Source organism: Flavobacteriales bacterium (assembly GCA_019694795.1).
Taxonomy (GTDB): Bacteria; Bacteroidota; Bacteroidia; order Flavobacteriales_D; family UBA2798; genus UBA2798.
The window spans coordinates 57,672-115,342 of record JAIBBF010000002.1 but is presented as its reverse complement, the minus strand read 5'-3'; the positions used below and the strand labels follow the sequence as shown (position 1 = coordinate 115,342).

Below are 57,671 nucleotides of genomic sequence, written 5' to 3'. Positions count from 1 at the left end.
TTGAGGTATGTGAATTTGGATGTAGTGCTGATCCTTTTCTACTTTTTCAAAAATCTGATTGGTCACTTCATTGCTCAAATGCGTAATGCGTGTTCCGTATTCATCATCTATACCCACTGCCAGATGTAAACGATTTACTTCGCCGTTTTTTTCAAATGCAAAACGAAGCATCACATCTTGTCCGGTTTGCGGAGTCAACAATTGTTCTCCCTTCGAATCACAAACATCAAACGCTGTAAAACGAATAAGGCCGGAACCGGAGCGGTCGGCACGCGAACGTAAATCCACACTCGAACCCTGGTCGGTACTTTTTAAATATTTCGGTAATATCAGCGAGGTATCACCGTAATCCACCAACTCGCCATGCTTTAGAAAAATAGATTTGTTGCACAGATTCTGCACGGCGGCCATATTGTGACTCACAAACAAAATCGTTCTTCCATCCGAAGAAACTTCCTTCATTTTGCCGATGCATTTTTTTTGAAATTCAGAATCACCCACAGCCAATACTTCATCCACCACCAAAATTTCCGGTTCAAGATGTGCAGCAACCGCAAATGCCAATCGCACATACATTCCGCTCGAATATCGTTTTACAGGTGTATCAATAAATTTCCCTACCTCAGCAAAGGCTACGATCTCATCAAACTTCCGTGCAATTTCACTGCGCGACATCCCCAAAATGGAACCATTCAGAAAAACATTTTCTCGCCCGCTTAATTCAGGATGAAAACCGGTACCCACTTCAAGCAAAGAGGCGAGTCGACCATTAATTTCTATTCTTCCTTTTGTTGGATCAACAATACGGCTTAAAATTTTTAGCAAGGTTGATTTACCCGCTCCATTCCTTCCCACAATTCCAACTCGATCTCCAGCCTGAACATCAAATGAAACATTATTCAGCGCCCAGAAATCAGATTTAGAAACGGAAGCCGATTTCCGGAATCCACTGGTGAGCATATCGCGAAAAGTCATATAGCGTTCTGTACGATTATGCTGCAACACATATCGTTTACTTAAACCTTCAACTTTTATAATCGCGTTAGCCATATTAAATCACGTCGGCAAATCCTCTTTCTGTTTTTCTGAAATACCAAATCCCGAAAAACAATAAAACAAAACCTGTACTTAAGGAGACATACATTCCCGGATGGAAAACAAATTGTTCTGCACCCAAAAACGAACATTTAAATCCTTCAATTACCACCACCATCGGATTTATACTCCAGATGTATTTCAACCATTCCGGATACGAACTCTGGTAAATATCAGCGCTTGAAAATAAAATCGGAGAAACAAATAATCCGAATTGCGTAATTACCGGAATGATGTATCTGAAATCTCTGTACTTCACATTCAGTGATGCCATCCAAAATCCGGCTCCACTTGCAGCGATAATGGTGAGTAGAATAAACAAGGGCAACAAAAGGATTTCAACTCCCGGTACCACATGATAAATAAGCATCACGGCCAATAAAATCACCAGTGAAATCGCAAAATCAACCAGACAGACAAGAATGGTACTTAAAGGAACAATCAATCGCGGGAAATAAACTTTGGTGAGCAAATTCGAATTCGCAATTAAGGAATTCGACGATTCACCAAAAATCGAGGAGAACAAAATCCAGGGAATGGTGGCAATGGTCGACATCACCAACACGGGCACTCCTTCACTCTGTGAACGGTGATTGATCCAATTGATAAATGCAGCAACACCGATGGTTAACAAGGGACGAATTAATGCCCACAAAACACCGATAACGGTTTGCTTATAACGTACAGCCAAATCGCGCCATGCCAGAAAGAACAATAATCCTCTGTACTGCCAGATATCTTTCCAGTAATGCTTCGAAGCAGAACCCGGTTCAATAATGATTTTAACGGCCGACATAGAATTCAAAGATACGATAATGAGCAAAACACATCCGTGATGCAGAGGGAAATCCTAACAATCAATGTTGGATAATTGGACGGGAAATGGAAATGTACCAGTACATCATAAAAATCATCAGGAATGTACTGGAAATGGACATCATCCAGAAACCGCCTTCCAAACCACCCAGTGCTTCACCAAGAATTAAGGATCCAAAGCGAATCAGTAATTCCATAATGGCCAGCATAAAGGCTTTTCCCTGCTGTTGGTGAATCATGGCCATACACGAAACCGGTGAAACGATAAAATTGGCAAACAACCATATCGCCATGATTTTCGATAATTCGCCGGCACCTCTCCATTCTTCTCCAAAAACAAGTGCAAACAAATAGGGACCACCAATCAACAGCACAATGCAAATGGGGAGTCCGAGTAAAAACATCTGACCATAAATTTTCCGAATGGCCGGACGTATATCTTCACCGGTGTGATAGGCTTTGCTTGCCCGCGTATAAAACACCTGATAAACGGCAGTTCCCATAAAAGTCAAAGGCATTTTTAATATGCGCCACGACAGGAAAAACCAACCAACAATTTCGTCGTTAAACAACCATCGCAATAAAAAAACGGTACCGGTCAGTTGAAGGGTATCCACAAATGCATGCGGGGTATTTATCCAGATAAATTCGCGGTATTTCTTAAATAAATTTTCACCCTGGTAGGGTGATGTGGACCGTATGCGATGATGCATGGAAAAATACATGTAGATAGCACCGGCAAACTGGCCGCTAAACAATCCGATGATTAATCCTTCGGGTCCAAAACTCAGGTAACCAAGCAGAATAGAAACAAGCGCTATAACTACATTGGTAAGCACCCTGCTGGTAGCGTTGTTTCTGTAATTTTCCCATCGTACCGACAGAACATTATAACTCTGCATGAGTATTCCGGAGAACACGGTGATGGGTAATAAAAAGTAAAATCCCTGAGCGGTATTTAAACCAAAATATCGTGATATGAAAAACCACAAGCTGACACCCATCAAAGAAAGAAAACTAGTGAGGAGTCCAACCCGTATTGCTGTTTTTGTCAAGGCAACAGCCTCTTCGTCGCCCGCAGGCATGGGAATGGCTACTTCCAGTCGCAATGCACCAACGATGCTTAAAGGTTGAAACCAGGAAAAAAACACGGCGTAAATCGCAAAATCTTCCGGCGGAAAAAAATACTTGGCGAGAATAATATTGCTGGCAACCGAAATAATTTGCGCCAATCCCGATCCGGCCGCCAGTGTAAACACATTGCGGATAAAACCTGAACGAAGGTATTTTTCCAGAAGGATTTTCATGTTTAAAATATACTTCAATAAACAAAAAACCCCGACACAATGGTCAGGGTTTTCCGTAAAGAATGATCTATTATTCTTCTACCACTTCGAAAGTGATGGTTTCTGTGATATCCTTATGAAGACGGATTACCGCTTCGTAAGTACCGAGAACTTTAATTGGTTCGTTTTTAATCGAGATATGTTTACGATCAAAATCATAACCTAATTTTTTCAGAGCATCAGCCACCTGAATGGTGTTAACACTTCCGAAAATTTTACCGCTCTCGCCGGCTTTTGCTCCAACTTTTACAGTTACACCTTTCAGTGCAGCTGCCATTTTCTCAGCTTCAGCGCGAACTTTAGCTTCTTTGTGAGCACGTTGTTTCAGATTTTCAGCAAGCATTTTCTTTGCTGATTCTGTAGCAACCTCAGCATAACCTTTTGGGATGAGGAAATTACGACCATAACCGTCGCGAACCTTCACTACATCATCTTTGTAGCCGAGTTTATCGATGTCTTTCTTGAGAATTACTTCCATGACTATTTGATTCTAAAAGGTTATTATTTCAGCATATCAGCTACATACGGCATCAGGGAAAGGTGACGAGCACGCTTCACCGCCTGAGATACTTTGCGCTGAAATTTTAAAGAGGTTCCTGTTACACGACGTGGAAGAATTTTTCCTTGTTCGTTTACGAATTTCAATAAGAAATTGGGGTCTTTGTAATCGATGTATTTGATACCTGATTTCTTAAAACGACAATATTTTTCTTTTGTCGTTTCAATGCTGATGGGGGTCAAATAGCGAATATCGTTATCTACTGACATTTCAGTTCTTTTTTAGGGTTTTACAATGGGCTTAGGAAGCCTTTTCTTTTTTACGTGGCTTGGCGGTTTCGCCGCTGCGCTTTCTTTCGTTGTAAGCAACAGCATGTTTGTCGAGTTTCACAGTAAGGAAACGCAGCACACGTTCATCGCGGCGGTATTCCACTTCCAGACGAGCAATTACTTCCGCATCTGCATCAAACTCGATGAGTTGATAGAATCCGGTCGTTTTTTTCTGGATAGGATAAGCCAGTTTCTTCAGGCCCCAAAACTCGTCGTGAACGACCTTAGCTTTGAGATCCTTCAGGATACCCTTGAACTTTGCAACTGCTTCCTTTGCCTGATCATCAGACAAAACGGGAGTCAAAATGAAAACAGTTTCGTAACGGTTAGACATAATTTATTGATTTTGAATTATTTGCTATTTCTCCGGAATAAACCGGACGGCAAAGATAGAAAAAAGGAAGCACGAAACAAGGTTTTCAACTAAAAAGGCTGTTCCTAAAAGTTATACACATTTCCTCGCCCTGGCTCAGCTTCATCTTATATTTGTGCCTCAAAGATGGAAAATTTCATTGTTTCGGCCAGGAAGTATCGTCCCCAAACCTTCGACACGGTTGTGGGTCAGGGTTCTATTACCTCTACGCTGAAGAATGCCATTGCCAATAAACACCTGGCTCAGGCCTTTTTGTTTTGCGGTCCGCGCGGTGTTGGAAAAACCACCTGTGCCCGTATTTTGGCAAAAACCATCAATTGCATGGATTTGCAGTCGAACACCGAAGCCTGCGACCAATGCGAATCCTGCAAATCTTTTAATGAGGGACGATCACTCAACATTTATGAGTTGGATGCGGCTTCCAATAATGGAGTCGACGCAATCCGTGCCTTGATTGAGCAGGTCAGTTTTGCACCACAATTAGGTCAGTACAAAGTATATATTATCGACGAGGTTCACATGCTCTCTACCGGTGCATTCAATGCCTTTTTGAAAACACTCGAAGAGCCTCCACGTCACGCTATCTTTATTCTTGCCACAACGGAAAAACACAAAATCATTCCTACGATTTTATCCCGTTGTCAGATTTTCGATTTTAACCGGATTAAAATTTCCGATATCACGCAGCATCTTCAAAAAATTGCTGCCAACGAAGGAATTACTGCCGATCCTGAAGCCTTACATATCATCGCCCAAAAAGCAGATGGAGGTTTACGCGATGCACTTTCCATTTTCGATCAGATCGTTTCATTTGCCGGGAATGACATCAGTTACAAAGCGGTTATTGACAACCTCAATATCCTTGATTACGACTATTACTTCCGGGTGACTGACGCCATTCTTGCACAGGATATTAAAAGTGTGCTCATTATTTTTGATGAGATTCTTAAAAAAGGTTTCGACGGACATATTTTCATTAACGGACTGGCATCGCACTTCCGTGATTTGCTGGTTTGCAAAGACCCGCAAACATTGGTGCTGCTGGAAACATCCGAGTCCATCAAAGACCGTTATCAGCAACAAGCAAAAGCGGCACCGGTGCAGGTTCTTATTCAGGCACTGGAATTATATAGCCGTTGCGATGTTTCCTATAAAGCATCAAAAAATCAACGTCTGCTGGTAGAACTCACCCTGATGCAAGCCTGCTCCCTCGATCCTCAGGGAGAAAAAAAAAACTTGAATTAATACCCATCCTTCCACCTAAAAACCAGGCTGGAAATCCCAATTATCTTTCTGCGCAAAATAAAACGGTACGAAGTATTTCTGCCTCTGCATCCACCGCTGTTAAAAAAGCAAGTGAGGCTCCGGCAGCTATAGAAAAAGACGGGCACACCATTCCCGTTACCCGCGATATTACCAAGTTGAACACCATCAACATCAGCGATTACCGGAACAAGCGAAGCATCGCCGAAAACCAGGATTCGCAAAATGAAAACGGAACGGTGAGCGGACCAGTAACTCCTTTCACGCGTGAAGAATTTGATGCGGCCTGGACGGATATCGTGCTTCACTATAAAAATCTGGGCAAGGACTCCATTGTGGTTACCCTCAGCAAACGAGCTCCAATGCTGCAGGAAGATTACAAAATCGTTTTGTCGATCGATAATAAAACACAGGAAGGCGGACTCGAACGTGAAAAGCAGGATCTGCTCGAAATGATTCGGAAGAAGCTAAATAATTTCGCTATTACACTGGAAACGACAATAGAAGACAGTGGCGACGATACATTTCTCTATACCAACAAGGATAAATTCAAAAAAATGGCGGAAAAAAACCCGCATTTGATCCTGCTCCAAAAGCGTTTAAATCTGGATATCGATTTCTAATTGAATACCGTTCGATAAATCATTGTTTTTCAATGATGAAATGTTTGGTTTAGGTCACTAAATTGTTTTAATTTCGCATCAAACTTAAACTACTTTATGAAAAAATCCGGTCTACTGCTGGTTTCCCTTTTTATTTCGGTATGGGGATTCGCTCAAACTGATTTGTTTTTTACCAGTTATAATACACCTGTTTCCGGTGTGAATTTAACTTCATCTGAACAGGTTTCCGTTGAAATTTACAATGGGGGTCCGAACACCGTTTTAACCGGTGAAATCATTACGTTTTATTATTCCATCAATGGAGGCGCTCCTGTAATGGAACAATTTACGCTTACCAGCGATTTGTTCGCTTACTATTACCAGCCATTTACCTTTTCAACTACGGCTGACTTATCAGCTTACGCAACCTATGACATTGATGTGTGGCTGACTTATCCGAATGATACTTATACGGCAAACGACAGCTCCCTAAACCACCTTGTAATCAATGGTTCGTCTCCATTTATTGTACCTAATCCGGCCGATACTTTTTATTTAGGTACTACCAGTAATTATTTTTCATTTTACGGGGCAGGTACAGATTTCCTGAGCTATCAAAGTGTTTATTTCATTCACACTTCAACCTCAGACACCCTTTTTCCTTCCATAACTCCTCCAGATTTTCCAGACAACATTTCTGGGTATTTTGATATTTCCTGTACAAAAGCGGTTGGAGCCTATGATGTTTACATTACAACTTCTACAGATGGTTTATTAACGTATGCAGGTGGGGTTTATGTAAAAAATGGAGTTGATCTTGGTTTATGGTTTAACAATCCACATTGTCATGGTGAGAATACCGGTTATGCTTCTATTTACCCATATAGCTATTCGGGTGCACAAACCTTTACTGTTTCCTGGTCAACCGGCGATACGGTTTACAACGTAAATAATCTTTTTCCGGGTACATACACAGTAGATGTAACGGATGCTAATGGTTGTTCAAATTCAGGGAATTTCACTTTAGTTGATCCGCCGGTCTTTGATGCAGTTTTGCATAAAATAGATTCAGATTGTGGTCAAAATAACGGAATAGCATGGGTTGAGGCAATTGGTGGAACAGCACCTTTTGATTTCTGGTGGGATTGGTTCGAATACAACGGAGATACCCTATCCAATATTGGTCCCGGTAGTTATGGCGTTACTGCATATGACGTATATGGATGTGCAATTAACCTTACTGCAAATATTTTTGATGCGCTTACCCTTGATGTAACCAGCACAAGTACAACCTGCGGAAATCCTTCAGCTATTGCTAACCTCACCGTTTTAAATGGCACTTCACCTTATGATATCACATGGTCGAATGGTGATATTGGATTTTCTGCGGATAGTCTTGCTCCAGGCTTGTATCAGGTAATTGCCAGCGATGCAAATAGCTGTCAGGGTTCATTAAGTTTTCAGGTTACCGGAACAGATGCGCCTAACATTTCCAATAGCGTAGTGAATCAACCTACATGTAGCACAAATCCGAATGGTAGCATTGACTTAACCATCACCGGAGGTGTTGCACCTTTTAGCTTCCAATGGTCGAACGGAACAACTACAGAAGACCAAAACAACCTTACGCCTGGTACCTATCAGGTAATTGTTACAGATGCAACCGGATGTATGGTTGGACAATGCTTTTCGATTAATGATCAGAACATGTTCCGTCAAGACGGTTATTATGCTCAACTCGCTTCGTGTGGTTTAAATGATGCAGAGGTATGGGCATATTCATTTGGAGGAGTTCAACCTGTGAGCTACCAATGGAGTGCTAATGCAGGTGGACAAACCACTCAAAATGCAACTTTACTAGGTGCAGGATTTTACTCTGTAATTTTAACCGATGCTACCGGCTGTACCGACACTATGAATGTGAGTGTTTCTTCAGGAGGTTTCGGTCCTTATTACGGGATGGACACCTATGTGAATGCAACTTGTGGCGGCAATGATGGTGAAATTTCCATTACTCCTCAGGGTGGTTCAGGAATCTACACTTCTGTGGTATGGGATGGAACCAACAACAACGAAGATTTGTTAAATGCAAATTCGGGATGGCACACCTTAAGCATCACTGATGATTTAGGTTGTCAGGGTAATTATCATGTTTTCCTTGAGTCAAACATAGTTGCTGGTCAGGATATCTGCCTGGTAACTGTAGATACTTTAACCGGTATGAACCTGGTGGTTTGGCAGAAAGATATGTCGGCCACCAATATCGACCATTACAACATTTACAGAGAGACCTGCGAATTGAATGGATTTGAATTTGTAGGTGCAGTAGATTACGACAGCCTTAGTCAGTTCATCGATTACGGAGCCAACGCTATGGTACAATCCTGGAAATATGTGATGACCGCAGTAGATGATTGTGGAAATGAATCAGACTTTAGTCCGGTGCACAAAACTATTCACTTGTTTGCCGATCGCACACAAACTACCAGTGTAGATTTAAGCTGGGATTCGTATATCGGCTTTGGATTTACAGAGCAAATTATCTGGAGACACCATTACACTACCGGCTGGGTGATTATTGATACTGTTCCCGCTACTCAATTCACCTACACCGATGTGAATACTCCAAATGTAGATTCCAGTGAATACTTTATTGAAGTTTATGCACCGGCTACTTGTGTTTCAGATCGTGCCGTGAATCACAATTCAACACGTTCAAACAGAAATACGGTTGCGGCTCCGAACAACTCTTCGGTTGGAGAATTGTTAATGGAAGGCAACATGTTGGTTTACCCAAATCCTTCTACCGGATTATTTAATCTGAACCTGAGCATGAATCGTTCTGAAGCTGTGCAGGTACAGGTATTTGACATGAGCGGAAAATTAGTGTTTAACCGCAAACTGAATTTCAACGCAGGTAATTCAAATTATCTCCTGGATCTGAATGCTGAAGGAAATGGAATTTACCAAGTGGTAATTACCGGATCTGAGCAACAATTTAAATCGCGGATTATTAAGCAATAATTCCAATGAAAAGAATAAAAAAAGGGTGTCAGTTACGACACCCTTTTTTATTTTCAAACCCTTGCTATCATTGAGCAGAAAACAAGTATTTATTGGGAGAAACCAAATGCGATTTAACCGCATACATTACAATTCCGGCCGTGTTGGCTATTCCCAGTTTGGCCATAATGTTTTTGCGATGTGTGTTCACCGTGTGAGCCGATAAAAATAATTTTTCAGCGATCTGCTGGTTGGTATATCCTTCGGCAATAAGTGTAATAATTTCAATTTCCCGCTCGGTAATGGTAACGGGAGCACAGGTGAGCATATCGTTGGGTATATCTTCGATATTTATTTCTTCCTGACGAATCATTTCGAGAATGGTGCCACAGAAGAATTTATTTCCTTTAGCAGTTTCTCTTACCGAATCGATGATTTCACCTAAATCACAATCCTTTTTTACATAACTGCTAATTCCGGATCGAATGGCATTTACAATGGAAAGCGCACTCTGATTTTGAGTAATTGCTACAAATCGAACTTTGCGGTTATGCTGCAAGATTTCCGGTACACAGTCGATGGTGAATGCAGGACAAGAATAATCGATTAAAACCACATCGGGCTCAAAACGAACAACGGCATCTTTAAGCTCATTGCGATTGGTCACCTCATCCACCAATTCCAGACCATCCTGGCGGACAATGGCAGCGCGTAATCCTAATCGAATCAACTCATTACTATCCGCTATTACGACCCGAATCCCCATTCTTTTATTTAGACTGATTTTAAATAATTATTCAAAAATAATGGTCAAAACCGATAATCCAAGCAAAAAATTAAAAATCATTTCCACTTTTTTTTATCAACCGTTGCTACAGTGATTTAGGCCAATGGTATACTTAATCTTCCTAATGTCTAATTCATACCCTCCGTTTTATGGAATATTCCTATTTTCGTCGTCATTATTAAAAAATCTGCTTTGTGATGAAATTTCTACAGCGTTCTGCACTGTTTTCTTTTTTCTTTTTAATCGGAATGATGGCGATGGCTCAAACCGGTACCATCCGTGGTTTTATTTACGATAAAGCTACCGGGGAACCTATCAGCTATGCCAATATTTTGATTAAGGAAACCTCAGGAGGTGCTTCTGCAGACGGTAATGGTTATTTCCAGGTGGCAAAAATCCCGGCTGGAACTTATCACATTGTGGTATCATTTGTAGGATATCAACCGCAGGAAATTGAAGTGGTTTTAAAAGCAGGTGAGATTGTTACCAAAAAAATAATGCTGACAGAAGGTGTTGAGCTGGATGAAATTGAAGTAAAAGGAGAAAAACAGGAATCACTCACCACCATCAAAATGTCGCAAATTAAAGCGACTAAAAAAGAAATCAGCGCCGTTCCAACTGTGGGTGGTGAATCAGATATTGCCACCTATTTCCAAACCGTACCGGGTGTGGTAACAACGGGTGACCAGGGTGGACAAATGTACGTTCGCGGTGGTGCTCCGATTCAAAATAAAGTGTTGCTGGATGGTATGACTATTTACAATCCGTTTCACTCCATCGGTTTTTTCTCGGTATTTGATACCGACATTATTCGTACAGCGGATATTTATACCGGAGGATTCAATGCTGAATATGGAGGAAGAATTTCATCGGTAATGGATATCTCTACCCGCGATGGAAATAAAAATAATTTCGAAGGAAAAGTAGCTGCGAGTCCATTCGGTGCCAAACTGATGTTGGAAGGTCCACTCTACAAAAGAAAATCTGAAAATTCCGGTTCTGCCACCTATCTCTTTTCGGGAAAAACATCTTACCTCGCTCAATCTTCCAAAGTATTTTACAAATACATCGACACCGCAGGATTACCATTTAACTTCACCGACTTGTACGGTAAAATTTCATTCAACGGAAAAAGCGGTTCTAAGTTCAACGTCTTCGGTTTTAACTTCAGCGACTCCGTAAAATACCAGGCCATCTCCGATTTAAAATGGAATTCATATGGTGCCGGATCAAATTTCGTTTTGGTTCCTGCCGGAAATCCGGTGTTGATTTCGGGAGATTTCTCTTACTCGAAATATAAAATCACACTCGACGATAAAATTTCTCCGGTTCGCAGTTCTGAAATTGGTGGTTTTAACCTCGGCTTCGATTTTAAATATTTCATGAAGAAGGATGAAGTAAAATATGGAATCGATGTTGAAGGATTTTCTACTGACTTCACCACTGTGAATGCAGCAAACCGTACGATTTCGCAGCAGGAAAACACAACCCAGTTGGGGCTTTATGTGAGTTACAAAATAAACCGCGGTCGCTTAGTCATTGAACCCAGTTTCCGTGAAATGTACTACTCATCCCTTTCCAACTTTTCGCATGAACCACGCATTGGAGCGAAATTTAATTTAACGGAAGAAATTCGCTTTAAAGCAGCAGCCGGTGTGTATTCGCAAAACCTGATTGCAGCCAACTCCGACCGTGATGTAGTGAATCTGTTTTATGGATTCCTTTCAGGAAGTGATAATCTGCCTAAACAATACATTGATGAAAACGGAAATGTAGTGGACCGCAAACACTCACTACAAAAAGCCAATCACTATATCTTCGGTGCAGAATATGATTTGGGCGACCACTGGAATTTTAACGTTGAAGGTTATATCAAAGACTTTACACAGCTCACTAACATTAACCGGAATAAAATCTACGACGAAACAGATGCCACTAAACCTGATTTGCTGAAAAAAGATTTTATCATTGAAACAGGTTTGGCTCGCGGTGTAGATTTCGTGGCTAAATACAATTCCAAAAAAACATATCTCTGGTTGGTATATTCTTTAGGAAAAGTTACCCGTTGGGATGGAATTCAAACCTACGCACCAATTTTCGACCGTCGACATACCGTAAACATGGTGTACACCCAATTATTCGGTAAAGATGATTTGTGGGAAGTTAATGCACGCTGGAATCTGGGTACGGGACTTCCATTTACCCAAACCGGAGGTTACTACCAAAACATTTCCTTTAACAATGTAACAACCGATTACACCACTGCAAATGCCAATGATGTTTCCATTTTATACGCAGGATTAAATCAGGGAAGATTGAGCACCTATCATCGTTTCGACCTCAGCGTAAAACGCCGCTTTGAGTTTAAAAAGGTAATTAAGAGCGAAGATCCGAACGTTCCCGATAAAGAGAAAATCACTTCTAAACTGGAAATTATTTTGGGTGTTACCAATCTGTATAACCGTCAGAATATTTTCTACGTGAACCGCGTAACTGCAGAACGTGTGTATCAGTTGCCGATTATTCCAACACTTGGATTTAACTGGGCATTCTGATCAGGCTTATCCTAAATCTTCGGAAGTAATTGAATTAACTTTTTCGCGCAGGTTGTAGCCGGAGGACATCACCTCTCCATAAGCTCCTGCCGTGCGAATAGCCATAAGATCGCCACGTTTGGAAACAGGTAACAGAATTCGTTTCCCGAAACAATCCGACGATTCACATACGGGTCCTACTACATCATAAAACTGATCCGCCCCTGCCCGATCCTGTGCCGAAAGGTTTTCGATGAGGTGGAAGGATTGGTATAATGCAGGACGAATCAACTCCGTCATACCCGCATCTACAATGATAAAATTGGTATTCACGCCATTCTTGATATAGAGCACACGAGATAAAAGTGATCCGCATTGCGCAACGATGGCACGTCCCAATTCGAAATGCAATTCCTGTCCCCTTTCCAATTGCAGAAACTCATTAAAAAGTGAAAAATACGCTTCGAAATCGGGAATGGATTCCTGATCCGGTTGATTGTAATTAACGCCCAATCCTCCTCCCACGTTAATGTGCTTTAACGACACATTGCGCGAATTGAACCATTGTACAATTTCATTCACCCGGGTGCAAAGATTGCGGAAACTGCTCATATCGGTAATCTGTGAACCAATATGAAAATGTAATCCTTCCAGACGGAGGTTTGCACATTCTTCCAACACTTCAAGCACATCCGGTAATTGGGAAATACTAATTCCAAACTTATTTTCTTCGAGTCCGGTAGTTATATATTTATGCGTATTGGCATTTACATTGGGATTAATACGAATCGCCACACGTACCGTTTTCCCTTCGCGCATGGCAATGGAATTTATCACTTCGAGCTCCTGGGTCGATTCGCAATTAAAACTGTAAATCGATTGTGCAATGGCATATTCAATTTCCTCATCGGTTTTCCCCACTCCCGCGAATACAATTTTGGAAGGATCAAATCCGGATTCAATGGCTTTCTTTACCTCATTTCCGCTTACACAATCTGCACCTAAACCTGCATCACGGATGATCGATAAAATTTTATCGTTGTAATTTGCTTTAAAAGCATAATGGACATGGTAACCGTAGCGTTGTACGGGGACATTTACCGCCTGTAACGTTGCGCGCAGCAAATCCAGATCGTAATAATAAACCGGTGTTTTTATTCCGGTTAATTTTTCAGGATTTAGATTTAACATTGTTGCGAAACAGATTGAAAGAGTTCAACATTCAACTGACGTAATGCTTCATTTTTGTGCTTCGTTGGCAGTAACAAAGAAACATTATTCGGCGATCCGCCTCCCGAAACCATGCGCATGGAAATAGAACGAAGTGCACCGAAGATTTTTCCAGCCAAACCGGGACCTTCACTGATGTGATCGCCCACGACACTAATGATACTTAAATCGCGATCTACTTCCACATCAGCAATAACACTCAGTTCTTTTAAAATGTTTTCGAGTTGACCTTCATTGTCGATCGTTAATGAAACCGCTACTTCAGAAGTAGTGATCATATCGATAGGTGTTTTATAACGCTCGAAAATCTCGAATACATTCCGGAGAAATCCAAATGCAAGCAACATGCGATTGGATACGATACGGATGGCAGTAATTCCATCTTTCGCAGCAATGGCCTTAATGGTTCCTCTTTCGGATTGTTCACTGATTAAAGTTCCTTCCGCTTCGGGTTGCATGGTGTTTTTTAAACGAACGGGAATTCCGGCCTTACGCGCAGGATTTACGCTGGAAGGATGCAGGATTTTTGCACCAAAATACGCCAGCTCTGCAGCTTCGTCGAACGAAAGATTCCTTACCGGATAAGTGCCTTGAACTATTCGCGGATCATTGTTGTGCATCCCGTCGATATCGGTCCAGATCTGAATCTCTTCCGATCCCAATGCTGCGCCAATTAATGAAGCCGAATAATCACTTCCACCCCGCTTTAAATTTTCAATTTCTCCAACGGGATTCCGGCAAATAAATCCTTGGGTGATATAAAACTGTTTACCCGGAACCTGAGCTAAAATTGCATGAAGCGCCTCTTGAATAAAATGCATTTCAGGTTCTCCATCCTCATCCACACGCATAAAATCCAGGGCATTAATCAACACCACATTTTTATTTTGTTCTACCATGTAACGGTAAAACAATTGGGTTGAAATCAATTCACCCTGTGCAAGAATTTCGCGGTATTGTTTTATTCCAAATCCATTGCGTGCATAATCGCGCAGGTGAGCGAAATGTGTGGCAATAATATTTTTCCCTTCTTGTTGTGCAGATTCCGTTTGCAATAAATCTTCCACAAAAGGAAAATAAGATTGCTCCAATTCATCAATTAAGGCTAATGCTTTTTCTTTTTTTCCTTCATTATAATGATAGGCTATATCCACCAGTTTATTGGTGGTTCCGGAAACGGCAGATAAAACAATCATCACCGGAGAGTGCGATTCCACTATCCGTGCAACATCACGCATACGCGTGGCGGAACCAACGGAGGTCCCGCCGAACTTCAACACATTCATGGCAAAAGAAACGTTGAAAAAATTAAACCAATTGAGAATTTTCCTGCAATAAACCGAGTTTTTCAATACAATCGTGCAAACGCGAAAGATTTGCTGGATTGCTCATCGGTACCATCGGCTCACGGAATTTATTTTGGATAAGTCCCATCATATGTAATGTAGTCTTCACCGGAATGGGATTACTTTCAATAAAATTAAGATTCATCAGCTCCAGCAATTGATAATGCAGGGCACGTGCCGTGATAAAATCGCCCGACAAAGCGGCGTGGATGAGTCGGCTAAATTCACGCGGAACCTGATTGGCCACCACGGAAATGCAACCGCTTCCTCCTGCTGCAATAATAGAAAGCGACATCGCATCATCGCCGGAGAATACTTTAAATCCTTCTGGACTACCTGCAATTATTTCCATGATCTGATTTAAATCGCCGGATGCCTCTTTAATAGCCACCACATTTTCGATTTCACGGGCCAGCTTAAGCGTAAGCGAAGCTTTCATATTCGAGCCTGTTCTGCCCGGTACATTGTAAAGGATGATGGGTAAGTCAACACTCTCCGCTATTGCTTTATAGTGGACAAAAATTCCTTCTTCCGTTGGCTTATTATAATAAGGATTCAATATTAATAAAGCATCAGCACCTTCGCGTTGTGCCACCAGTGAATGGCGAATGGCACGGGTGGTGACATTACTACCTGCTCCAACAATAACTGGAACCTCTCCATTTACTTTTTCTACCGTAAAACGAATTAAAGCGGCATATTCATCTTCCGAAAGTGCTGCACTTTCACCTGTGGTTCCGGCCACCACTATGCCATTGGTTCCACCCTCAAGCTGTTTGACTAAAAGCTTCTCATAGGCCTTAAAATCAACACTTCCGTTTTCATTAAAAGGCGTTACAATAGCTACCAGTGATCCGTTTAAAAAGCTTGAGTTTTTCATTTTATCATATATTTTGGGCAAAACTAAACACAGACTTGCGTTTATGAAAAATTTTCCCTAAGTTTACACTTACATTTAACAGGTTGTAATAAAATTTAACATGGTTACTATCCCTGAAGTCGTAGAAGACATTATTCGTAAATCGCCCTTTTTGGAAGAGGCACTTGCCGACGGTTTAATCAATGTATCCTCACTTGCCCGAAAGATTCAGCCCGAGATTGCTGAGCGTCTGAAAAAGGATGTCAAGGAAGGGGCTGTGATTATGGCCATCAACCGAATGGCTCCCAGCAATTATTACAAGATAAACCTCAAGATTCAGAACTTTATGCACTCCATCGGTGATGTGATTGTACGTTCGAATCTATCCGATTTTACCTACCACAATTCCGACACCCTTTATTCTGCCACGGCGGAATTATTGAAACAGGTGAGCACCCAAAAGGAACTTTTCTGCACTTTTTCGGCCGGGGTTTACGAAACTACAGTGATCGTAAGTGAAGCTTTAAAAAGTTTTGTCCTCGAGCATTTCAGCAATGAAAAACAGATTTCATTCAGCGACAATCTCTCTTCCATTACCATAAAACTGCCCAAAGAAAACACAGAAATTTCGGGTGTTTATTACTACATCTTAAAGCGTATAGCCTGGGATGGCATTAACATCCGTGAGATTATTTCTACATCGAACGAGTTCACACTGGTGGTACATGATAAGGATATCGATAGAACCTTCTCTATTTTGATGAGCCTGAAAAAAATGTGAGTACCGCTTTTCATGAGCATTGCTCCGTTAATTAAAATCCATGGTTTGTTGTCGGCGTATGACAGACCGAATACTATTTTTGCAAAAAACACCGCATGTTTGCATTACTGCTGAAAGAAATACGAGGCTTCCTCAGCTCATTGATCGGATACATTGTTATCTCGGTTTTTCTGTTGCTCATGGGGCTTTTCATTTGGGTATTTAATAATCCGTTTAATCTGCTGGATGCAGGTTTTGCCGATTTGGACCCGCTGTTCAATTTGGCGCCCATGGTGTTTCTCTTCCTCATTCCTTCTATTACCATGCGATCGTTTGCGGAAGAAAAGCGGACAGGTACCATTGAATTATTGCTGACACGTCCCTTATCTGATCTACAAATTATCATCTCTAAATTCAGTGCAGGTTTATTGCTGGTGTTGTTTTCATTGTTACCTACCCTGCTCTATTATTACACCATCAGCTCACTCGGAGATCCACCGGGAAGTGTTGATACCGGCGGAATGTGGGGTTCTTATTTAGGACTGGTTTTATTAAGTGCAAGTTTTGTTTCCATCGGAATTTTTTCTTCTGCCGTTTCGCAAAACCAAATCGTATCCTTTATCATTGGTGTTTTCCTGTGTTTCTTTTTCTACCTGGGATTTGACTTCCTTGGCTCCTACGCCATGTTCGGGAGTCTCGACACCCTCGTGAAAGATTTAGGTATTTATGAGCATTATCACTCTATTAGTCGTGGTGTAATTGATACCAGAGACGTGATTTATTTTCTATCGGTGATCGTGGTGTTTGTGCTGCTGACAAAAGTTGTACTCGAATCGCGCAAAAAAGTAAATCGTTTGCAGTTTGTACTGAATCTTGGAATCATTTTGCTGGTAAATATTTTAACCTCATTCACTTTTTTGAGGTTCGATTTAACCGCAGAAAAACGCCATTCACTTTCGGAGGGAACCATTAAATTTTTGAAAGAAAAATTAGAAGATGAAATCACCTTTCAAATTTATCTCACAGGTGAACTTCCTTCCGATTTAAAACGTATTGAACGGGAAATCCGTGAAAAGCTGGATGAAATGAAGGCGTATGCCGGTGATAAAATCCAGTACGAATTTTTTGATCCCTATTCGATAGAAGACGAAAAAGATCAGTTGGCCTTTATGGATCAACTCGATTATGAACGCAACATTTCCTATTCTGAACTGGAGATTGAAGAAAAAGGAAAACTCAGTTATAAAATATTATTCCCGGGTGCAACGGTAAGCTACGGAACACAGCCGCCTATTTCTTTTAATTTCTTTTCTAAACCCTTTGTAAAAAAAGATGAGAACATCAGGAACCTGGTCGACTTTACCGTTAACAACATCGAGTACCAACTCATGGATGCCATCCGGAAAGTTACCCGCGTTACCAAACCCCGTATTGCTATTTTAGAAGGACACGGCGAAGCGGATGAGGTCCACCTTGCCGTGATTACTGATGCTCTTTCTGAATTCTATTCCGTAGAGCGTGTTAGAATCGATAATAAGATCAATGCCATTCGCGATTTTAACGGATTGATTATTGCGGATCCGGATTCAGCTTTTACCGAGAAGGAAAAATTTGTGATTGACCAGTTCATCATGAAAGGTGGAAAAGTAGCATGGTTCATCGATCCGATGGAAGTTCGGGAAGACACCTTATTCCGTCGCGGTCAGACCTTTGGTGTTGCACGAAACCTGAATTTAGAAGATCAGCTGTTTACCTACGGTGTTCGCTTGAATAACGATATTATCCTTGATGATGCCTGTACGGATATTTTCATTCCGGGTTCATCGCAAGATTTTTACGGCTGGTTTTTCTATCCACTGCTGCAGCCTTCACGTTCACACGTAATCACCCAAAACATTGACCCCGTAAAAGCAAGGTATGCGAGTAGTATGGATATTGTGGGTAATGATCAGAATGTATCTAAAACCGTACTTCTTCAAACCTCTGCTAAAAGCACCGTTTACAATTCTCCTGCACGTATAAATTATGGCATTGTTGAAATGCGCGATAATTTATTTTTAAATAAACGTCCGCCATCCAATATTGCCGTTTTATTAGAAGGGACATTTAGTTCCGTATTTAAAGATCGCTTAGCTCCTGAGTTTTTAAACAGTAAGGATTACGTTTACAAAGAATCTTCCGTGCCTACAAAAATGCTCATTGTATCAGACGGCGATATTCCTCAAAATGAAGTATCGTTAAAAGTAGTGAACGGACAAAAAAAGGCAGTTCCTTTCCCCTTGCATTTGGATAAATACGGACAGGTCAATTCCACCGGATCTCCAAAATTTATTTTTGGCAATAAAGAATTCATCTTAAATGCCATCGATTACCTCATGGGTGATCCGGAAATGATACAGGTGCGTCAGCGTACCATAATGGTGCGTCGTTTAAATGAGGACCGTGTAATTGCTGAGCGCAGGTACTGGCAAATGCTCAATGTGGGACTACCTGTTGCATTAATCATTCTATTCGGCTTGATCCAGCATTTTTATCGTAAACGCAAATACACCCGTTAAGCATGAAAAAAAATCAAATCAGATTAATTCTATCGCTCACGGTATTTATCGGACTATTGGTTGTTGTAATTATAATGATGCGCAACAAAAGCAATTCCACCTTTAAAAAAGAGTTAAGTAATTTTGCCATTGAGGACACCGCCTCCATTTCGAAATTTGTCATTACCAATCAGGATAAAAAATCGGTAACGCTTACCCGAAAATCTCCGGATCATTGGGAGCTGGACGGAAAATACAGAGCGAGAATTGAATCGGTGTATCTCATTCTTGAGGTCTGCAAAAAAATTGAAGTAAAAAGTCCGGTCCCCGAATCGGCCCGCAAAAATGTTTTACGCAACATGGCCGTAGAATATTTTAAAGCTGAGTTTTATGGAGCCAATGATCAATTAATTAAAACCTGGTATGTGGGTTACCCTACAAAAGACCACGATGCTTCTTACATGATTTTAGAAACACCGGAAGAAGGAAAATCGGATCTGCCTTACATCACGTATATTCCCGGGTTTCATGGTCAGCTTACTTCCCGCTTCTACATTGATCCTTTAGCCTGGAGATTTACCGGGGTATTCAATTACGATCCGGCAGAAATTGCCTCTGTAAGTATGACGAATAACGATTCTATTCATGAAAGTTTCGAAGTAAAAGTTACCGGAGAAAATGAATTTCAATTAATCGATTTCATGAACCGTAAAGTTCCGGTTTTCGATACCGCAGCAGTTCGTCAGTTTGTAGTTAACTTCAAAAAAATACATTTCGAAACCTTTAATAAGGGTATCTTATCACCTTTACAGGAAGATTCGCTCCGCCACGCAAAACCTTATTATATCGTTCAGGTGAAAACCAAAAAAGGTGAATCTAAAAAGCTGAATATTTATCATAAAAAGGTCCCGCCTAAAAATTCGGTCGGAAATGAAAATACCGGCGAATATCCCTGGGATCCGGAACGCGCATTTGCTTTATTGCCTGATGGACAAATCGTAGTGATTCAGTTTTTCGTTTTCGACAAGATCCTCTGGCCCATTTACGCCTTTACCCACTCTACCCGCCTGCAAAACTGAGGCTTAGCCGTATTAAAACGTATTCGTGATTTTTAACGTAAGCATTTAAAAATCATGTTTTTAACGTTTTTAACATCGTAGTGTTTTTAACCTATTAAAACTTTCCTCCTTACTGGACTTTCAAGGGTATATATTTGTTCTGTCAAAATACACACCCGATGAAATTTATTGTCTCAAGTACCGCTCTTTTAAAACAACTTCAATCCATCAGTGGGGTTTTAAATTCGAGCAATACGTTGCCAATTCTGGATAATTTTTTGTTTGAAATCAGTAATAAGCAATTAACTGTTTCTGCTTCCGATTTAGAAACTACAATGGTTACTACCATGGAAGTTGAAGCACGTGAAGACGGAAGCATTTGTATTCCTGCGAAATTATTGATTGAAACATTGAAGAATTTCCCGGAGTTACCATTGACGTTTTCTATCGACGCCAAAAATTTCTCGGTTGAGATTTCATCCGATAATGGTAAATTTAAATTAACCGGTCACAATGCTTCGGAGTTTCCGAAAGTACCCGGAATTGAAGCGGCATCATCAGTGGCCATGCCTTCGAGTGTATTATTAAATGCCATCGTTAAAACCATCTTCGCTACAGGAAGCGACGATTTGCGTCCTGTTATGAGCGGAGTATATTGTCAACTGAGCTCCGACGAATTTATTTTCGTAGCTACTGATGCACATAAACTGGTTCGCTTTAAACGCAGCGATTTAAAATCGCCGAAAGCTGCTGCATTTATTATCCCTAAAAAACCGCTTAACCTTTTAAAAAGTGCTTTAAGTGCAAATGGCGGAGAAGTAAAAGTGGAGTTTAACCAAACAAATGCCTTATTTACTTTTGATCACCATACTTTAATTTGCCGTTTAATCGATGGTAAATACCCGAATTACGAAGCTGTAATTCCAAAACAAAATCCGAACAAACTGACGATTGATCGTTCAACCTTCCTTAGTTCGTTAAAACGTGTTTCTATTTTTTCCAATAAAACTACTCACCAGGTTCGTTTAAAAATGACCGGAAGTGAATTGGCTATTTCTGCGGAAGATTTAGATTACGCCAATGAAGCCATGGAGCGTTTAACCTGCGCTTACGAAGGAGAAGATATGGAAATCGGATTCAATGCGAAATTCCTTATCGAAATGCTGAACAATTTGCAGTGTAACGATGTTATTCTTGAAATGAGTGCTCCGAACCGTGCCGGTATTTTATTACCAGCAGAGTCGGACAATAAAGATGAAAGTATTTTAATGTTGGTAATGCCTATTATGCTGAACAACTAATTAACGCTTTGCCATGATGACCTGACTAAGGGGCGGATTTTCCGCTCCTTTTTCTTTTTTAGTCCTTTTTATTTCCTTCAACAATTTCATAATTCACCACAATATGCGGTGGTAATTCCACAGGCAAATTCGGATCGGGAATTTTTCCGCTGAGCACCGCTTCATGGCGTTGATTTAATTCGGAAAATGTTTCATGTATCGGCTCTGTTTCCCATTCATATTTTTCGCGCTGCCATCCTTCTTTACGGTAATATATGGCAAGCACTAGTCCCATAATTCCACCGAATAGATGACCCTGCCAGCTAATGCTTAAATCGTAGGGAAAAATTCCCCACACCATTCCGCCGTATAAAAAGGTAACGAGCATGGTTAATCCCAATAAATTGGTTTGCTTTCTAATTATTCCGGAATAAAACAGGAAGGATGCAAGTCCGTACACAATTCCACTTGCCCCGATATGGTACGAATCATCTTTAACAGCAAGCCACACCCAAAATCCGGAGAAAACCCAAATAAATGCAAACACACGGTTGGCTAATTCAGGATAGAAATAATACAATGCCCAACCCAGAAACAAGAGCGGAATTGAATTATTCAGTAAATGCGAAATGGTAGAGGGTTCATGGATAAGCGGTGCAAATAATATTCCTCTTAAACCCATGAAATTTCTCGGATGAATTCCCCAGGCCACCACTTCGGGTGAAAACACCAACCAGCTGATCCAGGCAAGAAGCGTTACGATGAAAGGAATACCTAATGCAGCTAAAATTTTATTTCGATCGGCGCGATTCATGCATCTTCTCCTGCAATGAACGTACCCATTCCAATACTCTGCCATTCTGGCATTCTGATTTTTTTAGCACTTTTGTTTTATGAAGATTATTCCATTTCCCCAACCTGTTGAATTTAACCGGATCATCGAATTAATGGATCTCGTAAATGAAATTTATGAAACGGAAGAACATGATTTTTGGGAGGAGGGACATGTCCGCACCAATGAAGATGAATTGATGCAACTGGCTGAAGAAGATCGTTTGCTTTTGGCTGTGGAGGACGATCAAATTATTGGTTCCATTGCTCTTGATTTTCATTCGCCTGATCTCGCAGAATTCAAAATGCTGATTTGTGATCCTTCCTATCGTGGAAAAGGAATTGGTTCAAATTTAATTGCGCATGCAGAAGGTCTTGCCAAACAAAAAGGCATACACCACATGCAATTGGTATTGGTATCACCCCTTGAGGGTGAACATAGCGGGAAAAACCTCCTTCGCCAATGGTATCAGGATTTAGGGTACAGCATTACTAAAAACCAATCGCTGACCCAATCCATTCCTCACCTCAGCAAAGTGGCTGTAATGCCTTTAAAATGCGAAATAATGAGCAAATCACTCCGGTGATTCAGAGTCGCTCGAAATGCGAGGTAAAATGGCGCAGGAATTTGGGCTCACGGGTGATCTTCATTCCTTTCACTTTTTCTTTTCCTTTCAGCAGATTTTCGAACACTTCGAGAACGTATTCAATATGACTTTGCGTATAAACGCGACGAGGAATGGCGAGTCGAACCAATTCCATAGGAGCGGGAATTAATTTTCCTTCTGCATCATATTTACCAAACATCACCGATCCGATTTCACAACTTCTAACGCCGCCTTCCATATATAATTCACACGCTAAAGCCTGACCGGGATATTCATGCGAAGGAATCTGCGGATAAAATGATTTTGCATCCACATAAACGGCATGTCCGCCAATTGGCATCATCACCGGAACACCCATGGCATGCAAAGCTTCTCCTAAATAGGCTGTGCTGCGAATTCGGTAATGGAGATAATCCGGATCAAACACTTCTTCCAGTCCAATGGCCAGCGCTTCCATATCCCTTCCGGATAATCCCCCGTAGGTGGTATAACCTTCCGTTATAATTAAGAGATTTTTGCAATCCTCTGCCAACTGATCATCACGAAGTGATAAAAATCCACCCATGTTTACCAATGCATCTTTTTTTGCACTCATTACTGCGCCATCGGCAAGAGCGAACATGCGTTGAGCAATTTCTTTATAGCTGAGATGAGAAAATTCCGGTTCACGATGTTTAATGAAATAGGCATTTTCTGCAACGCGACAACAATCGAGAAATAGATATACGTTGTATTTATCGCAAATCTCACTTACCTCGAGTGCGTTTTTTAAACTTACGGGTTGACCACCCCCTGAATTATTGGTAACCGTTAAAATAACACCACCTATGTTTTCAGGTCCCTTTTCCAGAATTAATTGTTCCAGTTTTTTTACATCCATATTTCCTTTAAACGGATGTTGCAAAGCAGGATTTTTTCCTTCTTCAATAACTATATCAATCGCCTCTGCACCGCTAAATTCAATATTGGCTCGTGTAGTATCGAAATGTGTATTGGAGATAAACGTTTTTCCTGCACCACCGAGGTGACCATATAAAATCCGTTCTGCCGCTCTTCCCTGATGCGTTGGCAATACGAAAGGCATACCGGTTAAATTCTCCACCGCCGCATGCATTTTTCTCCAACTGGAAGCCCCTGCATAGGATTCATCACCACGCATAACTCCGGCCCATTGCTCTGAACTCATGGCAGAAGTTCCACTATCCGTTAAAAAATCGATTAATACCTGATCGGAGGTCAACAAAAAGGGATTATAGTGTGCATGACGCATAAACAACTCCCGGTTTTCGCGGGTGGTCATTTTTATAGGTTCTACTGTTTTAATCCGAAACGGTTCGATGATGGTTTTGTAGGGCATTTTTTTTTTGCAATTACGGATTCCTAAATTCCGTGAAAGATGACCATCATCAGTAAAAGTGAATTTTCACTGATGATTACCATTCCTGAAAAATCTATAACAAAAAAAATCCCCAACCATTTCTGGAAGGGGATTTTCAATGAGGGAGGAAATTTATTTCACTTTCTCAACTACTGCTTTAAATGCATCCGGGTGATTCAATGCCAAATCAGCAAGTGCTTTACGGTTCAGAGCAATACCTTTTGCATTGGCTTTACCGATAAATTCGCTGTACGACATTCCAAGCGGACGAACTGCAGCGTTGATACGCTGAATCCAAAGTGCACGATACAGACGTTTCTTTTGTTTACGTCCGGAATAAGCGTGTACTCCTGCTTTTTCTACTTTGTTTTTTGCTACGGTTAATACATTTTTACCGCGGCCCCAGAAACCTTTTGCGGAATCCAGAATCTTTTTACGTCTTGCCTTTGACGCTACTTTGTTTTTACTACGTGGCATAACTTTTTTTTGTTTTTGGCAGTCAGTGTTCCCTTTTAATTAAACGGCGGGACGCTTGCTTTACTGAACTTCCGGGTTAAACATTGAACCGTTTTTCTTCTGATCAGAATCAGAGCACGAGCATCGCTTTCACATTCTTCATGTCGGCATCGTGTACCAATCCGCTATGCGTTAACGCACGCTTAGCTTTGGTCGACTTCTTGGTAAGAATGTGACGCTTGAACGCATGCTTTCTTTTGATCTTTCCAGTAGCAGTCACTTTAAAGCGCTTCTTTGCACTGGAATTAGTTTTCATTTTAGGCATTGTTCTGTTATTTATTGGTTATTAATTACAATTTATTTTTTCTTTTTCGGGTTGATGTAAATGAACATCTTTTTACCTTCTAAAGATGGCAGTTTTTCAACTGCTCCGTATTCTTCAAGTGCCTGGGCAAATTTCAATAATAAAATTTCTCCGCGCTCTTTAAATACAATGGTTCTTCCTTTAAAGAACACATAAGCTCTGACTTTACTTCCTTCGTTCAAAAACTCGATGGCATGTTTCACTTTAAAGTTGAAATCGTGCTCATCGGTATTTGGACCGAAACGAATTTCCTTTACTGTTACTTTGGCTTGTTTAGCCTTTTGTTCCTTCTGTTTTTTCTTTTGTTCGTAAAGGAACTTTTTGTAATCAGTAATCTTACATACCGGAGGAACTGCGTTCGGAGAAATTTCCACGAGGTCCAGTTCACGTTCAGCCGCCATTTTAAGTGCTTCTGATAAGGAATAAACCTTCGGTTCAATATCCTCTCCCACTACACGAACCTCGCGGGCCGTGATGCGGTTGTTGATTTTATGCAGTTCCTCTTTCTGAGGACGTCCTCCGCGACCACCAAAGGCCGGGCGAGGCGAATTCATCTGTGCTATAGTTGTTCTTTTTTAGTTACATATTAAGCCGTCAGCGTATCCAGTTTCGAAGCTATTTCATCATTCACCAATGCAGCAAATTGCTCAATAGAAAATGATCCTTTATCTCCTTCACCGTGTCTTCTGACAGAAACTTGATTTTCATCTTGTTCCTTCTCGCCGACAATGAGCATAAACGGTAATTTTTTCACCTCCGCATCGCGGATTTTTTTACCGATTTTTTCATTGCGCTCGTCAACGAGGCTGCGAATATCGTAATTATTTAGCAATTCCGAAACTCGGTGCGCATAATCGTTATACTTCTCGGAAATAGGTAAAATAACGGCCTGCTCGGGGGTTAACCACAAAGGGAAGTTTCCGGCACAGTGCTCGATCAGGACCGCCACAAAACGCTCCAGCGAACCAAATGGCGCACGGTGGATCATTACCGGTCTATGCTTCTGGTTATCAGAACCTGTATACTCTAATTCAAAACGCTCCGGAAGGTTGTAGTCCACCTGAATGGTACCCAATTGCCACTTTCTTCCGATGGCGTCTTTCACCATGAAATCGAGTTTGGGTCCGTAAAACGCCGCTTCTCCGGTTTCGATAACGGTTTTTAATCCTTTTTCGGTGGCAGCACGGATAATGGATTGTTCCGCTTTTTCCCAATTTTCGGGAGAACCAATGTATTTGGAAGGATTTTCAGGATCACGAAGTGATACCTGGGCCACATAATCGTGAAAATCGAGCGCCTTGAATACAAGTAATACGAGGTCGATTACTTTTTTGAATTCTTCTTCAACCTGATCCTGGCGACAAAAAATGTGGGCATCATCCTGAGTAAATCCACGAACGCGGGTTAATCCATGTAATTCTCCACTTTGCTCATAACGATAAACCGTTCCGAATTCTGCCAAACGTAATGGAAGATCTTTATAGGAACGTGGACTCGATTTATAAATCTCACAGTGGTGTGGACAATTCATCGGTTTCAGAAAAAACTCTTCACCCTCTGCAGGGGTGTGAATCGGCTGAAAGGAATCCTTTCCGTATTTTTCATAGTGACCTGATGTCACGTATAAATTCTTATTGGCAATATGCGGCGTAACTACCTGCACATACCCGGCTTTCTTCTGTGCTTTACGCATGAATTGTTCCAGTCGCTCGCGTAAGGCCGTTCCCTTAGGTAGCCACAATGGTAAGCCCATTCCCACCTTTTCGGAGAATGTAAAAAGTTCGAGCTCTTTACCCAGTTTACGGTGATCGCGTTTTTTTGCTTCTTCGAGCAGAACCAGGTATTCTTCGAGGTCCTTCGCTTTGGTAAAGGTGATTCCGTAAATGCGTGTTAACTGCTTATTTTTTTCATCACCTTTCCAATAGGCACCGGCAACACTCATCAGTTTTACTGCCTTAATAAATCCGGTGTTGGGGATATGTGGACCACGACATAAATCGGTGAACTTTCCTTGCTCGTAGAATGTGATAGTTCCATCTTCTAATCCCTCCAGTAAATCCAATTTATATTCGTCGCCTTTGGTTTTAAAATAACTGATGGCATCTGCTTTTGAAATTTCTTTCCGGATATATGGATTTTTCTGACGGGCCAGTTCAAGCATTTTATCTTCTACCTTTTTCAGATCTGCTTCAGAAAAGGCTTGTCCCGCGAAATCCACATCATAATAAAATCCGTTTTCAATTGGGGGACCAATACCGAATTTTACGCCCGGATAATATTCTTCCAAGGCCTCTGCCATTAAGTGTGCAGAAGAGTGCCACATGGTGGATTTTCCACCGTTATCGTCCCAGGTTAATAATTTCAGTTTGGAGTCGTCGTTAATCGGACGCATGGCATCCACTACTTGTCCGTTTACTTCGGCAGCGAGGACATTTCTGGCTAATCCTTCACTAATGCTTTGTGCAATTTGAAGTGCGGTTGTTCCCTTGGCAACCTCACGAATGGAGCCATCGGGAAGGGTAATTTTAATCATGATTATAACTTTAGTTTGCGAAGATAAAAATTAGCTATTCAAAAGCAGATAAAAAAAAAGCCGGTCACAAGGACCGGCTTAGATTCGGATCTTGTGATCAGATATTTTTGTATCCGTACGTAAGAATCATAAATCCGCTAACAGGCTCTTTGCTGTCGTTAGGACTAATGATATAATCTACATAGATTCTCTTAAGCAATACATCCGGATTGTTTTTCAATTCACGGTATTTAGCGGTTAAAGTACCCGTTTCAATCGACAGGTTTTCTTGTCCGGTTACATTCGTAAACTCATGAATTTTAGTACGCGCCTGGTTCGATGTTGGCTTGTCGTAAATTTCAATGTTTACCGGCTTTGGAGCACCTTGTGCATTGAACACCAGACGATAATCTGAACCATTGAACAACAACACTTCAATTTCGCGTTTTTGAGCGAAACCTGAGTAGCTAAAGTGCTGCACATTGGTTCCGTCGTAACGATATGGTTTCAGGTTTTCGCGGCTTTTCTCTTTATAGGCAGTTACATTACCGGCATTTTCTTTCGCTTTAATACGAGGATCCGGTTTTTCATCGGCCTTCTTATTAAGTACCTGTGCGAAACTATAGCCCACCATAACCATCATGGCTGCAGTGAACATCATAGGGATAATTCTCTTTCTCATACTCGCAGGGAATTAGGCTTTAACAATCTTATTACGCAATGTAATCAATTTCTCTGCCAAAACCTTGATCTCGTCATCCTTCAGGGTAACATTGTAGGCTTCATCGCCTTCGAGGTTTTTAACAGACTCAAATGATTTATAGGTAGCATCCAGATCTTTAAGATCAGCAATTAATGCATCTTTTTCAGGACTCGCTTCATCCATGGAAAGGGCTTCAACCAGATTTTCGCAGATGATCATCTGCTCCGATAATTTAGCTCCGATATCGCTCTTTTTGTCCTTTAAAGTAGACTGAGCTCCAACGAACATCCCTTCGATCCACGCACCTGCAAACATTACGTTTCCTAAAGCATGTTCTCCGTTTTCTTCGATGTAGTCGTCGGTTTTTTCTTCGATAACAAATAAGATATCCAATACTGAATCTTTGTTATTGAGGTTTTTCTCGAAGCGACCAAGAATATCTTCTGATTCGAAAACAGTAGATAATCCGATTTCTTTTGAAAGATCACGAACCACCTTAATGATTTCTCCGGCTTCTTTTGACTTTTCATTTAATACAGCATAAGCTAAATCGGCAGAGTAAACACCGAAGTTGATGGATTTCTCCCAGCTTGTTCCGTATTTTTTTACATTATCCAGCTTGTTGGTAAATGAACCATCGAATTCCATTCCGGATTTATCGAAGATCATAGCCACCTGAAGTGGGCTTGGTAACAGGTTGAAAGAGGAAAGGGTATCCATTTCAACTACTTCAGTGGTTTGGGTTGTGTCCACTTTTTGCTCCTCAGAAGGTTGTTCGCCCCCGCAGGAAGACAGCAGCAGGACCGGAGCCGCAGCCAAAGGCATAAGTCTGGTAATGAGTCTGATTTTCATAGGTTGATTGTTTTCGACGCACGAATTTAGAAAAGTTTTGGCCAACCTCGTGGTTATGTGCATTATTTTTCTGCCAATTGAAGGTCTTTTTCATCACGCGGCTTATCTGCCGGGTGATAAGAGGTGGGTTTATCCTCCTTCTCTTTCTTCCCCTTTTTGAACCAGGATCCGATTTTACGTATGATTTTCAAATCCTTAAAGCTATCGAACTCCTCGGTATAGTAAACCCCAACCCCTTGTGTGAAGGGCGCCTGGGCGGTACGGGTTACGTCGAATTCGTTGGACTCATTGTACCCGCGAATACGGAAACTGCCGTCCTGATTAATTTTATATTCCACATTAAAATCTCCAATCAGCTGATTTGGATTTTGGTTGGAGCTGTTTCCTTTACTCACCCCAACATTGGTGCTCACCGTTAAGCGATCATTAAACAACTGGGTTGAAAAAGCCACCGCAATCTCATCGGAAGAAATCTCATCGCCCGGACGATAATTTAATCCGATATCAAACTCATCTGAAATTTGAGACAGCCAGTTACTCATTTGGCTGGACACTAATTCGGATACGGTTGAGTTCACTCCGGTGAGGGCTGTATTGGAAGCGTTTGAAATGGAGTTGGAAAGCGGAAGGAATTTATTAATGGCCAGCAGAGAGAAAAACTGACGCGTACGTTCTGGTTCCGAAGCGCGGATTTGCGTTAGCGCCGCTTTTACATTTTCGTCTGCCTTGGGAACGATGATATCAAAATAAGCATCCGGTTTAAATAAGTTTTGCTTGAGTGTCATTTCACATTCCACATCAACATTTCGTTTATATAATGCAGCAACATCTACGGGCATAATTTCGGTGGGAGCAGCCTGCACTTTATACACGGCTTTCAGATCAATATCCGCTGCCATCGGATCGCCGTACCAGGAAATGGTAGATCCTTTACGAACGGTAAAGCGCTTGTTGATTACATTCATCAATGTAAAGAGATAATCTCCCTGATCGATGACGTATTGACCAAACATGGTGAATTCACCCAGTGGATCGATGAGCATTTGTAGGTGACCTGCTCCTCTTCCCTTCATCATATCGCCGGCCAGTTTATCGAATACAATCATCACCTCCGCATCGGGAGTTACGTCGAAATCGAAATTCAGACTGATACCCGATAAATCTATTTTCTCATCCACTTTAACAGAGTCCTTGGTACCAACAAACCTTACAAAATCCTGAATGCTCTGATCGGAACTACCGTAGAGAGGAAGTACAATGCGGGTACCTTTTTCGCTTTTAACATTTACATCGATTTCAATGTTATTTCCATAGGCGAACACTTGTACGCTTCCGGTAGCGTAGGCACGACCATAGTATAAATCATTCATTTCTTCGGTGGTGTTCAGGCATAACATTTTGTTGAATTCAAGAACACAGTCGAAATTCCAGTTCTCAAAATTGTTATGATAAAAAGTACCTCGTCCCACCCCTAAATTTCCTTTTACATCGGCGATGGGAATAGAATCAAATGCAATCATATCATTGTCCACTTTCACCAATCCTCCGAAATAATACTCGGTATTAAGCATATTCACTTTTACCGCTCCGTTCTGGAAATTGATTTTTCCCTTGAGAACCGGCGCTTCAGGTTCGCCTTTAACAGATAGTTTTCCTGTTGCAAGTCCTCTTAAATTCGACACATCTTCGGGAATGAATGCATTAAGGAAAGTGAGATTGGTCTCGTTAAATTCGACCACATAATCGATGTTGTTTTTTTCCTTTTTGGTATAGTAATCGCCGGTAAATTCGATGGACCTGATTTCCTTTCTGCGCAATTCACCCGTGGTGTGTATTCGCTTTTCCTCATTATCCCACAGATTTACCAATTTAAATTCGCCGAGGTAATCTTCATTTAAGCGAAATGAATCCAGACGCATATCGGAAGCAAAAAATAAATCCTTGTACAAATCCGCAACAAATCCGTTTCCATGAAGCGTACCGTGAAGTTTTATATTTGGATCGTTGATGATGGGATTTAAATTTTCTAAATCGAATTCGCAGATATCGATATCCAGTTTATCATTGCGCAATGGCGAAATTTTTCCGGCTACGGCAATGGACTGTTTACCGTTGTAAATATTGAAATCGGAAATAGAAATGGTATCCCCTGCAAAAGCAAAATGAGAAGTAGCATCGAGGTGCCAGGTGGATCCGTTGACTTTTACCTCGGAGGGATTTAAATCCAATTCATACACATCGCTGGAACGAATTATACCTTCTCCATAAATGGCCCCACTTGAAAGTGAATCTTCATTGTTCCATTGAATGGAAGACACCATTTTATTCTGATACAAATCACTTTCGAATGCAAAGTTTTTCATCTTAACCGTATCGGTAAGGTGAATGTGATCCGCATCTATTTTTATGTTTAAAAAGTCATCATTGTTTTTGACGTTAAGAACCATTTCATTGACTTCATAGCCCGCCACTTTAAGTATGGTTAAGACATCACTTTTCATTCTGAAGATATTTTGTTCGGAGTCGAAACGTCCACTGATTTTCGCGTTTTTCGACAATTCCACATCCGGCAGAAAAAGTTCCGTGATGTAGGAGAAATCTTTAATCAGCACGGTGTATTTAAACTCCTGATCGTTTTTGAGTTTAATGACTTTATTATCGAAAAGAGAAGGTAATACCTGAGAAATAATGGATGTAAATGCGGTAGGCAATTCTTCGAAATTGTATTTACCATCCACATTTGCATCAATAATGGAGGATTTTAATCCGAGTGATTTGGTTTTATCGGGATTAATCTTTGCTGATAACACAATGGAATCCATCATGTAATCTTTTCCTTTTTCGTAGTACGACAAATTCGATAAGGACAATTTCCCGCTGAAGTTATCCAGATCGGAACCGGTTGCATCGGCCTTGATGTGTACGCAAAGACTGGAAGAGTGATCGCGGTCAGCTAAATGCAGAACGGCAAGGTTGGCTTTTTTAATATCAATTTCGAAATCGAATGAAGGTTCTTTTTTGGCAAAATTCACATTACCATCGAAAATCAAATCAATATTTTCATCCTTGATATTCATTTTTCCAATGAACTGTTCGGAGGTCAATTTTCCATTCGTAAGTGTGATGTTATGATAATCATAACCCATGTATCCGAGCGAATACACCGTGCCATCGAGCTGCGCGGCCAGATCGTCGAATGTTAATCCGGTGGCCTTGATATCGATGTCCATCGACACATTCCCCATATCGGGTATTTCATAAAAATATCCGGCGCGAAAATCCTGGGTAAGCAGATTTCCCTGATAATGGAAATAGTGATCGGTGCTGTCGATGTAAAAACGAATATCAGTAGCGATTTGTCCCATATCGGTATCGAATTGTCCGTAGGCAACAAAATCGGCAGGTGTACCCGTAAATAAGCCGTGTCCGTTTATGGTTCCAAACAAGGAATATCTTCCAGGTATTTCAATGTATTCTTCCCCATCAAATGGTGGTAATTTTATTGCTGCAATTTCATCGCGGTTAGTAGCGAAATCGGTGATTTTAGCATCGATAAAAACATTCTCTACATCCGTAATTCCGGTAAAGTCAAAATTGCCTTTTACATAGGTTTCGTCACTCAGGTAGAGTTCCAGTTTTTTTAAACGCAAATCGTTTACCGTGCCTCTAACATTTGATTTAAGAATTAAACTTCTGTTAATGCCTTTGAGTTCGGGTGCAAAGAAGGCAATATCATCTAAATCAACTTTGCAGTAATTTAAGTTGGAAATCATCTGCACTTTGTCTTCGAAAAAATTGAAATCATCAAAATCTTCGAACTTAAATGCAAGTGAAGGAGTTGTAATTCTTGTGTTTTTGGTACAGAGTAAGAGATTACCAAAATCGAGTAAATGCTCGTGAATTTTTAAATCGGCACTTAGGGTATCCAATTCGAAACCTGAAACCTCTTTTAACCGGATTCTGTCGATGTGCAAATAGGATGTATCCTTTCTCTGATGAAAATCGGAGAATTCGCCATAGAGGGAGTGGACGGACATGTGATCGAAGTCGATTCCATAGTCTTGTCCCGGTTTATTGTAATTGTTATAGTGAAAATCGGCATTGGTCAACAGAATTTTATCGCAGGTAAAATCCCATGGCTCTTTATTCGGATCTTTTTTCTTGGGTTTATCACTCGAAAAATAGTCCTCCAGAAATGCGTAATTCCACCGTTTTTCTCCTTCGTATTTCGTTAATTCAATATGCGGGTCGACCAATTCAGCTTTTGACAAGGCCAGTTTTTCTTTTTTGAGACTCAGCAAACTGATGTCGCAATGAATTTTGGGTGCATAAAGGATGGTATCGCCATGTTGGTCGCTCACGTACACCCCTTCGAGCGTGGCGTAATCGAAAAAATCGATATCTACCCTTGCGATGCGTACTTCGGCTCCCAGTTCGGAGGAAAGATAGGCGGCGATGCTTTGGGCCAGCCAGGTTTGAAATGCAGATGATTTTACCGCAAAAACCAGAATAATCAGAAGCACCAATAACCATTCGGCAAAAATGCCAATGGTCCTCATCACGGTATGGAGTACTTTTTTAATAACTTTGTGATGCGTTAATACAGAATACGTGCCAATTAACAAAGATACCATAATTCTCGGCATCGAATCTTCTTGCGATGAAACCTCAGCGGCGGTGTTGAAGGGCGATGTTTTATTGTCGAATTTCATTGCCAATCAGAGCGTACACGAGCGTTTTGGAGGGGTGGTTCCGGAACTTGCTTCCAGAGCGCACCAGCAGAACATTATTCCTGTGGTGGACCAAGCCCTTAAAAGCGCTGGGGTGCAGGTGGGGGACATTGGTGCCGTTGCCTTTACACGGGGTCCGGGTCTCATGGGCTCTTTACTGGTCGGTGTTTCCTTTGCCAAAAGTTTTGCAATGGCCCGGGGTATTCCCATGGTAGAAGTGAACCATATGCAAGCCCATATTCTGGCGCATTTTATTCGCAAACCGGGTGAAAATTATCCTGCTCCTGAATTTCCGTTTTTATGCTTAACGGTTTCGGGCGGACATACCCAACTGGTCTTGGTAAAATCCCCGCTTGAAATGGAAATCATTGGGGAAACACTGGATGATGCCGCAGGAGAGGCTTTTGATAAATCGGCCAAATTACTTGGACTTCCTTATCCGGGCGGACCACAAGTTGATCAGCATGCCGCATTGGGAGATGCTAGCCGTTTCACTTTTCCTCATCCGCAAATTCCTGAATACAACTTCAGTTTTTCCGGTTTAAAAACAAGCATTCTGTATTTTCTTCAGAAGGAGCAGAAAAAAGATGCCGATTTCATTGAGAAAAACATCCATGATATTTGCGCCGGAATTCAGTGGACCATCATCGAAATTCTGCTAAAAAAATTCAAAAAGGCAGCCAGGGAATTTAAGGTAAAAGACATTGCCATTGCCGGTGGTGTTAGTGCCAATAAAGGCTTGCGAAATGCCATCACCCGAATGGGTGAAGAGAACAATTGGCGTGTACATATTCCTCCATTTGAATATTGCACCGATAATGCGGCCATGATTGCGATGGCCGGATCTTTTAAATTTGCCGAAGGTATTTTTGCGGATCAACAGATTGCTCCTTTGGCAAGGATGCCTTTTTAAAATGTGAACTCCCTTTTTTTCAGCGAATTATTTTTTTATAAACATAGCTTAACAGAACTTTCTTTCGAAAAAATGGTTATTCTGTTACATTTGTTCAACCAAAAACTTAATTATTATGTCATTTGAACTCGCACCTCTTCCATATGCCAACAATGCATTGGAACCTTTTATTGATGCAATGACGATGGAAATACATCACGATCGTCACCATGCCGCTTACGTAACCAACCTGAACAATGCCATTAAGGGAACTGAATGGGAAGGAAAATCCATGATGGATATTCTTGCCAATATTTCAAAAGCTCCAATGGCTGTTCGCAACAATGGTGGCGGACATTTTAATCACGATTTATTCTGGAACATTATGGGTCCGAATAAAGGTGGAAATCCAAGCGGCGAATTAGCTGATGCTATTGCAAAAACGTTCGGATCGTTCGACGATTTTAAAACCCAGTTCAACACTGCCGGTGCTACACGTTTCGGTTCCGGTTGGGCCTGGTTAATTGTGAAAGCCGACAAATCACTTGCAATTTGTTCTACTCCAAATCAGGATAATCCATTAATGGACATTGCCGAAGTGAAAGGCACACCAATTTTGGGTTGTGATGTTTGGGAACATGCTTATTACCTGAAATACCAGAATAAGCGTCCGGACTACATGGCGAACTGGTGGAATGTTGTAAACTGGGATGCAGTAGCTGCTCGTTACAAAGCCGCGCTTTAATTTTCATTCTTAGCGAATAATCAAAGCCTCATCGTTATTGGTGAGGCTTTTTTTATTTTTCAACTATGAAATATTCAGCATTCCTGCTTTTTATAGCGTCAATGATTTCCTGTGCACCTGAGAACCATGAGCCTATCCATGCGAATGGTATTCCCTCTTCCGGTAAAATGGAAATTCTGCTTCAGCCCTGGGGAACAGTGGATGAGTTGTATTTGAAATCATGCCAATCTGCGCTTGAAAAAAATTATCCGGCGAGGGTTACCATTGCTGAAATGAAACCTGCACCATCGAGTGCGCGATCTTCCTTTTCCAATTCGCGTTTGCGTGCAGATTCTCTTTTACAAATCATGGATCGCGAACGAACGGAACCTTATCACAAGGTGATTGGAATAACAGCGATGGATATTTCCTGCACAAAAAACAAAGAACCAAAATGGAAATACAAGGACTGGGGGGTATTCGGACTGGGATATTGTCCGGGTTCCACCTGTGTGGTGAGTTATTACCGTTTGGGTGCTCGCGGAGCAGGTGAACCATTAAAGCTGGAGCGATTCCGGAAAGTGTGTGTGCATGAATTGGGACATACGCTTGGTCTTCCGCATTGTAAAACGAAGGGTTGTGTAATGAGCGATGCCGCAGAAACCATTCTCACCATTGATGGTGAAACGGAAGATTTATGCAGCCATTGTAAAGAGCAACTAAAACAGCATTAGATTACTCCATTCCCTCTACTTTTACACTTAATTTTCCACTTGCAGTTACTACCGCAACAATGGCATCGGGTGTTAGGTAAACTTTTTTAGTGCTTAAGTCGGTGAGTTTCCCATTGAGGCGAATCCCTTTCGATACTTCGTAATTGGTTAAATACGTTTGCGCATCTTTTTTAGAGGCATCCAATTGTTTTCCCATTTCGAAATACATGTTTTTCTCCATGATTTTTGCAAATTTTCCGTGGAGCAGCCAGTTGGCCGATTTGAGTAATTTGTTTTTTGTATCGACATGGAAATCTACATTTTTAAGAATGATATTCCGGCTTAATGAATCGTATCCGGGTGTACCCAATAAATAAACCATTCCGTTTACGGATCCTTTTAATCCACACTCAATCACCATACGATTGTCTTGTCCCCATAAATCAATATGCGTTAATGTAACCGAACGTTTTCCCTCGGTGTAGGTGTAGGGATTATCGACATATTGTTCTTTCAACAGCGCTGCTGCATTCGGGTATTTAACGAGTGTTACGAGTCCCACATTAAAATCATCCGGCATTTTTTCCATCACTTTCATCGCAGGAAAAAAAGTAGTATCACCGAGCGGTGGTTTGGGTCCAATATGCGTTTCGGTATACGTTTTCATTCCCAGTGAAATGTGCATGATTCCTTTTTGGGTGTTTATTTGTGAGGTATAGATTTCCTTTGGTTCAAGGCAAAACCAGGTTTTATAGGTTTCGGATAATAACATTGGTTCATATAAACCGCGGACTACATCTTTGAGGTATTCTTTAAGATCAACGTATTCGCGAATTGCTTTATCGATTTCTTTTTCGATGTATTCTTGCTGTCCTTCCAAGGCGGCATCGGCAATGGAAGTAACCGGAAGTTCGAACAAATACAAATCGATTGCCGGCGATTTTATCCACTCATGTCCTGCAGATTTGGTTATGGTCTCCAGTTTCCAATTATCCTTCAATGTAATTTGCGTAACGTAGGTTGCCTTTAGTACACCCTTAAAATCGGTGCTAACCCCTAAAGCTTTATATGAACCTGCAATATCGAGTGGAACGGTTAAGCGTACTTTGTTAGATAAACCCTCGACAATGATGTCGGAATATTTTTTCACTTTGCATTTGAGTCCATCGTTATCGTTATCCGTAAAACTGTTGTCCTCATACAACACACCCTTTACATAAGCGTTAATTTGTTTCTGGATATCGGACAAAGCGATTTCCATGGGAATATTGATATAGGATAATTCCCTGTCGAATTCCGTTTTAGGAGGATCATAAGATGCTTCCGGTTTTACCGGTTTAACGCTGGGTTTGCACGAAGCAACCAGCAGGAGGATAACGAAAGGAAAATAGCGAAATTTCATAAGGACAAATAGCTTTCAAATTTAGACAAAGCCCCTTTACAATTTCATGCTTTTTTTAAACAAATTAATCCGGCAGGCTATCGTTTTGAACCGGCTGTTGTATAACCGGTTTTTGATCTTTTTGCTCTGATTTCTCCGTGTAAAACAAGCTAAGGAGAAGGTAGAGTGCCAAACAACCCAACAGGATATAAAAGGAAGTACGGTTACTGGAAACGAAACTCATCAGATTTTAACGTAAGGACAAGCCGCCAGCAGCGAATAGATTTTTTTGGAGGTCTCTTCAGAGACAGGAACGATGGGTAGTCGGGTATAATTCTGACAAATTCCCTGGAACTTCATCACTTCTTTTACTCCGGAAGGATTGCTTTCTACAAACAAGTGCTGAATAATATCGAGCAAATTGTAATGGATTTGAGCCGCCTCGATATATTTTTGATCGAATGCGAAATGAATCATTTGAGAAAACTCTTTTGGAAATGCATTTCCCACCACCGAAATAACACCATCTGCACCAATGGAGCAGGTGGGCAAAGCAATGGCATCATCGCCACAGATGACCAAAAAATCTTTTGGTTTTTCCTGTATGATGGACATGATCTGATTAAAACTTCCGGATGCTTCTTTAATGGCGATTACATTTTTACATTCTCTGGCAATACGCAAAGTAGTTTCTGCCTGCATATTTCTCCCCGTTCTTCCCGGTACGTTGTAAAGAATAATGGGACGAGGTGTAACGGCATCCAGCGCTTTGTAATGCTGATAAATTCCTTCTTGTGTTGGTTTATTGTAGTAGGGACTAACACTTAAAATAGCATCCACTCCCGTAAAGTCGAAACTGGTTAATGTTTCAACGATGTCCTTGGTATTATTTCCTCCTACCCCATAAACAAGTGGCAGACGTTTGTTATTGATCTCAATGGCAAAATCGAGCACCGCACGTTGTTCACTTTCGGTGAGTGTTACCGATTCGCCGGTTGTACCCTGAATGACCAGATAGTCGGTACCGTTGCTTATCAGATTTTCGAGGATTCGCTGTAATGCAGCAAAATCAACTTCACCTTCCTTGTTAAAAGGGGTGATAACGGCCACGCCCATGCCACGAAATCCTTTTTTCATGATACTTTATTGATGATGGATAAATAGTGATTGACTTGTGCAATATAATCGAGCATTTCGGTGGATTTTACATCCAGCATAAAATCGTAATAATTCCCGAACTGTTCGGTAAAATAGCCGACTTTAAACCGCGATTTCGATTTATTGAGGATATGTCGCAATGGAACGATTTCATCTTTCTCCAGATCGATGAGAATATCGTAAGATTCACTGCAAAAATTTCTGACGGCATTGCCTGAAGGCCGAAGATTCCAGGACAGATCTGCCTGACAAAAGAAATCGAGATCAAGTTTTGCCTTGGCGTATTCGGGTAATGTTTTTTCATTGACAAATCCGAGCGCCATTAATTTTTTTATTCCGTGTTCTTCTTTCAGGTGACGAACATATTTTTTTACCTGTTCCAGTTTTTCTTCGGAATCGCATTGGTAAATCAGCGCCACAGATTGAGCCGTGGAAAGATTAAACACCTTCCCTACCCTCCGGAGATTTTTATACTCCGAACGCATCTGGCGCAAGCCGATTTTCCGTTTAATTCCTTCGAACATTATGCAAGCAATTGCTTAAATTCTTCTTCCGTAATAATTTTCACTCCCAGTTCTTTCGCTTTTTCCAGTTTACTTGGTCCGGCCTCTTCCCCTGCAAGTAAAAAGCTTGTCTTTTTGGAAACCGATCCACTGGCTTTTCCTCCGTTAATTTCAATCACCTCTTTAATTCCATCGCGCGAAAAAGATTGAAATACGCCCGAAACAACAATACTCATTCCTTTCAGCTTATTCCCTTTCGGTTTTACGGATTCAGGATCCACTTCGAGTTGGAGTCCCGCCTGTTTTAACCGATCGACTAAATGCAAATTTACCGGCTCATCGAACCATTCTCGTACACTTTGCGCTATTTTTTCACCAATTTCTTCAACAGCGGTCAATTCTTCCAGTCGCGCAGCAGAAAGTTTGCTGATGGACAGAAAATGACGCGCCAGTTTTTTGGCTACCGTTTCGCCTACAAAGCGAATTCCCAAAGCAAAAAGTACGCGTTCAAAAGGAACTGATTTGGACTGTTCTATTCCCGCCAAAAGATTATTCACCGACTTTTCCGCCATTCGTTCCAAGGGTAACAACCGCTCTTTTTTCAGCTCATAGATATCGCCGATATCACGGATGAGTCCCGCACCATACAATTGCTCAATCGTTTCTTCACCGAGTCCTTCAATATCCATGGCCTTGCGTGAAGTAAAATGAATCATTTTACCCTTGATTTGTGGAGGACAAGCACTTTCATTGGGACAAAAATGCTGTGCTTCTCCTTCTTTTCGTTGAAGCATGCTTCCGCATTCGGGACATTTATCCGGAAAAATAAAACGATGAGCATGCGACGTTCGTTTAGCAAGATCCACGCCCACAATTTTTGGAATTATTTCGCCACCCTTCTCTACAAAAACTGTATCATGGTGATGTAGATCCCATTTTTCCATTTGGTCGGCATTGTGCAAAGAAGCCCTTTTCACCATGGTGCCCGCTAATAAAACAGGCGTTAAATTAGCCACCGGTGTGATGGCACCCGTTCTTCCTACCTGATAGGAAATACTTTCCAGTGTTGTTGAAACCTGCTCTGCTTTGAATTTATACGCAATAGCCCAACGCGGAGATTTTGCGGTAAAACCGAGTTCCTGTTGTTGACGATAATCATTCACTTTAATCACAATCCCGTCGATATCGAACCACAATGATTTTCGTTTTTCATCCCACCAATCGATAAATTCCATTATCTCAGAAATCGATTTGCATACCCGTATAAACTGATCCTCCACTTTGGGAACTTTAAATCCCCAATTACCGGCCGACTGAATACTTTCGAAATGCGTTTTAAACGGGAGATTTTCACCGGCCATTCCATAGAGGAAACAATCGAGTCCGCGCTTAGCCACAATCGCTGAATCCTGCAATTTTAGTGTACCTGAAGCTGTATTGCGGGGATTTGCAAATAAAGGTTCGCCTGCTTCTTCACGCTCTTTGTTCAATTTTTCGAAATTAGCTCTGGGAAAATATATTTCACCTCTTATTTCGAAATGAGCAGGGTAATCCCCTTTATGTAAACGAAGCGGAATAGACCGGATGGTTTTTACATTTGGAGAAATATCTTCACCCTGTTCGCCATCACCACGGGTGACCGCCCTCAGAAATTTTCCGTTCTCATAAGCCACCGAAATAGCAACACCATCGTATTTTAATTCACACACATATTCGATTTCGCCATCGATCAGTTTCTTGATACGGTTTTCGAATTCCACAATTTCTTCGCGGGAATAGGAATTGGAAAGCGACATCATGGGATATTGATGACGCACCACCGGAAAATCTTTCGTGATATCTCCACCGACGCGCTGACTGGGCGAATCGGCATGCATCCATTCCGGGTATTGCGCCTCGAGACGAATCAATTCCTCCAGAAGCATATCAAAATCGAAATCGCTAATGGAAGGTTCGCTTTTTACGTAATACAAATAATTGTGATGGTTCAGCTCTTCTGTAAGCTGATCAATTCGTTTTTTAGCTTCATCTGCCGTCATAGTGTAAAAATAGTGAAGTCAGGAATAGGAAAATAGGCGGATAATAAGAAGATTTGGACAAGAAATAAAAATTGTGAACAATGGAGAAGGATAGTCGTTACTGGATTGAAAAACTTGCTTTAACCGCCCACCCCGAAGGAGGTTATTTCAAGGAGATTTTTCGGAGTGAGGAAGAAATTCCCGCGACATTAAACCAGAAGGAAGGTCGGAGAAATTACATGACCAGTATCTATTTTTTGCTCGACCAAAAATCCCGTTCTCATTTTCATATTTTATCATCCGACGAAATCTGGTATTGGCATAACGGAGGAACCGGTCGCATACATTTCATTTCTGAAAATGGAACGTATAGCTATTCCGATATAGGGTGTTATCCGGAGAACAATGAACAGCTGCAAATTGTAATTCCAAAAAACACCTGGTTTGCAGCAGAAGTCATTTCAGGAGAATTTATTTTGGTATCCTGCGCAGTAGCTCCGGGGTTTGATTTCAGGGATTTTATATTGGCGAAAAAAACCGAAATGATTCAACAATTCCCGCAACATGAATCCTTGTTACAACGCTTTTGTTTACTCTGAAACTACAAGTGCAATTTTTCCCGTTGCAGCATGAATTTTAAACCGGGTTACACCCTTGATGTTGACATCGCTTATCAGTATTAATGGATTCCATTCTCCGGTGGCAAAATCAAGAATAAAAAATCCTTCGGGTGAACTACAAATAAATGAGTTGGAGTAAGAAATAAAATCCATTGCTTTTTCCGGCATGGAAGGAGAAAGACAATAATTCGTTCCACCCGAAAAATCATTGACGTACCAGATGTAAATACCAAGTTGTCCCTTTGCATTATATTTTGAAAAAAACACACATGGAGGTGCCATTTGTATGCTTTCGCCATCTACCACTTCTATGGCCTCATCATAAAAAAAACATCTTCCCACTGAATCTGCAATTATCAATTCCTTTTTCCCATTTTCATAATAGCGCAGGGAATGAAATTCGGATTTACCCAATATAAATGCGAACAGATCGCCATTATCGCTAAGCTGATAATAACCTACCGAATCGATTTCCGGAAACAAGCATTTTTCTTTTTTTCCATTTTTACTGAAAGTCCAGATCCGCTGTGTAGTTTGATCTTCCTCTACCCGAACGCAGGTGACGGATTTTTCATGGAGATAAAAAGCAGGACTGTATTCTGAAGTTTGGGGCGAATTAGCGTATAGCATTGTTTTGCCCGACTTCACATCATAATAAAAAATATTGGTGGTGGAGTCGGCCGTTTGCGCCGAAAATAAAATCCGGTCTCCATTGGAAGAAAAGGAGGGTTGGTTATCGTATCCTTTGTGACCAGGATGAATATTTTTTAGTCCCGATACATACAAAGTATCTCCTCTTAAAACAAAATCTCCCAATAGCACATCTGTATTCATCGATTGTGCAATTAACACGGATGAATAAAGAAGGAATAAAATGTTAAAACATATTTTCATGGTGAATGAAAAAAAATCCCGCACGAGGCGGGACTTGTTTATTCTTCTGTACCGTGACAGTTTTTGTATTTTTTTCCGGAGCCACAAGGACAAGGATCGTTACGTCCGATTTTCTTCTCTACACGAATAGGTGCCGATTTCACTTTTTCCGGTCCGTTCGCTCCTGAATTCGGATTAGAATATTGAGGAACTTCGGTGCGTGAGGTCTGAATATTTTTCGGAGCTTCCTGGCGTGGAGCAGGTGCTTGTTTAACCGGCTCGTTATTTCCGATTGGTAATTGTGCTTTAATCAGGAATGAAATAACTTCTTTATTGAAGCGATTGATCATTTGCTTGAACAATTCATACGACTCCAGTTTGTAAATCACCAAAGGATCTTTTTGTTCATAAACGGCCTGCTGAACATTCTGTTTCAGGTCGTCCATTTCGCGCAAATGTTCTTTCCATTCATTATCGATAATCGCAAGCATCACCGATTTCTCCACTGTACGCAAAGCTGCGCGTCCGCCACTTTCATACGCTTCTCTGAGGTTGACAACAGTCTGTAATGTTTTGAATCCATCCGTAAATGGAATCATGATATTTTCAAACTGCGAGCCTTGTGTTTCGAAAACATTTTTCACTACCGGATAAACACGCTCCATGGCATGTTCGGTTTTTCGTCCGTACGTTTTCATTGCTTCTTCAAAAAGCAACTGTGCAATTTCATTGCTGTCTTTGGAAACAAATTCCTCTTCAGTCACCGGCGAGTCAACCGCCAATGTGCGTAAACATTCGAAACGGAATCCTTCGAAATCGCGAAGGTCGTGGAATTCACCTGTAACTGCATCGGCTACATCGTAGAACATATTGGCTAAATCAATATCCAAACGATCGCCATACAATGCGTTTTTACGTTTCGAGTAAATGGTTTTACGCTGAACGTTCATTACATCGTCGTATTCCAGCAATCGTTTACGGATACCAAAGTTGTTTTCCTCTACTTTACGCTGAGCTCGTTCGATGGATTTCGTAATCATTCCGTGTTGAATGACTTCTCCTTCTTTCATTCCGAGACGGTCCATCATTTTTGCAATTCGTTCCGATCCGAATAAGCGCATCAGGTTATCTTCGAGTGAAACGAAAAACTGTGATGATCCGGGATCTCCCTGACGACCCGCACGACCACGCAGCTGTCGGTCGACACGACGTGATTCATGTCGTTCTGTTCCGATAATGGCCAAACCTCCTGCATCTTTAACACCGGGACCGAGTTTAATATCGGTACCACGACCTGCCATATTCGTAGCGATGGTTACTGTACCTGCTAAACCGGCAAGTGCTACTACTTCTGCTTCTTTTTGATGCATTTTAGCATTCAATACCTGATGCGGAATATTTCTCAATTTCAGCATGCGGCTGAGTAATTCAGAAATTTCTACGGAGGTAGTACCTACCAGGACTGGTCGACCCGCCTCTCTGAGTTTTGCAACTTCATCAATAACGGCATTGTATTTTTCGCGTGCTGTTTTAAATACCAAATCATTTTGGTCTTTTCTCGAAATAGCACGGTTGGTTGGGATACAAACCACATCCAGTTTATAGATATCCCAGAATTCTTTTGCTTCAGTTTCTGCAGTACCGGTCATACCCGCTAACTTGTGGTACATCCGGAAATAATTCTGTAATGTAATAGTCGCATAAGTTTGCGTTGCAGCTTCCACCTTCACATTTTCTTTCGCCTCAATCGCCTGGTGCAATCCGTCGGAATAACGGCGCCCCTCCATAATACGACCTGTTTGCTCATCTACAATTTTAACTTTTCCATCCATAATCACATACTCCACATCGCGCTCAAACATCGCATAAGCACGGAGTAATTGATTCATGGTGTGAATACGTTCTGCCTTTACGGTATAATCGAAAGTCAACGCATCTTTGGCTTCGATTTTTTGTTCGGGACTTAAACTTGAATTTTCAATTTTTGCGATCTCGGAACCAACATCAGGCAGAATGTAATAATTGGAATCCTCACCGGAGGATAACAATTCAATTCCCTTATCGGTTAATTCAATCTGATTATTTTTCTCGTCGATAACGAAATACAATTCCTTATCCACTTTCGGCATTTCTTTTTGATGATCTGCCAGGTAATAATTTTCTGTTTTTTGCAATTGTGCTTTTACCCCAGGCTCCGATAAAAATTTAATCAGTGCTTTATTTTTAGGTAATCCGCGATAAGCACGCAACAAGGCCATTCCGCCTTTTTCTGAAGTTTCTTTATCGAGACTTCCTTTTCCATCTTCACCGAGTGATGAGAATGATTTTTTTGCATCCGTTAAACAGAGGTTGATAAATTTTCTCTGCTCGTTGACCAGGCGTTCGATTTTCGGTTTTAATTCGTAAAACTCATGTTTGTCGCCTTTAGGTGTTGGACCCGAAATAATCAACGGAGTACGCGCATCATCGATCAATACGGAGTCAACCTCATCCACAATAGCAAAATGCAATTTACGTTGCACGAGGCTATCGATATTAGTGGCCATGTTATCGCGGAGATAATCGAAACCAAATTCATTGTTGGTTCCGTAAACGATATCGGCACGGTAAGCGTTTCTTCTTTTTTCTGAATTCGGTTCATGCTTATCGATGCAATCCACCGACAAACCATGGAACATAAAAATAGGACCATTCCATTCGGAGTCACGTTTTGCCAGGTAGTCATTCACCGTTACCACATGCACACCTTTTCCTGCAAGTGCATTGAGGAAAATAGGTAATGTTGCTACCAGCGTTTTACCCTCACCGGTTTGCATCTCAGAAATTTTTCCCTGATGCAGTGCTACACCACCAATCAACTGCACATCATAGTGAACCATGTCCCAGGTAATCGTATTCCCTGCAGCTTGCCAGGAATTTTTCCAGGTAGCTTTATCACCATTAATGGTGACTAGGCCTGATTTAACACTTAAATTCTTATCGAATTCACTCGCCGTAACAATGATTTCCGGATTCTCTTTAAAGCGACGGGCAGTGTCTTTTACAATGGCGAATGCTTCGGGAAGAATTTCCAACAAAATCACTTCCAGTTTTTCATCCACGATTTTTTCCATCTTTTCAACTTCTTCGAAAAGACGTTCTTTTTCTTCCATATCGGAAGATGCATTGGCGCGATTTTTTAATTCGAGCACTTTTTGTTCTTCCGGAAGTACAAACGCTGCAATTTTAACTTTCAGCGCTTCTGTTTTTGCACGCAATTCATCGTGCGACAATGAAGCTAGTTTTGCAAATTCCTGATTGACTTTATCTACATAGGGACGGATTTCAGCAATGTCCTTGTCCGTTTTGTTCCCGAAAATTTTCTTAAGTAATCCTAACATGTTTAAGGTGTGTATTAAAGGCCACAAAAATAATCAAATATTATGCAAGCACCTAACGTAAAATGACAGAACAAATCATTGAAAAACAATAATTTGAAAAAACATCGACGTTTCGTGTCGGCAACTGGCATTCAGGGTTCAAAAAGCAGGCCGTTGAAGGAAAATGGCAGAATTTGTCGGAAAAAGAACAGTTCATCTGCCAAAAGGTCGTATTTATTCCAGTAAAAAATCTGCATTTTTGAGGCATGATCTCCTTTCCGAATGCCAAAATCAATCTGGGATTAAATGTCCTTCGTAAACGACCCGATGGTTATCACGATATCGACAGTGTTTTTTATCCGGTTGACTGGAAAGATGTTTTAGAGCTGGTTCCTTCCACGAAAGATGCAAGTTCATTTCATTATTCCGGACTTCACATTCCGGGTGAATCAACGAATAATTTACTGGTAAAAGCACTCGCTCTTCTGCAACAAAATTATTCCATTCCTGCAGTAGAAGTTTATTTGCACAAACTGATTCCGATGGGCGCCGGTTTAGGTGGGGGAAGTTCTGATGGTGCATTCATGATTAAAGCGCTCAATGAATTGTTTTCACTGCAATTATCCATTGAAGAAATGGAAAAATTTGCAGCACAATTGGGAAGTGATTGTCCGTTTTTCATTCGTAATCTTCCTGCACATGTGGAAGGCAGAGGCGAGCGGATGTCGACCATTGAGCTCGATCTTTCCTCTTATTCCATTTACCTTACCAATCCAAATCTTCATATTGGAACGGCAGAAGCATATTCCGGAATTCAACCATCGGTACCCGCTTATTCAAGTCTTCAAATCGTTCAACAATTCCCTATTGGCGAATGGAAAAATTATTTGAAAAACGATTTTGAGATCAGCGCATTTTCCAGGTTTCCCGATTTAAAATCCGATAAAGAAATGCTTTATGAAATGGGAGCCATTTATGCGTCCATGACAGGTAGCGGAAGTACTTTATTCGGGATATTTCCCCATAAAAATCCGGATGTTTCCGATTATTTTGAGGCTAAAAATTATAGTGGAAAGTGGTCCTGATTATTTCTGTGCCATCCTGTAAAGCGGAATGGTTAATAACAGAAAAATCACATTCGGTATCCACACCGCAATCGAGGGATTTAATCCTGCATTGGTAGCCGCCACGGTGGTGATTTTCATACTGAAAATATAACTGACCGCCATCAACATTCCAATGGCAATATTTAATCCCATCCCTCCTCTGGTTTTTCTTCCAGCAACACTTACGCCAATAAGCGTTAAAATATAGGCGGCAATGGGATACGAAGTACGCAAATGCAATTCGATTTCCGAAAACACCACTTTTGCACTTCCTTTTGCTTTTTCCTCGGCAATGAAACGGCGCAATTCCGGTGTGGTCATGGAGGATGCAAATTCGTTGCGGTAACCCAAATCTTTGGGCGCAAAATTAAAGACCGTATCCACTTTATCACCTCTCAAAATGGAGTCGTGATCATCACCCAGGTATCGGGTGAAATAAAAGGTTAAGGTCCATTTTGCCTGCAGCGTATCATAATATGCCCGTTGTGCATTCATGACACTTTTCAGCTCGCCGTCTTCCCATTTTTCCATGCAAAATCCGTCGAGGTATCCATAGTGGTTATTATTGAAATATACGATCACTCCCTTTTCCACTTCGCGGTGGATATTGACGAGCGACAATAAATTGTGTGCGTATTTCTCTTCGAATTCCAGTCGTACTTTATTGGATTTCGGCAGTACAAAATGATTGAGAAAAATGGAGGAAATCACTAAAAATGATGCAGCGAGCATAAAGGGGCGCAACATCCGGTTATAAGAAACGCCACTGCTTAAAATTGCAATTAGTTCATTGTTGTTGGCCATTTTTGAAGTGAAATAAATGACCGAAATAAATATGATGAGGAAACTGAATTGATTGCCATAGAAGAATACAAAATTCATATAGTAATCGAAAATCAGTTCGTTTACCGGAGCGCCGAAATTGATAAAGTCATCTACTTTTTCCGCAAAATCGAACACAATCGCTATCGACATGAGCATGGTCATGATAAAGAAGAATGTCCCGAGGAACCTTCTCATGATATAGCGATCGAGTTTATTGATCATAAACGATTTTTCAGCTTCGGAATCATAGCATTTTTCCAGGTGGTGAAATCGCCATCTATAATATGACGGCGTGCTTCTCCCACCAGCCAGAGATAAAAGGCCAGATTATGAATACTTGCAATTTGAGCCGCGAGCATTTCACCGGCAATGGTGAGGTGACGTAAATAGGCCCGTGTATAGAATTGGTCGACATAAGCCGTTCCGTTGGGATCGATCGGACTTAAATCGTCTTTCCACTTTTCGTTGCGGATATTTATTATTCCTTCACTGGTAAACAACATTCCATTGCGTGCATTACGGGTAGGCATTACGCAGTCGAACATATCCACACCCAAAGCAATCGCTTCAAGTAAGTTGACCGGAGTTCCGACTCCCATTAAATAACGTGGTTTATCGGCCGGAAGTATTTCACAAACCTGCTCGGTGTGTTTGTACAGTTCTTCTTCGGGCTCACCAACCGATAATCCCCCAATCGCATTTCCTTCGCGGTTAAACGATGCAATGGTTTCGGCAGAGCGCTTACGCAGATCCTCGTAAACCGAACCCTGTACAATGGGAAATAAGGTTTGCGAATATCCATACAAGGGTTCTGTTTGATCAAACCGTTCGCAACAACGTTTTAACCAGCGATGAGTCATTTCCATGCTTTGTCGCGCATATTCATACTCGCAGGGATAGGGCGTGCATTCATCGAAAGCCATTATGATATCTGCTCCGATTTTACGCTGAATATCCATTACTTTTTCCGGACTGAACAAATGTTTGGATCCATCAATATGAGAGCGAAAAGTAACCCCTTCTTCTTTGATTTTGCGGTTATCGCTTAAAGAGTAAACCTGATATCCGCCGCTATCGGTTAAAATAGGTCCATCCCAATGCATAAAACGATGCAATCCCCCCGCCTTTTCGAGCAGACCTAGTCCTGGACGTAAATACAAATGATAGGTATTGCCCAATATAATTTTAGCGCCGATATCTTCTTTTAATTCACGCTGGTGTACGGCCTTTACCGAACCTTGTGTACCCACAGGCATAAAAATGGGTGTAGGAATGTCCCCATGATCAGTTCTGACCATTCCTGCTCTTGCTTTTGATCCGGGATCCTTGGCTTGTAGTTCGAATTGCATATTGTTGAAAAATTCTGCAAGGCCAAAGATAACAACTATTTGAGATTGGTACTTTTGTCCGATTTTGCTTCTATACCGAATCCAAGATGGGACTTCCAGAAATTTTACTGATTGTTTTTTCGACAGCTCTTTTTATTCAGTTGTTGTTCTTTTTCAATTGGTTTGGACGATTAGCCTTTTCGCGTACCAAGAAAGAATCGCTTCGTCTTGATCCGGTTTCCATTATTATTTGCGCCCGTTCGGAGTCGAGCAAGCTCATTGAAAACCTCCCTTATATCTTCGATCAGGATTATCCCGATTTTGAGGTGGTGGTAGTGAATGATCGTTCGTGGGACGATACCAAAGAAATTCTAAAAGCCTTTCAGGTGAAGTACAGCAATCTGAAAGTGATCAACATTGAAGAATCCAATCACGAGCATTATGGTAAAAAAATGGCGCTCACCATTGGAATTAAGGGTGCAAAAAACGAGTGGTTACTGCTAACGGATGCCGATTGTAAACCGACTAGCGTTAACTGGATACGGGAAATGATTGAAAGCCGGAAAGAGGATTCGGAAGTGGTGTTGGGATATAGTCCGTACAGCAGAGAAAAAGGAATGCTCAACAAGCTGATTCGTTTCGATACCTTATGGGCCGGGATGCAATATTTATCCATGGCAAAAGCCGGAATTCCGTATATGGGGGTAGGTCGCAATCTGATGTACAAAAAGGAAGTTTTTTTCAGAGTGAGCGGATTTAAAAAGCATTATCATATTTCGAGTGGCGATGATGATTTGTTCATCAATGAAGCGGCAAAAAAGAAAACAACGGTAATCATGCCGGAGCCCGGTGCGCACATCGTTTCCATGCCCAAACAGCGGTTTATCGATTGGTTTCGCCAGAAGAAACGTCACTTTACCACTGCCCCGCACTATCGCTTTTTGCACAAGCTGATGCTCCTGTTGTTTCCGATTAGTTTCCTCATTTTAGTGATTTCGGCGATTATCCTACTTGTTTTGAACAAATACATCTTAATTATTTTGGGACTTTTATTCCTTCGGCTGGTGGTTCAAATGGTTATCTTTAGCCGATCGATGCGTAAGCTGGGGGATAAGGATTTATTGTTATGGGTTCCTGTTTTTGAATGGGTCCTGTTAGTTCTTCACCCGGTGATACACATTTCGAATAAATTTGTGAAAGCAGACAAATGGAATTAGAAGAAGGCTACGAAAACCTGTCGGACAAAGCCCGATATGATTACCAACTGGTATTAAAAGCCAGGGAAGGTGAGCAGGCGGCATTTGCCGAATTGATGGATCGTTACCGCGACTCCATTTATTTCATGCTGCTGAAAATGGTGAACAACAAAGACGATGCGGATGATTTAACCATAGAAGCCTTTGGTAAAGCATTTAACCGTTTGGATTTGTACACACCCAATTTTGCATTTTCTACCTGGTTATTCAAAATTGCTTCGAACAATTGCATCGATTTTATCCGCAAGAAAAAGAAAAATACTTTGTCGATCGACTCCGCAATTTCGGGCGACGATGGAGATGAAATGTATATCGATTTAAAATCGGATGCACTGGATCCGGAGGAAACGGCCATAAAACAACAGAAAGAAAAACTGATGCGCGATGTGGTGCAGAAATTAAAACCACGTTATCGTCAGTTAATCGAAATGCGTTATTTCCAGCAATTAGCTTATGAAGAAATTGCAGAGCAACTGGATTTACCATTGGGAACCGTAAAAGCACAATTATTCCGTGCGCGCGATTTACTCTTTCAGATTCTGAAGAATTCGAAAGATAAAATCTGAATTCCTTTTTATTTCATTCCCTCATCGAGAAAATCACCCAACGCTTTTCCAGCTTTGTAATGATCCATTAATTGTTTATCGAGATCAGCAGCCAGAATTGTTTTTGCCGGAAGCATCGCGCCCCAATAGAAATTTTTCGCAGCCAGCATGGGTAATTCTTCTGCCGCTTTTTTTATCTCGCCACTTAAACGCGAATTTCCATCACCTTGAATTCCACCATAAGTATCGGTGAATTTTTTGGCAGAAATTAATTTCTTAAAGGTCTTTTTCTCCCTTACGATATATTCACGCAAACGGTGTAAAGTCGGCGTTTCAATAAAATAAGCTCCCTGATAAATCTGAATTCCCTCCGGAGATAATTGAAAATAAAATCCGGAAACATCCGGCATCTTTTTTCCTGCATGAGAAATGGCTGCTGCCATGTGCATTTTATAGGGATATTTATCTTTTGAAAAACGAATATCGCGGTTAATCCGGAAGATCGATTCTGAAGCGCTTACTTTAACACGCGGATCTGCTTTGGAAATTCCTTCGATCATTTTTTCCGTAAAGGCTCTGAATGGTTTTTTTACAAATTCTTCATAGCGATCGCGATTGGCATCGAACCAATCTTTATTGTTATTGGGTGCTAACTCAATAAAAAACTTACTGAATTCCTTGCTGAAATAGGCCGACATAGCTCAAATGTTTTCTTGAAAATAATCATTTCAGAAACGTTCCTTACTTTTAACCTAAAATTTTTAAGATGGATCCGATTTCTAAAGCAACCGCAATTGTGGATTTAATGTATAACAAGGATCCCTATAGTCAATGGCTGGGAATAGAACGCATTGAGGATGGTCCCGGAATTTCGGTGTTGAGGATGAAAATCAGAGCAGAAATGCTGAATGGATTTTCCATTGCGCATGGAGGACTCACCTATTCACTGGCCGACAGTGCATTGGCTTTTGCTTCGAATTCGCATGGAAGAAAATGTGTAAGTGTAGAAACTGCCATTTCTCATTTAGCTCCAGTGCATGAAGGCGACATTCTGACAGCGCGCGCTGTTGAAAAAAATATCTCGAATAAAATAGCATTGTATGAAGTGGACATTACCAATCAAAATGGTAAACTTGTAGCCTCTTTCCGGGGCACTGTTTATCGCACTTCTCAGGAATGGTTACAGATTTAGAAATCTCACTTCGGCGAAAAAAAAATAGTTTATGAAAGACGCATTTATTGTTGATGCTATCCGTACTCCGATCGGAAATTTTGGTGGAACATTATCCGCTGTTCGCACAGATGATTTGGGTGCTTTTGTTTTGGCAGAATTAATTCAACGCAATCCATCCTTAGATCCTGCTTTAATTGAAGATGTGATTATGGGTTGTGCAAACCAGGCTGGTGAGGACAACCGGAATGTTTCGCGTATGGCACTTTTATTGGCAGGATTACCTTACACCGTTCCCGGTGAAACCGTAAACCGTCTCTGCGCATCGGGGATGTCGGCCATTATCAATGCCAGTCGGGGAATACAATCCGGCAATGGAGATATTTATATTGCAGGTGGCGTAGAAAATATGACGCGTGGTCCATGGGTGATTTCCAAAGCATCGGGAGCATTTGGTCGTGATCAGCAAATGTATGATACCAGTTTCGGATGGCGTTTTATTAATCCGAAAATGCAAAGCATGTATGGAACGGATGGCATGGGAGAAACTGCTGAAAATTTAGTTGATCTCTACAAAATAGAACGAGAGGCACAAGACGCTTTTGCCATGTGGTCGCAACAAAAAGCAGCTGCTGCAACAGCAAATGGAAGACTGGCACAAGAGATTGCAGCAGTTTCCATTCCACAACGAAAAGGATATCCACTATTATTTTCTTCCGACGAATTCATAAAGGCCAATACCAATATGGAATCATTGGGAAAATTGCGTCCCGCATTTCGTAAAGATGGAAGTGTAACAGCAGGTAATGCTTCCGGATTGAACGATGGAGCTGCTGCCATGTTGCTTGCATCGGAAGATGGTTTAAAGAAAAACAATCTGAAACCTATTGCACGAATTGTATCATCTGCCGTTGCAGGTGTTGAACCTCGCATAATGGGGATTGGTCCTGTTTACGCCTCTCAAAAAGCACTGGAGCGTGCGGGATTAACTTTAGATCAAATCGATATTTTGGAATTAAACGAAGCCTTTGCCGCACAGGTTTTATCCTGTACGCGTGCAATGGGTCTTGCCGATAATGATCCGCGCATTAATCCCAATGGAGGAGCTATTGCTCTTGGTCATCCACTGGGAATGAGTGGAACCCGTATTGTGCAAACTGCTGCAATTGAATTGCAACGTACCAATAAAAAATATGCATTATGTACGATGTGTATTGGTGTTGGACAAGGCTATGCTGTTATTATTGAAAAAATCTGACCATTGGTTACCGGTCAATAGTTCATACATCACTATCAAAAATCTATTTTATGAGTATGCTTAAAACATTCGAAGACCTCGATGTGTATAAGAAGTGCAGAGAGTTCAGACAAGAGATTTCAAGTCTTGTTAAATCATTACCACAAACCGAAAATCACAAATTACAAAGTCAGTTATTACGTTCATCGCGCGCTGTAACCAGTGCCATTGCTGAAGGATTCGGACGTTTTCATCATTTGGAAAACATTCAGTTTTGTCGCCAATCGCGTGGTTCCTTAATGGAAACGCTGGAGCATTTGATCATAGCCCACGACGAAGGTTATATTACTGAAAACACACTCGATGATTTCAGAAACAAACATGCTGAGTGCATGAAAATTTTAAATGCTTATATTTCTTATCTGAAGAAAACGAAAAACCGTGCGTTCGAAAGTGCGCCGGCTACTCCTTATCTCCAGGAACCCGTTTATTAATTCAATTATTCCGAAACTGACCGGTAACCAATTGGTCGGAATTAAATTTTGAAACGATGATTTACGAATTCAATGGATTTATTCCCGTAGTGCACGAAAGCTCTTTTGTGCATCCGCAAGCCTGCGTAACAGGAAACGTCATCATCGGAAAAAATGTATATGTTGGTCCCGGAGCTGCCATTCGCGGCGATTGGGGAATGATAATCATTGAAGATGGCTGCAACATTCAGGAGAATTGCACCATTCACATGTTTCCCGGCGTTACCGTTCATTTAAAAGAATCGGCGCATATTGGTCACGGTGCCATTATTCACGGCGGTGTAATTGGTAAAAATTGCTTAATCGGAATGAATGCGGTGGTGATGGATAATGTCACCCTCGGTGATGAATGCATTGTTGGCGCTCTTACTTTTATTCCTGCAGACAGCACTTTTCCGGCTCGTCAACTTATTGTAGGAAATCCTGCACGGGTTGCCAAGGAAGTTTCCGACGATATGATCAATTGGAAAAGCAAGGGAACTAAATTGTATCAGCAACTTCCTTCGGAATTGTATGCCAGTCTCAAACCCTGCGAACCACTGAGGGAAATAGAAGCGAACCGTCCGAAACAAGAAGCGATGTACCGCACCTGGAACGAAATTAAAAAGCAATAACTGATGAAGGTCAGTTCCTCTTTGTGACTTCAATCACTGTATATACATCAATTGTACTGCTCTTTTGAATCGTTAACCACAAACTCAAAAAAAATGAAACAAAACGTAGGAAACATCGATCGCGTAGTACGCATCCTTGTTGCAGTAGTATTTGCTGTACTTTATTTTACCCACTCGGTTGAAGGAACACTTGGTTTGGTTCTTCTTATTCTTGGGGCTGTATTTGCTTTGACGGCTTTGGTTGGATTTTGTCCTTTGTACCTGCCGTTTGGAATTAGCACCTGCAAAACGAAGAAGTAATCTTATTTGAAATAAAAAAAGCGTCGCACTTTAATGGTCGATGCTTTTTTTTTTGGAGTTCGAAGTTACAATGAATTTGAATTCCTCTATTTTTTTACTGAAAACAGAACTTTGAGCAGATTTTGCCACTATTAATATATTGAAGAATAGTCAAAAAATATCTATTTAAATGCAGTAAAAACGATTCCTTGTGCAAAATTATAATCCAACATTAGGATCATTGATCAGGATTGCGTATCGCGGGTGTGTTTAAGGTTAGCAAGCAGGGTTGTCCTGCTCCAGTTGATTTTCTTTTCGAATTTCATCTTGCGGGCAGGACAATCTTTTATTTCACAAATTGCGCAGGAGTCATCGGTACAGGGGTCGGTATGAATAAAAAACTCCACATCATTCTGCGCTTCGGATTCAATGATTTTAGCCATCTCCTCTATTTGATGATGCGCCATTTTTAAATCGATGTACCAGGGTAGCGTTACGTGACTATCGATATGATACGTTGTTCCGTATTTAATCACACGAAGATTATGTACATCAATCCAGTTCTCTTTTCGGTTGCGGTTTAAAATTTCAAGCATTTCATCAATCACCTCCAGGTCTGCTTCATCCATAATACCGGCGAGTGATTTCCGAACAATTTTTCCTCCCATAAATACAATAACACTTCCCATTACAATCGCAATGGCTGAATCGAGCCATAAGATGTCGGTCAAAATAATCAACAACAAACCGGCGATCATTCCTGCAGACGTATAACCATCACTTTTTAAATGCTGACCACTCGCTACCATGGCCAGTGAACGAACTTTTCTTCCTCTTTTTTCAAGAACAACACCAAATAAATAATTAGCAGCACCGGTAGCAACGGACAAATAAATCCCAAGATCGAGCGATGAAATTTCGGCGGGATAAAATAAATTGTAAATGGACTTTGCTATAATCGACAATCCCGCCAGCAATATCAGCGCACCTTCGAAGCCTGCAGAAATAAATTCAATTTTTCCGTGTCCATAAGGATGATCTTCATCTTTTGGTCGTGCCGATAACCACAAGGCAAACAAAGCAAAACCACCTGCCAGTACATTAACGATACTCTCCAGTGCATCGGTTAAAATGGTATTGGATCGGGTTAAGTACCATGTAAAGAATTTTATACCCATAAGTACAAAACCCAAGGTGAGAATCAGGAATTGGAGTCGGACATTATCGCGCTTTACACTCATGGTGCCAAAATACTTTAATCCTTTTACATTCGATTGAACTTTTGGTAAAAATCTATGTTTATATTTAGAAAAAACTGCTGATTATGCAATACAAACTTTTTGGGAAAAGCGGTCTACGCGTTTCGGAGTTGTGTTTAGGTACAATGACCTTTGGCGAAGAATGGGGATATGGTGCTAATAAAGAGGAAAGTCGAACCATTTTTAATTCCTTTTTGGAAGCCGGAGGGAATTTTATTGATACTGCCAACCGTTACACCGAAGGAACCAGCGAAAAATTCATTGGCGAATTTGTGAAGGAAAGTCAACGCCGGGATGAATTAGTCATAGCTACTAAATGTACCTTATACACCCAGTCGGGAAGGATTAACGATTCGGGAAATCACCGGAAAAGTCTCGTTCAAAATCTGGAAGGAAGTTTAAAACGACTCCAGCTCGATTATGTTGATATGCTTTACATCCACGCATGGGATTTTACAACGGCAGAAGATGAAGTAATGCGGGCTTTGGATGATTTAGTCCGTTCGGGAAAGGTGCTGTATATCGCTGTATCGGATACACCGGCCTGGATGATTGCGCGAAGCAATGCGATTGCCGAATTAAAAGGATGGAGTCGTTTTGCAGGTATGCAGGTGGAGTACTCGCTCATCACCCGTGATGCAGAACGCGATTTACTTCCATTGGCAAAATATACAGATATGGGAGTTACGGCATGGGCTCCATTGGCAGGTGGTGCATTAACCGGAAAATACCTCGGCAATAATCAGGATCCGAAACGACTCAAAGAAGGCTCTAAGCGATTAAACGAAAAAAGCATGTCCATTGCAGAAACCGTTGTAAAAATTGCCAATGAAAACAACTGTGCACCTGCTCATGTGGCATTAAACTGGGTGCGCAAAAATAAAGCTTCTGTAATTCCGATTATTGGGGCTAGATCCGCCAAACAATTTCAGGAAAGTCTTCACTGTTTAAATCATTCCATTTCGGATGAACAGATGCAGGAACTAAATTCCGTAAGTGAAATTGAATTGGGATTTCCGCATGACTTTTTAAAACAGGACGGCGTAAAAACCGTAATGTATGGTGGACTCTATGATAAAATTGATCGTTCGAATCTGAAATTGTAATTCAGATTCGAACTTCATTT

Annotated in this window: 51 protein-coding genes (1 of these 51 only partly in view); 22 read left to right on the top strand and 29 right to left on the bottom strand. The window is 41.2% G+C overall.

Going from position 1 to position 57,671, the window contains the following annotated elements:
- From K1X56_01890 to rpsF, 6 genes are all read right to left on the bottom strand, one after another.
- Positions 1 to 1,050 carry the 5' portion of an ABC transporter ATP-binding protein gene (locus K1X56_01890; GenBank protein MBX7093442.1) on the bottom strand. 183 nt of this gene lie to the left of the window's left edge, so 1,050 of the gene's 1,233 nt are visible here — the first part of the coding sequence; the start codon lies at positions 1,048 to 1,050; its stop codon lies beyond the left edge, outside the window.
- A 1-nt stretch (position 1,051) separates the two neighbouring features.
- Positions 1,052 to 1,891, bottom strand: a complete 840-nt coding sequence (locus K1X56_01885) for an ABC transporter permease (protein ID MBX7093441.1) — start codon at positions 1,889 to 1,891, stop codon at positions 1,052 to 1,054.
- 61 nt (positions 1,892 to 1,952) lie between these two features.
- A complete protein-coding gene (locus K1X56_01880; GenBank protein MBX7093440.1) occupies positions 1,953 to 3,218 on the bottom strand; it encodes an oligosaccharide flippase family protein in 1,266 nt (421 codons plus the stop codon).
- A 70-nt stretch (positions 3,219 to 3,288) separates the two neighbouring features.
- On the bottom strand, positions 3,289 to 3,735 hold the full coding sequence (gene rplI / locus K1X56_01875; protein ID MBX7093439.1) for a 50S ribosomal protein L9: 447 nt from the start codon (positions 3,733 to 3,735) through the stop codon (positions 3,289 to 3,291).
- Positions 3,736 to 3,758: 23 nt separating this feature from the next.
- A complete protein-coding gene (rpsR, locus tag K1X56_01870; GenBank protein ID MBX7093438.1) occupies positions 3,759 to 4,025 on the bottom strand; it encodes a 30S ribosomal protein S18 in 267 nt (88 codons plus the stop codon).
- Positions 4,026 to 4,056: 31 nt separating this feature from the next.
- Positions 4,057 to 4,419, bottom strand: coding sequence for a 30S ribosomal protein S6 (gene rpsF / locus K1X56_01865; protein MBX7093437.1), 363 nt, complete (start codon positions 4,417 to 4,419; stop codon positions 4,057 to 4,059).
- A 165-nt stretch (positions 4,420 to 4,584) separates the two neighbouring features.
- On the opposite strand from rpsF, the gene K1X56_01860 reads away from it, so the two are divergent.
- From K1X56_01860 to K1X56_01850, 3 genes are all read left to right on the top strand, one after another.
- A complete protein-coding gene (locus K1X56_01860; protein ID MBX7093436.1) occupies positions 4,585 to 5,703 on the top strand; it encodes a DNA polymerase III subunit gamma/tau in 1,119 nt (372 codons plus the stop codon).
- Positions 5,704 to 5,879: 176 nt separating this feature from the next.
- Positions 5,880 to 6,344: a hypothetical protein gene (locus K1X56_01855; GenBank protein ID MBX7093435.1), complete on the top strand. Its 465-nt coding sequence runs from the start codon at positions 5,880 to 5,882 to the stop codon at positions 6,342 to 6,344.
- Between the two features lie 96 nt (positions 6,345 to 6,440).
- Positions 6,441 to 9,347 (top strand): T9SS type A sorting domain-containing protein, encoded by a 2,907-nt coding sequence (locus K1X56_01850; protein MBX7093434.1) that lies wholly within the window; start codon positions 6,441 to 6,443, stop codon positions 9,345 to 9,347.
- 67 nt (positions 9,348 to 9,414) lie between these two features.
- Here K1X56_01850 and K1X56_01845 read toward each other — a convergent pair whose 3' ends face one another.
- Positions 9,415 to 10,092 (bottom strand): response regulator transcription factor, encoded by a 678-nt coding sequence (locus K1X56_01845; GenBank protein ID MBX7093433.1) that lies wholly within the window; start codon positions 10,090 to 10,092, stop codon positions 9,415 to 9,417.
- Between the two features lie 218 nt (positions 10,093 to 10,310).
- Here K1X56_01845 and K1X56_01840 point away from each other — a divergent pair, with 218 nt between their 5' ends.
- Complete coding sequence (locus K1X56_01840; protein MBX7093432.1) at positions 10,311 to 12,668, top strand: TonB-dependent receptor; 2,358 nt, start codon at positions 10,311 to 10,313, stop codon at positions 12,666 to 12,668.
- A 6-nt stretch (positions 12,669 to 12,674) separates the two neighbouring features.
- On the opposite strand, the gene lysA is transcribed toward K1X56_01840, so the two are convergent.
- The 3 genes from lysA to dapA (K1X56_01825) are packed head-to-tail and all read right to left on the bottom strand — an operon-like array spanning position 12,675 to position 16,103.
- Complete coding sequence (gene lysA, locus K1X56_01835) at positions 12,675 to 13,838, bottom strand: diaminopimelate decarboxylase (protein MBX7093431.1); 1,164 nt, start codon at positions 13,836 to 13,838, stop codon at positions 12,675 to 12,677.
- Complete coding sequence (locus tag K1X56_01830) at positions 13,832 to 15,163, bottom strand: aspartate kinase (GenBank protein MBX7093430.1); 1,332 nt, start codon at positions 15,161 to 15,163, stop codon at positions 13,832 to 13,834. The genes lysA and K1X56_01830 overlap by 7 nt, the downstream gene beginning before the upstream one ends.
- A 22-nt stretch (positions 15,164 to 15,185) precedes the next feature.
- Positions 15,186 to 16,103 (bottom strand): 4-hydroxy-tetrahydrodipicolinate synthase, encoded by a 918-nt coding sequence (gene dapA, locus K1X56_01825; GenBank protein MBX7093429.1) that lies wholly within the window; start codon positions 16,101 to 16,103, stop codon positions 15,186 to 15,188.
- Positions 16,104 to 16,203: 100 nt separating this feature from the next.
- Here dapA (K1X56_01825) and K1X56_01820 point away from each other — a divergent pair, with 100 nt between their 5' ends.
- The 4 genes from K1X56_01820 to dnaN all read left to right on the top strand — a co-directional run bounded on the left by K1X56_01820 (position 16,204) and on the right by dnaN (position 21,738).
- Complete coding sequence (locus tag K1X56_01820) at positions 16,204 to 16,863, top strand: aspartate kinase (GenBank protein ID MBX7093428.1); 660 nt, start codon at positions 16,204 to 16,206, stop codon at positions 16,861 to 16,863.
- A 95-nt stretch (positions 16,864 to 16,958) separates the two neighbouring features.
- Complete coding sequence (gldG, locus tag K1X56_01815; GenBank protein MBX7093427.1) at positions 16,959 to 19,400, top strand: gliding motility-associated ABC transporter substrate-binding protein GldG; 2,442 nt, start codon at positions 16,959 to 16,961, stop codon at positions 19,398 to 19,400.
- A 2-nt stretch (positions 19,401 to 19,402) separates the two neighbouring features.
- Entirely contained in the window at positions 19,403 to 20,458 is a 1,056-nt protein-coding gene (locus K1X56_01810; GenBank protein ID MBX7093426.1) for a hypothetical protein, read from the top strand.
- A 158-nt stretch (positions 20,459 to 20,616) separates the two neighbouring features.
- Entirely contained in the window at positions 20,617 to 21,738 is a 1,122-nt protein-coding gene (dnaN, locus tag K1X56_01805) for a DNA polymerase III subunit beta (GenBank protein ID MBX7093425.1), read from the top strand.
- Between the two features lie 58 nt (positions 21,739 to 21,796).
- Here dnaN and K1X56_01800 read toward each other — a convergent pair whose 3' ends face one another.
- Positions 21,797 to 22,531, bottom strand: coding sequence for a rhomboid family intramembrane serine protease (locus K1X56_01800; protein ID MBX7093424.1), 735 nt, complete (start codon positions 22,529 to 22,531; stop codon positions 21,797 to 21,799).
- Between the two features lie 79 nt (positions 22,532 to 22,610).
- Here K1X56_01800 and K1X56_01795 point away from each other — a divergent pair, with 79 nt between their 5' ends.
- A complete protein-coding gene (locus K1X56_01795) occupies positions 22,611 to 23,135 on the top strand; it encodes a GNAT family N-acetyltransferase (GenBank protein MBX7093423.1) in 525 nt (174 codons plus the stop codon).
- Between the two features lies 1 nt (position 23,136).
- Here K1X56_01795 and K1X56_01790 read toward each other — a convergent pair whose 3' ends face one another.
- From K1X56_01790 to K1X56_01755, 8 genes are all read right to left on the bottom strand, one after another.
- Positions 23,137 to 24,513, bottom strand: a complete 1,377-nt coding sequence (locus K1X56_01790) for a tryptophanase (GenBank protein MBX7093422.1) — start codon at positions 24,511 to 24,513, stop codon at positions 23,137 to 23,139.
- A gap of 153 nt (positions 24,514 to 24,666) precedes the next feature.
- Complete coding sequence (rplT, locus tag K1X56_01785; GenBank protein MBX7093421.1) at positions 24,667 to 25,011, bottom strand: 50S ribosomal protein L20; 345 nt, start codon at positions 25,009 to 25,011, stop codon at positions 24,667 to 24,669.
- A gap of 109 nt (positions 25,012 to 25,120) precedes the next feature.
- Complete coding sequence (gene rpmI / locus K1X56_01780; GenBank protein ID MBX7093420.1) at positions 25,121 to 25,315, bottom strand: 50S ribosomal protein L35; 195 nt, start codon at positions 25,313 to 25,315, stop codon at positions 25,121 to 25,123.
- A gap of 32 nt (positions 25,316 to 25,347) precedes the next feature.
- On the bottom strand, positions 25,348 to 25,908 hold the full coding sequence (infC, locus tag K1X56_01775; GenBank protein MBX7093419.1) for a translation initiation factor IF-3: 561 nt from the start codon (positions 25,906 to 25,908) through the stop codon (positions 25,348 to 25,350).
- A gap of 32 nt (positions 25,909 to 25,940) precedes the next feature.
- Complete coding sequence (gene thrS, locus K1X56_01770; protein MBX7093418.1) at positions 25,941 to 27,887, bottom strand: threonine--tRNA ligase; 1,947 nt, start codon at positions 27,885 to 27,887, stop codon at positions 25,941 to 25,943.
- Positions 27,888 to 27,984: 97 nt separating this feature from the next.
- Positions 27,985 to 28,548, bottom strand: a complete 564-nt coding sequence (locus K1X56_01765; protein MBX7093417.1) for a hypothetical protein — start codon at positions 28,546 to 28,548, stop codon at positions 27,985 to 27,987.
- A gap of 12 nt (positions 28,549 to 28,560) precedes the next feature.
- Positions 28,561 to 29,421 (bottom strand): hypothetical protein, encoded by an 861-nt coding sequence (locus K1X56_01760; protein ID MBX7093416.1) that lies wholly within the window; start codon positions 29,419 to 29,421, stop codon positions 28,561 to 28,563.
- A 62-nt stretch (positions 29,422 to 29,483) separates the two neighbouring features.
- Complete coding sequence (locus K1X56_01755; protein MBX7093415.1) at positions 29,484 to 34,055, bottom strand: translocation/assembly module TamB; 4,572 nt, start codon at positions 34,053 to 34,055, stop codon at positions 29,484 to 29,486.
- Here K1X56_01755 and tsaD point away from each other — a divergent pair.
- From tsaD to K1X56_01740, 3 genes are all read left to right on the top strand, one after another.
- Positions 34,039 to 35,064 (top strand): tRNA (adenosine(37)-N6)-threonylcarbamoyltransferase complex transferase subunit TsaD, encoded by a 1,026-nt coding sequence (gene tsaD, locus K1X56_01750; GenBank protein MBX7093414.1) that lies wholly within the window; start codon positions 34,039 to 34,041, stop codon positions 35,062 to 35,064. The two genes, K1X56_01755 and tsaD, sit on opposite strands and share 17 nt — an antisense overlap.
- Positions 35,065 to 35,179: 115 nt before the next feature.
- Positions 35,180 to 35,788: a superoxide dismutase gene (locus K1X56_01745; GenBank protein ID MBX7093413.1), complete on the top strand. Its 609-nt coding sequence runs from the start codon at positions 35,180 to 35,182 to the stop codon at positions 35,786 to 35,788.
- 65 nt (positions 35,789 to 35,853) lie between these two features.
- Positions 35,854 to 36,501: a hypothetical protein gene (locus tag K1X56_01740; protein MBX7093412.1), complete on the top strand. Its 648-nt coding sequence runs from the start codon at positions 35,854 to 35,856 to the stop codon at positions 36,499 to 36,501.
- 1 nt (position 36,502) lies between these two features.
- Here the strand turns inward: K1X56_01740 and K1X56_01735 are convergent, their stop codons facing one another.
- The 4 genes from K1X56_01735 to ligA all read right to left on the bottom strand — a co-directional run bounded on the left by K1X56_01735 (position 36,503) and on the right by ligA (position 41,561).
- Positions 36,503 to 37,882, bottom strand: coding sequence for a DUF4403 family protein (locus K1X56_01735; GenBank protein ID MBX7093411.1), 1,380 nt, complete (start codon positions 37,880 to 37,882; stop codon positions 36,503 to 36,505).
- Between the two features lie 222 nt (positions 37,883 to 38,104).
- Positions 38,105 to 38,998: a 4-hydroxy-tetrahydrodipicolinate synthase gene (dapA, locus tag K1X56_01730; GenBank protein MBX7093410.1), complete on the bottom strand. Its 894-nt coding sequence runs from the start codon at positions 38,996 to 38,998 to the stop codon at positions 38,105 to 38,107.
- On the bottom strand, positions 38,995 to 39,543 hold the full coding sequence (locus K1X56_01725; GenBank protein MBX7093409.1) for a hypothetical protein: 549 nt from the start codon (positions 39,541 to 39,543) through the stop codon (positions 38,995 to 38,997). Before K1X56_01725 ends, dapA (K1X56_01730) begins: the two co-directional genes overlap by 4 nt.
- Positions 39,543 to 41,561 (bottom strand): NAD-dependent DNA ligase LigA, encoded by a 2,019-nt coding sequence (gene ligA / locus K1X56_01720; protein ID MBX7093408.1) that lies wholly within the window; start codon positions 41,559 to 41,561, stop codon positions 39,543 to 39,545. Before ligA ends, K1X56_01725 begins: the two co-directional genes overlap by 1 nt.
- Before the next feature lie 80 nt (positions 41,562 to 41,641).
- Here ligA and K1X56_01715 point away from each other — a divergent pair, with 80 nt between their 5' ends.
- The gene (locus K1X56_01715; protein ID MBX7093407.1) at positions 41,642 to 42,139 is read left to right on the top strand and encodes a cupin domain-containing protein; all 498 of its coding nucleotides are present in this window, start codon (positions 41,642 to 41,644) and stop codon (positions 42,137 to 42,139) included.
- On the opposite strand, the gene K1X56_01710 is transcribed toward K1X56_01715, so the two are convergent.
- Together K1X56_01710 and secA are read right to left on the bottom strand one after the other, a co-directional pair.
- Positions 42,131 to 43,054: a hypothetical protein gene (locus tag K1X56_01710; protein MBX7093406.1), complete on the bottom strand. Its 924-nt coding sequence runs from the start codon at positions 43,052 to 43,054 to the stop codon at positions 42,131 to 42,133. The two genes, K1X56_01715 and K1X56_01710, sit on opposite strands and share 9 nt — an antisense overlap.
- A gap of 38 nt (positions 43,055 to 43,092) precedes the next feature.
- A complete protein-coding gene (secA, locus tag K1X56_01705) occupies positions 43,093 to 46,413 on the bottom strand; it encodes a preprotein translocase subunit SecA (protein MBX7093405.1) in 3,321 nt (1,106 codons plus the stop codon).
- A gap of 245 nt (positions 46,414 to 46,658) precedes the next feature.
- Between secA and ispE the strand changes: the two genes are divergently transcribed.
- A complete protein-coding gene (ispE, locus tag K1X56_01700; GenBank protein ID MBX7093404.1) occupies positions 46,659 to 47,477 on the top strand; it encodes a 4-(cytidine 5'-diphospho)-2-C-methyl-D-erythritol kinase in 819 nt (272 codons plus the stop codon).
- Here ispE and K1X56_01695 read toward each other — a convergent pair whose 3' ends face one another.
- A complete protein-coding gene (locus K1X56_01695; protein MBX7093403.1) occupies positions 47,478 to 48,518 on the bottom strand; it encodes an LptF/LptG family permease in 1,041 nt (346 codons plus the stop codon).
- A 23-nt stretch (positions 48,519 to 48,541) separates the two neighbouring features.
- Positions 48,542 to 49,672 carry a tRNA guanosine(34) transglycosylase Tgt gene (gene tgt, locus K1X56_01690; protein MBX7093402.1) on the bottom strand — a complete coding sequence of 377 codons (1,131 nt, stop codon included), beginning with the start codon at positions 49,670 to 49,672 and terminating at the stop codon, positions 48,542 to 48,544.
- Positions 49,673 to 49,758: 86 nt separating this feature from the next.
- Here tgt and K1X56_01685 point away from each other — a divergent pair, with 86 nt between their 5' ends.
- Complete coding sequence (locus K1X56_01685) at positions 49,759 to 50,868, top strand: glycosyltransferase (GenBank protein ID MBX7093401.1); 1,110 nt, start codon at positions 49,759 to 49,761, stop codon at positions 50,866 to 50,868.
- Entirely contained in the window at positions 50,859 to 51,473 is a 615-nt protein-coding gene (locus K1X56_01680) for a sigma-70 family RNA polymerase sigma factor (protein MBX7093400.1), read from the top strand. The genes K1X56_01685 and K1X56_01680 overlap by 10 nt, the downstream gene beginning before the upstream one ends.
- An 8-nt stretch (positions 51,474 to 51,481) precedes the next feature.
- On the opposite strand, the gene K1X56_01675 is transcribed toward K1X56_01680, so the two are convergent.
- Positions 51,482 to 52,150, bottom strand: coding sequence for a DUF2461 domain-containing protein (locus K1X56_01675; GenBank protein ID MBX7093399.1), 669 nt, complete (start codon positions 52,148 to 52,150; stop codon positions 51,482 to 51,484).
- A gap of 68 nt (positions 52,151 to 52,218) precedes the next feature.
- Between K1X56_01675 and paaI the strand changes: the two genes are divergently transcribed.
- The 5 genes from paaI (at position 52,219) to K1X56_01650 (ending at position 55,307) form a co-directional block, all read left to right on the top strand.
- Positions 52,219 to 52,644 (top strand): hydroxyphenylacetyl-CoA thioesterase PaaI, encoded by a 426-nt coding sequence (paaI, locus tag K1X56_01670; GenBank protein MBX7093398.1) that lies wholly within the window; start codon positions 52,219 to 52,221, stop codon positions 52,642 to 52,644.
- Positions 52,645 to 52,675: 31 nt separating this feature from the next.
- A complete protein-coding gene (gene pcaF / locus K1X56_01665; GenBank protein ID MBX7093397.1) occupies positions 52,676 to 53,881 on the top strand; it encodes a 3-oxoadipyl-CoA thiolase in 1,206 nt (401 codons plus the stop codon).
- A 50-nt stretch (positions 53,882 to 53,931) separates the two neighbouring features.
- A complete protein-coding gene (locus K1X56_01660; protein MBX7093396.1) occupies positions 53,932 to 54,354 on the top strand; it encodes a four helix bundle protein in 423 nt (140 codons plus the stop codon).
- A 56-nt stretch (positions 54,355 to 54,410) separates the two neighbouring features.
- Entirely contained in the window at positions 54,411 to 55,007 is a 597-nt protein-coding gene (locus tag K1X56_01655) for a transferase hexapeptide repeat family protein (GenBank protein MBX7093395.1), read from the top strand.
- Between the two features lie 93 nt (positions 55,008 to 55,100).
- The gene (locus K1X56_01650; GenBank protein MBX7093394.1) at positions 55,101 to 55,307 is read left to right on the top strand and encodes a DUF2892 domain-containing protein; all 207 of its coding nucleotides are present in this window, start codon (positions 55,101 to 55,103) and stop codon (positions 55,305 to 55,307) included.
- Between the two features lie 224 nt (positions 55,308 to 55,531).
- Here the strand turns inward: K1X56_01650 and K1X56_01645 are convergent, their stop codons facing one another.
- The gene (locus K1X56_01645; GenBank protein ID MBX7093393.1) at positions 55,532 to 56,527 is read right to left on the bottom strand and encodes a cation diffusion facilitator family transporter; all 996 of its coding nucleotides are present in this window, start codon (positions 56,525 to 56,527) and stop codon (positions 55,532 to 55,534) included.
- A gap of 83 nt (positions 56,528 to 56,610) precedes the next feature.
- On the opposite strand from K1X56_01645, the gene K1X56_01640 reads away from it, so the two are divergent.
- Positions 56,611 to 57,651 carry an aldo/keto reductase gene (locus tag K1X56_01640; protein ID MBX7093392.1) on the top strand — a complete coding sequence of 347 codons (1,041 nt, stop codon included), beginning with the start codon at positions 56,611 to 56,613 and terminating at the stop codon, positions 57,649 to 57,651.
- The last annotated feature ends 20 nt before the right edge of the window (positions 57,652 to 57,671 follow it).

Coding starts and splice junctions, on each gene's coding strand:
- K1X56_01885 (MBX7093441.1), bottom strand. CDS start 1,891: ATGTCGGCCGTTAAAATCATTATTGAACCGGGTTCTGCTTCGAAGCAT.
- K1X56_01880 (MBX7093440.1), bottom strand. CDS start 3,218: ATGAAAATCCTTCTGGAAAAATACCTTCGTTCAGGTTTTATCCGCAAT.
- rplI (MBX7093439.1), bottom strand. CDS start 3,735: ATGGAAGTAATTCTCAAGAAAGACATCGATAAACTCGGCTACAAAGAT.
- rpsR (MBX7093438.1), bottom strand. CDS start 4,025: ATGTCAGTAGATAACGATATTCGCTATTTGACCCCCATCAGCATTGAA.
- rpsF (MBX7093437.1), bottom strand. CDS start 4,419: ATGTCTAACCGTTACGAAACTGTTTTCATTTTGACTCCCGTTTTGTCT.
- K1X56_01860 (MBX7093436.1), top strand. CDS start 4,585: ATGGAAAATTTCATTGTTTCGGCCAGGAAGTATCGTCCCCAAACCTTC.
- K1X56_01850 (MBX7093434.1), top strand. CDS start 6,441: ATGAAAAAATCCGGTCTACTGCTGGTTTCCCTTTTTATTTCGGTATGG.
- K1X56_01845 (MBX7093433.1), bottom strand. CDS start 10,092: ATGGGGATTCGGGTCGTAATAGCGGATAGTAATGAGTTGATTCGATTA.
- K1X56_01840 (MBX7093432.1), top strand. CDS start 10,311: ATGAAATTTCTACAGCGTTCTGCACTGTTTTCTTTTTTCTTTTTAATC.
- lysA (MBX7093431.1), bottom strand. CDS start 13,838: ATGTTAAATCTAAATCCTGAAAAATTAACCGGAATAAAAACACCGGTT.
- K1X56_01830 (MBX7093430.1), bottom strand. CDS start 15,163: ATGAATGTGTTGAAGTTCGGCGGGACCTCCGTTGGTTCCGCCACGCGT.
- dapA (MBX7093429.1), bottom strand. CDS start 16,103: ATGAAAAACTCAAGCTTTTTAAACGGATCACTGGTAGCTATTGTAACG.
- K1X56_01820 (MBX7093428.1), top strand. CDS start 16,204: ATGGTTACTATCCCTGAAGTCGTAGAAGACATTATTCGTAAATCGCCC.
- gldG (MBX7093427.1), top strand. CDS start 16,959: ATGTTTGCATTACTGCTGAAAGAAATACGAGGCTTCCTCAGCTCATTG.
- K1X56_01810 (MBX7093426.1), top strand. CDS start 19,403: ATGAAAAAAAATCAAATCAGATTAATTCTATCGCTCACGGTATTTATC.
- dnaN (MBX7093425.1), top strand. CDS start 20,617: ATGAAATTTATTGTCTCAAGTACCGCTCTTTTAAAACAACTTCAATCC.
- K1X56_01800 (MBX7093424.1), bottom strand. CDS start 22,531: ATGAATCGCGCCGATCGAAATAAAATTTTAGCTGCATTAGGTATTCCT.
- K1X56_01795 (MBX7093423.1), top strand. CDS start 22,611: ATGAAGATTATTCCATTTCCCCAACCTGTTGAATTTAACCGGATCATC.
- K1X56_01790 (MBX7093422.1), bottom strand. CDS start 24,513: ATGCCCTACAAAACCATCATCGAACCGTTTCGGATTAAAACAGTAGAA.
- rplT (MBX7093421.1), bottom strand. CDS start 25,011: ATGCCACGTAGTAAAAACAAAGTAGCGTCAAAGGCAAGACGTAAAAAG.
- rpmI (MBX7093420.1), bottom strand. CDS start 25,315: ATGCCTAAAATGAAAACTAATTCCAGTGCAAAGAAGCGCTTTAAAGTG.
- infC (MBX7093419.1), bottom strand. CDS start 25,908: ATGAATTCGCCTCGCCCGGCCTTTGGTGGTCGCGGAGGACGTCCTCAG.
- thrS (MBX7093418.1), bottom strand. CDS start 27,887: ATGATTAAAATTACCCTTCCCGATGGCTCCATTCGTGAGGTTGCCAAG.
- K1X56_01765 (MBX7093417.1), bottom strand. CDS start 28,548: ATGAGAAAGAGAATTATCCCTATGATGTTCACTGCAGCCATGATGGTT.
- K1X56_01760 (MBX7093416.1), bottom strand. CDS start 29,421: ATGAAAATCAGACTCATTACCAGACTTATGCCTTTGGCTGCGGCTCCG.
- K1X56_01755 (MBX7093415.1), bottom strand. CDS start 34,055: ATGGTATCTTTGTTAATTGGCACGTATTCTGTATTAACGCATCACAAA.
- K1X56_01745 (MBX7093413.1), top strand. CDS start 35,180: ATGTCATTTGAACTCGCACCTCTTCCATATGCCAACAATGCATTGGAA.
- K1X56_01740 (MBX7093412.1), top strand. CDS start 35,854: ATGAAATATTCAGCATTCCTGCTTTTTATAGCGTCAATGATTTCCTGT.
- K1X56_01735 (MBX7093411.1), bottom strand. CDS start 37,882: ATGAAATTTCGCTATTTTCCTTTCGTTATCCTCCTGCTGGTTGCTTCG.
- dapA (MBX7093410.1), bottom strand. CDS start 38,998: ATGAAAAAAGGATTTCGTGGCATGGGCGTGGCCGTTATCACCCCTTTT.
- K1X56_01725 (MBX7093409.1), bottom strand. CDS start 39,543: ATGTTCGAAGGAATTAAACGGAAAATCGGCTTGCGCCAGATGCGTTCG.
- ligA (MBX7093408.1), bottom strand. CDS start 41,561: ATGACGGCAGATGAAGCTAAAAAACGAATTGATCAGCTTACAGAAGAG.
- K1X56_01715 (MBX7093407.1), top strand. CDS start 41,642: ATGGAGAAGGATAGTCGTTACTGGATTGAAAAACTTGCTTTAACCGCC.
- K1X56_01710 (MBX7093406.1), bottom strand. CDS start 43,054: ATGAAAATATGTTTTAACATTTTATTCCTTCTTTATTCATCCGTGTTA.
- secA (MBX7093405.1), bottom strand. CDS start 46,413: ATGTTAGGATTACTTAAGAAAATTTTCGGGAACAAAACGGACAAGGAC.
- ispE (MBX7093404.1), top strand. CDS start 46,659: ATGATCTCCTTTCCGAATGCCAAAATCAATCTGGGATTAAATGTCCTT.
- K1X56_01695 (MBX7093403.1), bottom strand. CDS start 48,518: ATGAGAAGGTTCCTCGGGACATTCTTCTTTATCATGACCATGCTCATG.
- tgt (MBX7093402.1), bottom strand. CDS start 49,672: ATGCAATTCGAACTACAAGCCAAGGATCCCGGATCAAAAGCAAGAGCA.
- K1X56_01685 (MBX7093401.1), top strand. CDS start 49,759: ATGGGACTTCCAGAAATTTTACTGATTGTTTTTTCGACAGCTCTTTTT.
- K1X56_01680 (MBX7093400.1), top strand. CDS start 50,859: ATGGAATTAGAAGAAGGCTACGAAAACCTGTCGGACAAAGCCCGATAT.
- K1X56_01675 (MBX7093399.1), bottom strand. CDS start 52,150: ATGTCGGCCTATTTCAGCAAGGAATTCAGTAAGTTTTTTATTGAGTTA.
- paaI (MBX7093398.1), top strand. CDS start 52,219: ATGGATCCGATTTCTAAAGCAACCGCAATTGTGGATTTAATGTATAAC.
- pcaF (MBX7093397.1), top strand. CDS start 52,676: ATGAAAGACGCATTTATTGTTGATGCTATCCGTACTCCGATCGGAAAT.
- K1X56_01660 (MBX7093396.1), top strand. CDS start 53,932: ATGAGTATGCTTAAAACATTCGAAGACCTCGATGTGTATAAGAAGTGC.
- K1X56_01655 (MBX7093395.1), top strand. CDS start 54,411: ATGATTTACGAATTCAATGGATTTATTCCCGTAGTGCACGAAAGCTCT.
- K1X56_01650 (MBX7093394.1), top strand. CDS start 55,101: ATGAAACAAAACGTAGGAAACATCGATCGCGTAGTACGCATCCTTGTT.
- K1X56_01645 (MBX7093393.1), bottom strand. CDS start 56,527: ATGAGTGTAAAGCGCGATAATGTCCGACTCCAATTCCTGATTCTCACC.
- K1X56_01640 (MBX7093392.1), top strand. CDS start 56,611: ATGCAATACAAACTTTTTGGGAAAAGCGGTCTACGCGTTTCGGAGTTG.